The sequence below is a fragment of the Pseudomonas sp. GL-RE-26 genome, from assembly GCF_019956275.1.
GTDB lineage: Bacteria > Pseudomonadota > Gammaproteobacteria > Pseudomonadales > Pseudomonadaceae > Aquipseudomonas > Aquipseudomonas grandcourensis.
In genome coordinates, this window is sequence record NZ_JAHBDI010000033.1 from 229,337 (window position 1) to 281,094 (window position 51,758).

Genomic DNA, 51,758 nt, shown 5'->3' on the forward strand with positions numbered 1-51,758 from the left:
TTTTTTCCGGCTTGATCGAATCGAAGGCATTCACCGAACCGGCGGGGCCGGACTTGGGTGAAAACAGCTCCCAGTAATCCGGGAATCGCTGGGTGTGACCGAGGCCGGCATACAAGGTGGTCGGGCTGTCGGCCAGGTCATGCTCGTAGCGGATGAAACCGCTGGGCAGGGTATCGGCGCGGGTGTCGTCGGCGGTCGGATTCGGGCGGGTCATCATGCCCGAGCCTATGGTCTGCCGATAATCCTTGGCCGAGGCGCGGTCCAGGCGTGCGCCACTGATCAGGCGGTCACGGTCGGCGGCGTACCAGGTCAGTTCGCCGAACACACCGTAGTTATGGAAGTCGGCATCCTTGGTGTACGGCAGGTCCTTGTAAGTGTCGACACCCATGGCGCCGCGCTGGCGATGCTCGTTGGTCTGCGCATCGATGCCGCTGATCAGCTGCACATCAGCCCAGCGCCAGGTGGCCTTGACCCGGGCGCCGAGGGTGCGGCGGTCGACGTTGGAGGCCATGGGGCCGGCCATCATCCCGGTGCCGGATGGCGTGCGCAGGGTGTAGTTGTCCATCACGTGGTCGGCGTAGTTGTAGTAGACCTGCGCCTCGACCTTATCCAGCACCTCGCCGATGTTGGACTGTTCGAAGCGCAGGCCGAGGCTTTCGCGCAGGAACTGCGAACCGTCCATGCCGCGCCCGGCGTAGCGGGCTTCACCATCGCCACGGCCGGCGGTCAGTTCCAGCAAGGTGTCGGTATTCGGCGTCCAGCCGACGGCCACGTCACCGTTCCATTTGTCATAGCGCGACGCCACGGTGTCGTTGTTGCCGTCCTGGTAGTCGTCGGAGTGCGCGGTGTTGCCGATGACCCGCACATAACCCGATTGTCCACCGGCTGCGGCATCCACCAGTTTGTCGAAGCGACCGTAGGAACCGGCCAGCACGCTGGCGTTGACCCGTGTGCCGAGTTCACCGAAGTGCTCCGGCTCACGGTCGAACAGAATGGTCCCGGCCGAAGAACCCGGTCCCCACAGCACGGTTTGCGGGCCTTTGATCACGGTGAGCTTGTCGTAGGTTTCCGGCGAGATGTAGGAGGTCGGTGCATCCATCCGGCCCGGGCAAGCGCCGAGCATCATGCTGCCGTTGGTGAGGATGTTCAGGCGCGAACCGAACATGCCGCGCAGCACCGGATCGCCATTGGTGCCGCCATTGCGCACCATGGCGAAGCCCGGAATGGTCTTCAGGTAATCGGCACCGTCACTGGCCGGCACGGGTTGGCGCGGGTCCTTGGGGTTTGTGACGATGGTCAAGGGCGAACTGGGTGCAACGGCGGTAATCACCGTCGGGCTCAGTTCTTCAGTGTGACCGGCATGGTCATCGGCCAGTGCAGAAGGCGCCAGCAAAGCACCGCACAGGATCGCGGTGGCGTACCTGAAACGAATGCCGGATTCGTTCAGGGCAATAGAGGCTTGGGCAGGGCTCAAGCACGGGACAGCGGAAAACCTGGACATGACAATTTCCATCGAACAGTCGTAAACGACACGGCCGGCAGCCAGCGCAATCCCTGTGGAATTGAGCGTTGGTTGTCTTGCGGACCGTGTGAAATCAGAAGTAAGTGTTTACGCGACGACGGGCGGGGCGCGGGTGCGGGCGCCGGGGAAGAAGGTTTGCCGGGCATGGCCCAGGCGTGGGGAGGGGGTGGTGAAGGTGTTGACGGACGGGATGACGAAGTTGGCGAAAGACACGCCACCGGTCAGCGCCGGGCAATTGAACAGCAGGCTGCAATAGCCGCACTTTTCCCACAGCACATGGTGCCCCGGGGCTGGCGGGCAATGCTCTGCGGTGGCTTGCGTGGAATGGTCGGCATGCTCCATCGCCGACATGTCCATCGGCATGTCCATGCTCATACCGGCAGGCATGCTCATCGACATGGCGCGCGAATCCATCGGCATCGACTGAGAAATCAGCGGACCGATAAAGATCATCAGCATGGCGAACAGGCTGACCCAGCTGCCGCGTGTCAGGCTCAATGCCTGATTGCGTGACCTGGATGACCTGGCGCTAAGCGGGCGCATGGGCGTTTTCAGTTCAGGCGATTACGGCTTGTGCACGTGCGCTTGCATGGCGTCCTGCGCCTGCTTCTGCACCGCGACTTCGACCGTCACGTCACCAGACTTCTCGAAGTGCAGCGTCATGGGGAAGCGCTTGCCATCAACTAGCAGGCTGCGGTCCTTGAGGCCCAGCAACATCACGTGATAGGCCATGGGGGCGAAAGTAACCTCGCCACCGGCGGGCACTTCCACGCTCGGTACGTGCTGCATTTTCATCATGTCGCCTTGCATCACGTGCTCATGCAATTGCGCTTCGCCCGCAATGGGGGTGTCGACGCTGAGCAGGCGGTCGGCGGTCTTGCCTTGATTGTTGATCACGAAATACGCCGCAACGGTGGGTGCATTGGGCGGCAACTCCTGGGACCACGGATGAGCGATTTCCAGTGTGCCGACCTTGTATTCGTGGGCATTGGCAAAGCACGCAGGCAGCAGCAACGCAGCCAGAACGATGAGTTTGTTCAACATGGCAGTTCTCCGGAACGATTTAAAAACGCAGTCAATTGCGAGAAAAAATCACACCAGAGGGGACGCGCGGGGGTTGAGACTCGGCCATTGCTGGCGCGGTGAGGGGCTTTCGAGCGAGGTGGCGGGCAGGCTTCGGTTGGATTCGAAGTGCGCGAAATACAGCTGTGGCGAATGTCCCGGCAACGCCACCAATGGCGCAGAACCCGAGCAGCACCAGCAATGCTGCATGTTGGAATGATCGTCGTTTTGCGGGGCTTTCTGTTCAAGGTCCCCGATGGAAATCGCCACCATACGGGTGCCGCTGGAACTGCAGAAACTGCCCCACAACAACTGTTCGGCTGGTGACTTCGCCGTTTGCGCCATCGCTCCGGACATCGGCATGGCGAGCATGTTGAACAGCACTGCGAAGCAGGCTATCCAGGCAATTGCGAGCCGTTGTCGGGACATGGGACAAAATCCGTTTGGGTGGGCGATCAGGCGCGGGCTATTTAGCCTGATCAGGGCCGATAAGTAAAAAGACGGCGTGCGGTTTGGTGTCGCAGCACAAAGACGTCAGCTCAGTGCGCACGTACCGCATGTACTTGTATTTCTACTCCAAGCGTAGCGCGAATTACGGCGAATATTGCAGCCAGGTTGTCCATGCTTGGGTTGCCTTTGGCGGACAACATTCGATGGAGGCTTTTGCTGGGCTTTGCCGTTTCCTTTGCCAGTTCTTCAAAACCAACGGTGGCGTTGATGAGGTCGCGAAGGATGATCCGCGCCATTTCGGGTTCGCCGTTAAGAAACAGAGTAGCAGCCTCATCCAACAGTGCCTGGGCGAACTCGGGATCACGTTGGGCGCGCTCGGCAATGGTGTGTTTGTAGCTTCTGGTGAGCGCCATGACGTTATCTCCGGTGTCGTTCAGTCTTTTTTCGGGATCGAAACTCGGCTATCAGTACTTTCGCCTGCTTGATGTCAGTTTTTTGTGTGGACTTGTCACCGCCACCAAAAAGGATGATCAGGTGCTTCCCTTCTTGAACGAGATAGATTCTATAGCCCGGCCCCCAATTTATCCGGTACTCGCCGAGCCCGTCGAACCACTTGATGTTTGATGTGTTTCCTAACTCGAGGCGCAGCAACGCGGTGGATACCTTAAGCGCTGCTTGCGCATCCAAGCTGGAAAACCAGCGACCAAAGGGGCTGGTTTCGTTGTCCTGTACGTATTCTTCGAGTGTGATCACAGGCAGCCCTGACGGTAACAAATAGGTTACTTATCATGCAAGCCAATGATCCTGACCTAATGAGCGAAGACCGACAACGCGCCAAGTGTTTCCTCAGGCGTCAGGAACTCCCGATCAACCCCCGGCAACACCGGCCGCTTCAAAACAATTACCGGTACCCCACGCTCACGTGCCACTTCCAGCTTCGGCTCGGTCGCCGTGCTGCCGCTGTTTTTGCTGATCAGCACGTCGATGTTTCGCCGTTCGAACAACTCACGTTCATCGTCGATCAGGAAGGGCCCACGTGCGCCGATCACTTCGCAGCGCTCGTTGCCCGGATACACATCCAGTACGCGCAGGGTCCAGAATTGCTCCGCGGGAATTTCGTCCAGGTGTTGCAGGGGCTCGCGGCCGAGGGTGAACAGCGGTCGACGGAAGGGCTTCAGGGCGTCGATCAGTTCGGCCCAATCGCGGACTTCCCGCCAGTCATCACCCGCCTGGGCTTGCCAGGCCGGACGGCGCAGCGCCCAGCAGGGGATGCCGCTCAAGCGCGCGGCAGTCGCGGCGTTCTGGCTGATGCGGGCGGCGTAGGGGTGAGTAGCGTCGAGCAGCAGATCGATGCCTTCATCGTCAATGAATTGCGCCAGGCCTTCGGCACCGCCGTAGCCGCCGACGCGCACCTGGCATTGCAGATCGGTCGGCACCCGACCGATACCGGCCAGGCTGTAGATATGCTGCGGTCCCAGCGTGCGGGCAATGGCCATGGCCTCGGTCACGCCGCCGAGCAGCAGGATGCGCTTCATTGAAATGCTCCCGCATGGCCAACGATCCCGCCCTGGCGATCGATGGCAAAGACTTCCACCTGAACCTGTGCCGGCACCACGCTACGGGCAAAATCCAGAGCGTGCTGACAGACTGCATCACCCAGGGCGACCCCGGCCGCGGCGGCCATGGCCAGTGCCTGCTGGCTGGTGTTGGCCTCGCGGATATTCTGCTGCAACGCCGCATCGGCGCCGACCTGCGCCGCCCATAGCGCCAGTTGCGGCAGGTCGATACTCGAATGACGACTGTGCAAATCCATGTGCCCGGCCGCCAGTTTGCTGATCTTGCCGAAACCGCCACACAGGCTGAGTTTATCCACAGGTACTTTGCGCAGGTGCTTGAGCACGGCACCAACGAAGTCGCCCATTTCGATCAGGGCGATTTCCGGCAGGTTGTAGACCCGGCGCATGGTGTCTTCGCTGGCGTTGCCGGTGCAGGCGGCGATGTGCAGGTAACCGTTGGTTTTCGCCACGTCGATACCCTGGTGGATCGAGGCGATGTAGGCCGCACAGGAAAACGGCCGGACGATGCCACTGGTGCCGAGGATCGACAGGCCGCCAAGAATGCCCAGGCGCGGGTTCATGGTCTTCAGTGCCAGTGCCTCGCCGTTCTCGACATTGACCGTGACCTCGAAACCACCGCTGTAGCCGAGTTCGTCGGCCAGTCGGGCCAGGTGTTCGCTGATCATTTTGCGCGGCACCGGGTTGATTGCGGGCTCGCCGACACCCAGCACCAGCCCGGGCCGGGTCACGGTACCGACGCCGCAACCGGCCTTGAAGCGCGTCCCCGGTTCGGCGCTCAGGCGCACCTGGGAGTAGAGCAGGGCTCCGTGGGTCACGTCCGGATCGTCACCGGCGTCCTTGAGGGTTCCCGCTTCGGCGCCGTCCTCTGTGAGGCGGCAAAACTCCAGACGCATCTGTACCTGTTTGCCCTTGGGCAACACGATTTCCACCGCATCGGTCGATGTTCCATCCAGCAGCAGACGCGCGGCGGCGAGGCTGGTGGCCGTGGCGCAACTGCCGGTGGTCAGGCCACTGCGCAGGGGGGCAGGTTGTTCGGCGGTTTCGTCACGCATCGAAGGGTTTCGTCACTTCCAGCAAGGTAATCGGCAAGGCCTGGCGCCAGGTGTCGAAGTCGCCCAGCGGTTGTGCTTGCGCGATATGAATTCGTGTCAGCTCCCCACCGTGTTGCTCGCGCCAGGCCATCAGGGTCATTTCACTTTGCAGGGTGACTGCGTTGGCGATCAGCCGGCCACCGGGTTTGAGTTCGGCCCAGCAGGTATCGAGCACGCCCTCGCGGGTGACACCGCCGCCGATGAAAATCGCATCCGGCCGCTCGAGTCCCGCCAATGCCTGCGGCGCGCTGCCGCGAACCAGCTGCAGGCCGGGTACGCCAAGGGCATCGCTGTTGTGTTCGATCAACGCTTGCCGGCCCGCATCTGCCTCGATGGCCAGTGCGCGGCAAGCGGGGTGGGCGCGCATCCATTCGATGCCGATCGAGCCGCTGCCGGCACCGACGTCCCACAACAGTTCGCCGGGGATCGGGGCCAGGCGCGCGAGGGTGATGGCGCGCACATCGCGTTTGGTCAGTTGGCCGTCGTGCTTGAAGGCGGAGTCCGGCAGGCCGGCCAGTCGCGACAGACGCAGCGTGTTTGGCTCGGCGATGCACTCGATGGCGATCAGGTTCAGGTCGGCGATCACAGGGTCGATCCAGTCATTGGCGATGCCGTCGATACGCCGCTCTGCTTCACCGCCCAAATGTTCGAGCACAGTCATCCGGCTCGGACCGAAACCACGTTCGCGCAGCAGTGCGGCGATGGCGGCGGGGCTGCTGCCGTCGTTACTCAACACCAGCAAGCGCACGCCACTGGACCATTGCGCATTGAGTGCGACGACGGGGCGGGCAACCACCGACAACGTGACCACTTCCTGCAACGGCCAACCCATACGCGCTGCGGCGAGCGAGCAGGAAGAGGGAGCGGGCAGAATAAGCATTTCATCGCTGGATAAATGTCGGGAGAGACTGGCACCCACCCCGAAAAACATCGGATCACCGCTGGCCAGGACGCAAACGGGTTCTCCCTGTTTCGTCAAAACCGGTTCAAGGGCAAAAGGACTGGGCCACAATTGCCGTACACCGCGGATGCAGGCTGGCAACAAGTCCAGCTGCCGTTGACCGCCAATGATCCGGGTAGCGTTCAGCAGAGCGTGTCGGGCATTTTTGCCAAGCCCCTTGAAGCCTTCTTCTCCAATGCCTACCACTGTCAGCCAGGGGGTCATGCCGTTCCTCTTCTATCAATCGAAGCCAAATCATCACGCTGCCGGTCTGTGTCGACCTGGCGGTTGTGCATCATAGCGCGGTGTGGATTGAATTCGCCTGTCGCCAGTGTCTGTAAAGGTGGTCGGGGCTTATCCCGTTAATGGTTCTTTTTCAGGTCGAATCTCTTCATTATGATTTCGAGCCGCTTGCGTTCCATGAGCGGCCTTTTGCTTTCGAGTATGTTTTTGTCCAGTTTAAGATAAGCGCGTTGCTGGATGATTTTTGCAGCGTGGTCTTCCATGTTAAAAAATAGAAAGCCACTTTTTTTGATCGTGGTAACTAATTCAAGATTAAAGACTGCGATTTCAAGAAACCCCTTTGAATCGTAGCGTGTGGGTATTACTTGAAAGCGCTCTCCCAGGGAACTTTGTTGGTCCAGTGAATAAAGCGCCGGCTGGTTGGGTTTCAGTGCGTCGAGCGTGTCAATCATGGCGTTCCCTTGCCGGCGATCCGGCATGGTTTGAGCGCTTTGCACCAGAAACTCGGCAATGCTTTTCGAAACAGAGTGTTGAGTGCGGGTGAAGATGGCATCCTGATAGACAGACCAGCCGAAGAAATTCAACGTCGTAACGTATTCATTCAGCCACGTTGTCGAGTCGGCGAAGCGACTGCCGACCATGTCAGCGGACTGGGTGGCTATCTGTGTGCAATGGGTGAAGTCGTCGTAATCTTGCAGCGAAAGTTCTTCGGTGCACGAAATAAGATTGTGGGCAGTCAGTATTCCATTCGGTTTTTCAATGTTCATTTTTTTCCTTTGATATAGATGATTTTTTGCTGTTGTTTTTCTTCGGGTCGCGGTGAAAAGTACAAGAGTTGGTGTGTGGTTTAAATAAGTCTGGTTGGTTGAATTGATTCTTGCTGTTAGCGTTTTCGCTGAGTGTTCAATTAGAACTTGCGATGGCGGTCCACGCTTGAAGCGAAAAGCCTGGGCCCGGGATCACGCGCTTTTCGTCGTCAACCTGCCAGGGTTTTTCATCCGGCCGGACAAAGCAGGCATAATGCTGTCCTTCGTCTTGTACCGGTCGTCCTGTGAAGTCACGTCAGATACCCAACCGCTTGCGCCCTTCCGCCTGTCCCGGGTTGTTGCGTGTCGTCCAGGCATTGGACGGTGGTATTTGCCGGATCAAACTCGACGGTGGTGCCATCGGTGCGCACCAGGCAATCGCTGTGGCCGATGTCGCCGAGCGATATGCCAGCGGAGCGATCGAGGCGACCAACCGGGCCAACCTGCAGATCCGCGGCATTGGCAACGAGCAAGCGGCGTTGATCGACAGCCTGCTGGCTGCCGATCTGGGGCCGCGCACGGCGGCTGGCGACGATGTGCGCAACCTGATGCTCAGCCCCGGCGCCGGGATCGATCGGCGCATGCTGTTCGACACTCGCCCGCTGGCCGGGCAGATCCTCGCCACACTGCAAAGCCACGAAGCCTTCTACGACCTCAGTGCCAAGTTCGCTGTGCAACTTGATGGCGGCGAAGACCTGGCGATGCTCGAACATCCCCATGACCTGTGGCTCTCGGCGTTTGAGCAAGACGGCGAACAACGGCTGGCGTTCGGTCTGGCGGGATGCCCGACGGACAGCCCCGCCGGTTCGGTTGCGCTGGCTGACGGGCACACACTGGTGGTCGCGGTTCTTGAGTTGTTCCTTGAACTGGCGCGCCCCGAGCAGGCGCGAATGCGCCATTTGCTGGCCGAGTACCCGATAGAGGACGTTCTGCTTCGGCTGGCCGAGCGAGTGCCGCTGCGAGCCGTTGTCGGTTGGCAGCGGGTTTCGGGCTTCAGTGATTTGCACCTGGGTGCCCATCCCCAGGCCGAGTCCGGTGTTGTCTATGTTGGGGCTGTGCCGCCGCTGGGGCGGCTCGATCCGGCGATGCTGCGGGGGGCGGCACAGCTTGCATGCGAGTTTGGTGATTCCAGCCTGCGCTTCACGCCCTGGCAAAGCCTGCTGCTGCCCAATGTCCGCATGGACAATGCCGCCGAAGTCATGGGGCGTTTGCAACGCTTGGGCTTGTCCTGTGAAGCCGGTCAGCCATTGTCCAGGTTGATCGCCTGCACCGGTTCCAGCGGTTGCGCCAAGGGGTTGGCCGAGACCAAGGGCGATGCCCTGCAACTGGCCGCGCTGCTGCACAGCCATGGACCGGCACTGAACATGCACCTGAGCGGTTGCCCGCGCTCCTGCGCCGTCGCGCATACGGCGCCCGTCACATTACTGGCCGTCGCCCACGGTCACTACGATCTCTATTTTCGCGATGCAGCGCAGCCGGGTTTCGGCGCGCTGCACGCACGCAACCTTACTATTGAAGCGGTCGCGGCCCTGCTCGACGCCCGCTCACGGAGCCCCCTTGATGCTTGATTACATCCGCGATGGTCAGGAGATCTATCGCAACTCCTTCGCGATCATTCGCGCCGAGGCCAACCTCGAGCGAATCCCGGCCGATCTGGAGAAACTCGCGGTCCGTGTCATTCACGCCTGCGGTATGGTCGAGGCCATCGACGGCCTGCAGTTTTCCGCAGGGGCGGGCAAGGCCGGGCGTGATGCGCTGGCGGCCGGCGCGCCGATTTTGTGCGATGCGCGGATGGTCTCAGAAGGCGTGACCCGCGCGCGGTTGCCGGCGAACAATCCGGTGATCTGTACCCTGCGCGACGAGAGTGTTCCGGAACTGGCCCGTGAATTGGGTAACACCCGCTCAGCCGCTGCGCTGGAACTGTGGCGTCCGCACCTGGAAGGCAGCGTGGTAGTCATCGGCAACGCCCCGACGGCACTGTTTTACTTGCTGGAAATGCTCGACGCCGGTGCACCGAAACCGGCGCTGATCCTTGGCTTCCCGGTGGGCTTCGTCGGTGCCGCCGAATCCAAGGCCGCGCTGGCAGCCGACAGTCGTGGCGTGCCTTTTGTCATCATGCAGGGTCGCCTGGGCGGTAGCGCCATGGCCGCCGCCGCCGTCAATGCCCTCGCCACGGAGATCGAATGATGCAGCAACCTGGACGTTTGATCGGCCTCGGCGTCGGCCCTGGTGATCCGGAACTGATTACCGTCAAGGCCCTGCGCTTGCTGCGCGAATCGCCGGTAGTGGCGTACTTCGTGGCCAAGGGCAAGAAAGGCAACGCCTTCGGCATCATCGAGGCGCATCTGCAGGATGCACAGAATCTGTTGCCGCTGGTGTACCCGGTGACCACCGAAGCGTTGCCGGCACCGTTGTCCTACGAACAAGTGATCAGCGACTTCTACGATGACGCCGCCGACGAACTGGCGACGCATCTCGATGCCGGTCGCGACGTGGCGGTGATCTGCGAAGGCGATCCGTTCTTCTACGGCTCCTACATGTACTTGCACGACCGGCTCGCCGAACGTTATCAGGCTGAAGTCGTGCCCGGTGTGTGCTCGATGCTCGGCGGGGCCTCGGTGCTCGGTGCGCCGCTGGTGTATCGCAATCAGAGTCTGTCGGTGTTGTCCGGTGTGCTGCCGCACGACGAACTCAAGCGTCGCCTGGCCGATGCCGATGCGGCGGTGATCATGAAACTGGGGCGCAACTTTCCCAAGGTTCGCCAGGTACTGGAAGAACTCGGCCTGGCCGAGCGCGCTTTGTACGTCGAGCGCGCGACCATGGCCAATCAGAAGATCGTGCCGCTGGATCAGGTCGAGCCGATGTCCTCGCCGTATTTCTCGTTGATCATCGTTCCCGGCGAAAGGTGGCAAGGCTGATGACCCGTCCAGTTCCGGCGATTGTCATTCTTGGCAATGGCAGCCTCGCTACCGCACGCAGCATTCAGCAGGTGTATCCCGACGCCCTGATCCACGGCCTGGCCGAACGGGTCGAAGGCGCGGATCGGGTCTATCACGAATTCGGTGCGACCCTGCGCGAGCTCTATCAACAGGGTGCACCGATCATTGCCCTGTGCGCGGCCGGGATCGTGATCCGCACGCTGGCGCCCTTGCTGCTGGAAAAAGGCGCCGAACCACCGGTATTGGCAGTGGCCGAAGACGGCAGCGCCGTGGTTCCACTGTTGGGTGGTCTTGGCGGAGTAAACGTGATGGCGCGGGAGATTGCCGCCACGCTGGAAGTCGCGGCGGCGATCACCACCAGCGGCGAGTTGCGTTTCGGCACGTGCCTGCTCAACCCGCCCAGTGGTTATGCCCTTGGCGACCTGGAACTGGGCAAGCGTTTCGTTTCCGATCTGCTCGCCGGCGAAACGGTGCGTATTGAGGGTGAGGCCCCGTGGTTGGCGCAGGCGCAATTGCCCGAAGACGCGCTGGCCCGACTGGCGGTGCATGTCGGTCATGCCGAACGGGCACCTGCGGCCAACGAATTGTTGATCTACCCGCGCAATGTGGTGGTCGCCGTGGACGCTGGCCTGGTGAACGTCGCAGAGGCGGTGCGCGAGGCGTTGCATCAGGTAAGAATTGCCGTGCAGTCGCTGGCCTGCCTGTTGGCCGCCGATACCGAAATGGCCAATCCGGCGTTGCGTGAGGCAGCACTTGAACTGGGCGTGCCGTTGCGCTTTGCCCACGCAGGGAAGGTACTTGGCGAACGTCTGCGTACTGCCATGGGTCGGCCCGTTTCCATGCTTGGTAACGACACTGTTGCCATTGCAGTCGCAGACCAGCCGCTGGACCCGTTGCAGATCGGCCGCCCGCGTGGACGGCTGGCGGTGATCGGCCTCGGGCCGGGGGCCGCCGAACTGATGGTGCCGGCCGTGAAGGCTGAACTGGCCCGCGCCAACGATGTATTGGGCTACGAAACCTACGTGCGCATGGCCGGGCCGTTTCGCGACGATCAGGTGCTGCATTGCACCGACAACCGCGAAGAGATGCAGCGCGCCCGTCACGCTTTCGAGTTGGCGGCCCAAGGGCGTTCGGTGGTGGTGGTTTCTTCAGGTGATCCGGGTGTTTTCGCCATGGCCGCGGCGGTGCTTGAGGCGCTGCACGAGTCCACCGACGTCCATTGGCACAACGTCGATCTCGAGATTTTGCCGGGGGTTTCCGCCTCGCTGGCGACGGCCGCCCAGGCTGGTGCGCCGCTGGGTCATGACTTCTGTGTGCTGTCGCTGTCGGATAACCTCAAGCCCTGGTCGATCATTGAAAAACGTCTGGATCTGGCAGCGCAAGCTGATCTGGCAATGGCGTTCTACAATCCGATCTCGCGTTCCCGACCTTGGCAATTGGGGCGTGCGCTGGAGATCGTCGCTCAGCATCGCGCACCTGAAACGCCAGTTGTGCTAGGGCGTGATGTCGGACGCCCGGGGCAGACACTACGCGTGACGACGCTTTCTCAATTGACTCCAGACCAGGTCGACATGCGGACCATGGTGTTGATTGGTTCATCCACGACTCGCGTGTTTCATCGCTCCCAAGGAATGCCGTGGGTTTATACGCCGCGTAGTTATGGTGATAAATTAAGCGATATTAACTAATTTAATATCACTGTTTGGTGCAGTGTTGTTCGGGCTGAGCGGCTCGACAACTGCTGCATGGTTGATGGGTGCTTACATATGTCGACATTCAATCGGGTTTGATAGCAGAGTTGGGGTGATTTAGATTCGTTTTGTCTCTGCAGGAGACTTAAACGAATTTAAAAGGAGTAGTTCGATATGGAAATCGTAGAAGGTTTTGTCACTCATAAACAATGCACCGATATTGGGAAGGCGCGTCTTGCCAGGTCAAAGGCGTTGTTGAACAGTGCTCCTCGTGCAAAAGCGTTAATGTCGACCACTGCGTCGAGTTCACCCAAGGCATTGAACGATTCGAGTCCTACCAAGGAATTGGATGCTTTGGTTTTGGGTAATACGCTCATTGGTTATGGCGATAATATTTCGCTTGAAAATATGACGATTATCGAAAACCTCATAAAGTTTTCGAAGTTGGAGGCCGATCGCGAGACTAAAGACAGTCATAGCCCCGCCGCCTGGCACCGAGCCTTTCTCCAGTGCATGGAGGATATGGGGTGTTCTGTTCCCATCAACGCGAGTATCGAATACAAAAAAAGGTCTGGTAGCGGGACAATGAAAAATGTTGTCACCTCTATTATCCAGGCGGGCGTTGAAGCGGCAAAAGCTGCCATTCCCGGTGCGACCGTGCTAAGTGCCGTCGCCGACAGCACATTGTCAGCATTGGAAAAAGAGCCTGAAACAATCAAGGTTTTCAACTATGAAGTTACCAAGGCCAAGGGTATAAAGCTGGCCTTGCTGCCTTGCGAGCAAACGAAAAACGGATTGGTTATGGTTTCGTTTTCATCCGTTAATCATGTCGGAGATCAAGTGGGTGGTGGGGTTTTGTTTTTGGATTTGAAAATTGCAAGTCTCGATATTTACCAGGGCTCCAACTTTCTCGCCTTTAATCCTGCTGCTTACGCTGAAGTAAAAGATGATGTCGAATTTATCCTGGCGCAGAATCGGAAAGAAGTGTTGGCTAAAAGATTTGTGCGTCGCAGGCAGTGAGCTCAATCAAGCCGGTTCAGAGGCTGATAGTCTTTGGTCTGTTTGAAATCTGTAGGGGTGTAGAAGGGGAAGGGTTAACCGGTTTGAATCAATGGTTGCGAGGAGTACGAAGCAGGCGCCGTGCAGCGGTGAGGCACACGGCGACACCCTGGATGCTTCGAGTCCGCTAGCCCCACGATTTGCCAGAACCGGAGTGCTTTATGTTCAAGGCACCAGATAACCCTTCACCCCGGTGAAGATGATCTGCGCCGCCAGTGCGCACACGAACAACCCCATCAATCGGCTGACGATCTGTAGCCCCTGGTCGCCGAGAATGCGCTCGATGCGGCCGGACAAAAACAGCACCACGCCCACGGTAAAACTGGCCAAGGCAATGCTGACAATGGCCGTGAGCTTGTCGTCCCAGTGCGGCTGGCTCACGCCCATCACTAGCAAGGCGCCGATCGTACCGGGACCGACTGTCAGCGGGATGGTCAGCGGAACGATGGTGACATCCTGCTGCACGTTGTCGGTCTGTACCGCCGATTTGCCTTGTGCCATGCCCAGCGCCGAGATGAACAGCACACTGCCGGCGCCAATGCGGAATGCGTCCACGGTAATGCCGAACACGCTGAAAATCACCCGGCCGAACAAGTACAGCAGAACGCTGGAGACCAGGGTGGCGACCGCTACTTTCCAGGCCAGTCGACGCTGTTCCTTGCGCGAATAACCACGGGTCAGGCTGATGAAACAGGACAACACGAAGAATGGGCTATAGAGCACCAGCATCTTCAGATAAACGCTGAACAACACATGGAGCATGGTGCCGGGCTCACTGGCGAGGGAAGTCGAGGGGGGAGTCTATCAGGGGTTGCGAAGTCTGTCGGCTCAGGACGTTTGGGTTGTCGTGCGATTCTGCTGGTCACGCTGGGCAACCCAGTGCTCGATCAGTTCGCGCAACTGCGACAGTTCCACCGGCTTGGCCATGTGTCCGTCCATGCCAGCCTGGCGCGCACGCTCTTTGTGTTCGGCAAGGATATGGGCGGTCAACGCCACCACAGGGGTGCGAACCCGCTGGTTGCCGACTTCCCAGGCGCGCAATTGCTGGGTGGCCGAGAAGCCGTCGAGGATCGGCATTTCGCAGTCCATCAGCACCAGGTCGTAACGCTGGGCTTTCATCGCCTGCAGGGCTTCTTCGCCGTTGCAGGCGGTATCCGGTTGCAGATTGAGCTTGCTCAGCATGCCGCGGATCACCTTGGTCGAGATGCTGTTGTCTTCAGCCACCAGAATGCGGAAGTCGCAGGGGACCTTGATCGGCAAAGCCGGGCCGCTTGGTACGGGCTGGGTCGCGACGAGCCCTTTGTTGCGCTGGGTCAGTTCGTCGGCCAGGGTAGTCTTGAGGGTGTAGCCGGCCACCGGCTTGGCGAGGATGCGCTTGATCCCGGAGTTGCGCGCGATGATCTTGCTCGGTGCGTTGCTGATGCCGGTGAGCATGATCAGCAGGATGTCATGGTTCAGGCTCGGGTCTTCCTTGATCTTGGCCGCCAGTTGCATGCCGGTCATGCCTGGCATGTTCTGGTCCAGCAGGACCACATCGAAGTAATCGCGCAAATGAGCCTTGGTGCGCAGCAGGGCCAGCGCTTCCTTGCCGGAAGACGCGGCGCTGACGTTCAGGCCCCAGGCGCTGCATTGCTGCACCAGCACCTTGCGACAGGTGTCATTGTCGTCCACCACCAATACCCGCGCACCCTGCAGTGGGCCGTCGAGGTCGGAGGTCGGGTGTTCGAGGCGATCCGGGTCCAGCGGCAGGGTCAGCCACAGGGTGCTGCCCTGGTTGTTGCCGCTCTTGATTCCGAATTCACCCTGCATCAAGCGGATCAGCTGGCGGGCAATCACCAGCCCCAGGTTGCCGCCCAACTGGGTGGCCGAAAGAAAATGCCGGCTGTGCAGTTCGGTGTGCATCAGGGCGTCGCGTTCTTCGGCGTCCATGGGCTCGCCGCTGTCCTGCACGGCGATGCGCAGGCGTGGTTTGGTGTTGCGCTCGTCGAGCGCCACGACGATCAGGATTTCACCTTCATCGGTTTTTTTCAGGGCGTTTTCAAGCAGGCTCAACAGCGTCTGGCGCAAGCGTGTAGGGTCACCGCTGATCACCCGCGGCACTTGCGGCTGGATGAAGCTGATCAACTCGACGTTTTGCTGCTCGGCCTTGGCGCGGAAGATGCTCAGGCAGTCTTCGATCAGCGCGTTGAGGTCGAACTGCACATCGTCCAGCTCGATCTGTCCGGACTCGAGTTTGGAAATGTCGAGAATTTCGTTGATCAGTGTCAGCAGTTCGTTGCCGGCGCTGTGGATCGTCTGCACATAGTCGCGTTGCTTGACCGATAGCGGCGTGCCCAGCAGCAGCTCGGTCATGCCGAGGACGCCGTTCATCGGGGTGCGGATCTCATGGCTGATCTTCGCCAGGAACTCGGCCTTGGCGTTGATCTCGGCGTTGCTGGCCGCCAGGTCACGGCTGATGCTGAAGCGGTCTTCGGTGATGCGGCGCTGGCGCTCGCTCAACGCAATGCTCATCAACAGGCCGCTGATGCAGATGAACGCCAGCAATGTGGTGATCAGGCCATGGGGTTCGATCAGGGTCAGCCCCAACAGCGCGGGCAGGATGACCAGTGTCCCAAGATTGAACACCACCATGGCCGCCACGAAGAAGCGAGCCGGGCGATAACCTTTTTGCCAGTGATAGGCGCTGATGAACAGCATGGTCAGGCCAGCCAGGGCTACCAGGCCGTAGGTAATGAAGTTCAGCGGCAAGGTATTGACGAACAGCAGCATCAGCCCGCAGGCGGTGATGAGCAGGACCTCGCCAAGCAGCAACCGGTTCAGCGGATGCGGCCCGAGCGGGGCGAAGAAGCGATAGGCAAGCATCAGGCCGCAGGGCGCAGTCATTATCAATGCCAGGTAAGCCCCCGGCGTTTGCAGTGCATGCCAGTCCGGAAGCCAGGGGCCGGCGAGGTTCAGCAACAACAGCAGGCTGAGCATCAACAACCCTTCGCACGTCGCTAACCAGAGGGCGCTGCGCGAGCGGGTGTAGGTGTAGCGGATGAGGTTGTGCAGGATCAGCATGGCGATGCAACCGAACAACAGGCCATAGACCAGCGTCTGGTTCTGGTTGGCGGCCGAGATGATCGCCGATTGCAGGGTGATATAGGGCCGTAACTGGTGGTCGGAGGCCAGTCGCAGGTATACGTCGAGAGGGTTGTCGCTTTGCGGCAGGGCCAGCATGAAGTCGCTACTGGGCAATGGTCGCTCGGATTGGGGGCGTTCGTTGCCCGTGCTGGATTGATCGATCAGCGTGTCGCCGTCCAGTACGTACATGTTGAACTGACGCAGGTCAGGCGCGAACACCCGCAGCAATTGTTCGTGTTTGCCCGGTGCAAGCCTGAATCGCAACCATAGCGCGCCATCGGGTTCGGCTGCGGTAATGCGGTCGAGTTCTATGGGGCTGAATTGATTGGTGTAGCGTGCGGAGCGGATGTCGCTCAGTTGCAGATCGCCCTGTTCGTCGAGCAATACCGCCCAGCCACTGCCTTGCGCGGCCTGGGCCGGTAGCATGCAGAGCAAGGTCAGCAACGTGACGGTCAAGCTTATGGCAATCCTGAGCCAGCGCACGGCGAAATCCCTTCGTTAGGTTGATGCCAGAATATAACGATGCGCGGCGCCGGAATAGCCAGGCAATAAACGGTGTTCATTGCCTGGCGCGGTGTTTACCTTATTCCTGGTTTTCGCCACGCTCGCGGGCAATGGCGCGGTAGCCAATGTCCTTGCGATAGAAACAGCCTTCCCAATCAATCGAAGCCGCCAGCTTGTAGGCTTGTTGTTGTGCAGCGTCGACGCTGGCACCCATGGCCGTGGCGCAAAGCACCCGACCACCGGCCGTTACGACTTGACCGTCATTGAGCGCAGTACCGGCGTGGAAGACTTTGCCTTCCAGTGCGGCGGCTGCATCCAGCCCCTTGATGGCCACGCCTTTGGCGTAGTCACCAGGATAGCCGCCAGCGGCCAGGACGATGCCGACGCTCGGGCGTGGATCCCATTGTGCTTCTACTTTGTCCAGCGCCTGGGCCAGGGCGGCCTCGACCAGCAGCACCAGGCTCGACTGCAGGCGCAGCATCACCGGTTGGGTCTCAGGGTCGCCGAAGCGGCAGTTGAATTCGATGACTTTTGGGTTACCAGCCTTGTCGATCATCAGACCGGCGTACAGGAAACCAGTGTAGACGTTGCCTTCCTCGGCCATGCCGCGCACGGTCGGCCAGATCACCAGGTCCATGACGCGCTTGTGCACTTCGGCGGTGACCACTGGCGCCGGGGAGTAAGCACCCATGCCACCGGTGTTTGGACCGGTGTCGCCGTCACCGACGCGTTTGTGATCCTGGCTGGTGGCCATCGGCAGTACGTTCTTGCCGTCGACCATGACGATGAAACTGGCTTCTTCGCCGTCCAGGAACTCTTCGATGACCACGCGCGAACCCGCATCGCCAAAGGCATTGCCCGCCAGCATGTCACGCACGGCGTCTTCGGCTTCGGCCAGGGTCATGGCGACGATCACGCCTTTACCGGCGGCCAGGCCATCGGCCTTGATCACGATCGGAGCGCCTTTTTCACGCAGATAAGCCAGGGCCGGCTCGATCTCGGTGAAGTTCTGGTAGTCGGCAGTCGGGATCTTGTGGCGAGCCAGGAAGTCCTTGGTGAAGGCTTTGGAACCTTCCAGCTGCGCAGCGCCAGCGGTCGGACCGAAGCAATCCAGGCCGCGGCTGCGGAACAGGTCCACAACACCGGCAACCAGTGGCACTTCAGGGCCAACGATGGTCAGGGAAACGTTTTTCTCGGCAAAGTCTGCCAGTTGCTCAAGCGCCAGTACGTCGATGGCGACGTTCTCGCACTTGGCTTCGATGGCGGTACCGGCGTTGCCCGGAGCTACGAAAACCTTCTGCACGCGCGGATCCTGAGCCACTTTCCAGGCCAGTGCGTGTTCACGGCCACCGCTGCCAATGATCAAAACATTCATTTCAAAAACCTCGGATGACGCTAATTCTGTTTAGGACCCAAAGCGCTTCACGCCCTGGGAGGTTGCAATGACGCCGGTAGATGCAAAGCGGAGCCCACCTCGATGAGCGGAGTTGCCTTCTGGCAATGAGCATCATCGAGGTGGGCTCCAACGCAGCAGATGCCGGCGTCAGTGCGACCGTTGCCGTATTAGTGACGGAAGTGGCGCATGCCGGTGAATACCATCGCGATGCCGGCTTCGTCGGCAGCAGCAATCACTTCGGCATCACGCATCGAGCCGCCTGGTTGGATCACGGCAGTCACGCCCGCCTTGGCCGCATTGTCCAGACCGTCGCGGAACGGGAAGAAAGCGTCGGAAGCCATCACCGAACCGGCTACCTGCAGGCCAGCGTGCTCAGCCTTGATGGCCGCAATACGTGCCGAGTTCACGCGGCTCATCTGGCCGGCGCCGACACCGATGGTCTGGCGATTCTTGGCGTAGACGATGGCGTTGGACTTGACGTACTTGGCAACTTTCCAGGCAAAGATCAGGTCGTGGATTTCTTGCTCGCTCGGTGCGCGCTTGGTCACTACTTTCAGGTCGTCGGCGCCGATCATGCCGATGTCGCGGCTCTGTACCAGCAGGCCACCGTTAACGCGCTTGTAGTCCCAGGCAGCAGCGCGGTCAGCCGACCACTCGCCGCAGGCCAGCAGGCGTACGTTGGCTTTGGCAGCGACGATGGCGCGGGCCTCTTCGCTGACCGACGGAGCGATGATCACTTCGACGAACTGACGCTCGACGATGGCCTTGGCGGTCTCAGCGTCCAGTTCGCGGTTGAAGGCGATGATGCCGCCGAATGCCGATTCGGTGTCGGTGGCGTAGGCCAGGTCGTAGGCCTTGCGGATGCCGCCTTCGGCATCAGGGCTGACAGCCACGCCGCACGGGTTGGCGTGCTTGACGATTACGCAAGCCGGCTTGACGAAGCTCTTCACGCATTCCAGCGCGGCGTCGGTGTCGGCCACGTTGTTGTACGACAGTTCCTTGCCTTGCAGCTGGGTCGCGGTGGCGATGCCGACTTCGGCAGGCTTGGCTTCAACATAGAACGCCGCGCTCTGGTGCGGGTTCTCGCCGTAGCGCATTTCCTGGGCCTTGATGAACTGGCTGTTGAAGGTGCGCGGGAACTCGCTGCGGCCTTCGGTGCTCAGGGTTTCAGCCGTCTGGTTCACGGTGCCCATGTAGTTGGCGATCATGCCGTCGTAGGCGGCAGTGTGTTCGAAGGCCTTGAGCATCAGGTCGAAACGCTGGGCGTAGGTCAGGCCGCCGGCTTTCAGGTTTTCCAGTACGTTGGCGTAATCGCCGGCGTTCACCACGATCGCTACGTCTTTATGGTTTTTCGCTGCCGAACGAACCATGGTCGGGCCACCGATGTCGATGTTCTCGATGGCGGTCGGCAGGTCGCAGCCTGGCTTGTTGATGGTGGCTTCGAACGGGTACAGGTTGACCGCTACCAGGTCGATCGGCCTGATGCCGTGCTCGTTCATGATGGCGTCGTCGATACCGCGACGACCGAGGATCCCACCGTGGATTTTCGGGTGCAGGGTCTTCACCCGGCCGTCCATCATTTCGGCAAAGCCTGTGTAATCCGCGACTTCCACTGCGGCAACGCCGTTGTCCTGCAGCAGCTTGAACGTCCCACCGGTGGAGAGGATCTCGACGCCCAGGGCTTCAAGCTCCTTGGCGAATTCGAGGATCCCGGTCTTGTCGGAAACGCTGATCAAGGCGCGGCGGATCGGCAGGCGGGTAGTCTGGTCGGTCATCTCAATTTCCATCAAAAGCAAAGGAAGTCAGCAAAAAAGGCGACCGGTTTTACGCGGGCGCCTTTCTGGTTTGATTGAATGCTTACAGCAAATCGTACTGCTTGAGTTTCTTGCGCAGCGTGCCCCGGTTCAGCCCGAGCATCTCACTGGCCTTGGTCTGGTTGCCCTTGACGTAATTCATTACGCACTCGAGCAGGGGGGCCTCGACTTCGGAGAGCACCAGGTTGTACACATCCGTGACGGCAGCGCCCTCAAGGTGGGCGAAATAATTGTGCAGCGCCTTCTCGACACTCCCGCGAAGGGTCTGGCCTTCTTCGCTTGGCGTATTGAGGTGCTGTTTCAAATTCACGTTGTCGCTCACGGGTGTTGTTCCACTCACTAAAGTCTCGGTCATCATCGTCATGCGGCCACCCACTCTCCGTCCCCTGTCAGGCTCTTGTAACGCTCGGCGAAAAACGCCCGAACGTTGGCGCATTGTGTATCCGTACCATCCAAACGATTGAAGTGGGCGCGAAACTCCCTGGCGCCCGGCAGGGTTGCGAGATACCAGCCCACATGCTTTCGAGCAATGCGCACGCCCATGACATCGCCATAGAAGGCGTGCAGGGCGGCCAGATGCTCTAGCAGAATGCGTTCCACCTCGATCAGTTCCAACGCCGGGAGTTTCTCGCCGGTACGCAGGAAATGGTCGATCTCGCGAAAAATCCATGGCCGCCCCTGGGCAGCCCGGCCAATCAACAGGCCATCGGCACCGGTCGCGTCGAGCACGTACCGGGCTTTTTCCGGCGAATCGATATCGCCATTGGCGAAGACCGGGATCGACACTGCCTGCTTGATCGCGGCAATGGTGTCGTACTCGGCTTCACCGGTGTACAGGTCGGCACGGGTGCGGCCATGCACCGCCAGCGCCGTAATGCCTGCCTGCTCGGCGATCTTCGCCACCGTCAGGCCATTCTTGTTGTCCCGGTCCCAACCGGTCCGGATCTTCAGGGTAACCGGCACATCGACCGCAGCCACGACGGCCTGCAGGATCTCGGTTACCAGGAGTTCATCCTTCAACAGTGCGGAACCGGCAGCCTTGTTGCAGACTTTTTTTGCCGGACAGCCCATGTTGATATCAATGATCTGCGCACCCATTTCAACGTTGGCACGGGCGGCGTCCGCCAGCATCTGCGCGTCCCCACCGGCGATCTGTACCGAGCGTGGCTCGGGATCACCTTGGTGGATCATGCGCATGCGCGACTTGCGGGTGTTCCACAAACTCATGTCGCTGGTGACCATTTCCGAGACGACCAGTCCCGCACCCAAGCGCTTGCACAGCTGACGAAAGGGCTGGTCGGTGACTCCCGCCATGGGGGCGAGAATCAAGCTGTTATGTAATGTGTATGGGCCGATGCGTACCGCCGACATAGGACTTCCCTGTTGTGGGGCCGGATCATGAGAGTTCGAAAAAGGGTTGGCATGATACCCGCTCTCGATGACTGGATAAAGGCTGAATTGAACAAATTCTGAACAGTTATTCTGTTATTACCCGTGGTTTGGTTCGCCCGGGGCAGTCAGAAAGCCGGCGTTAATCCGGGAACAATGAAGCGTTTCACTCCGGAGAGTGAAAGCTCAGGCTGTAGTTCACGGCCTTGGCACCTGGGTCGAGAATGTCCAGGGCGATGTGGATCGGCGTTTGCGGAGGCATCTCCGCCATGCCTTCGAGATCGCCATTGAGGTATTCGCCAGGCTTGAAGCGACGACTGGCGATCAGATGGCCATTGAGGTCGGCGAAGCGCAGTTCCAGCAGCGGGAAGGGCTGGGAGAAGGGCGCGCGGTTATAGATGATCGCATCGACCACCAGGGCGCCATTGAACTCGGGATGGCTGCGCACCACCAGGTTGCTGCTCTTGATTTTCGCGATGTCGACTTTGGAGGGCACGGTGCAGCCGATTTGCGGGCACAGTTGCTGGAACCACGGGCGATATTGATCCTGTCGCGCCAGTTCGTCGAAATGGTAGGCGATGTACTGGCCGGCGAGGGCGCCAGCGGCAATCAGCACCAGTAGCAGCCACGACAACCGTCGGCCCCAGGGCGAGCGGCGTTTTTGCCAGTCCAGTTGCAGCGGATCGTCGGTCAGGTCTTGCAGCACTTCGGCACGCACGCCCGGCTCGCTGCGTTCGCGTCGCTTGCGCAGCGGTTCGATCGAGGGCAGGTTGTCGTCGATTTCGCTCTCGTCGGCGGCCGACAGGCGTTCGCGGTTCAGCGGCGCATCGAGAGGGTCGTGCAGTCGCAAATGGGGTGGCTGCGGTTCGTCGTCGAGATCAACCGGTTCCAGGGACAGCGAAGGTTCGGTGCGCGAGGCTTTGCTCGGTTCGACCATCGGCTCTGGCGTTTCAAGGCTGTCGAGCGGTTCGTCGAGTTGCGCGCGATCGGCCGCCGACTCACTGAACAGGCTGTCGGACCACGGCTCCTCGTCGTCATGCTCGTTGCTGTCGCGACGGGCACTCAGCGAGTCCTCGCGATGGCGGCCGAGTTCGGTAGTCGGCTGGATTTCCCGCTGTTCGAGCCGGGCGAGTTCTTCGTCGAGGTCGAGGCTGTCCAGGTCCAGTTCAGTCGCGCTCCATTGCTTTTGGCTGATGGCGCGCGGCGCTGATGACTCAGGGGGTTCCTCAGGCTGCACAGGCGGGAGCGGCATCGCGACCGGTGCTTCCTTGCCGGCCTGCTCAAGCAGCTGCCTGGCGGCATTGAACACCTGCAGGCAGGAGCCGCAACGAACTACCCCGCGAGCCACGCTCAATTGGGCATGGCTAACGCGGAAGCTGGTTTGGCAATGCGGGCACTGGGTGACGAAGCTGTCGGTCATGCGGCGATCCGGATTATGCAGGCAATCATTCTAGCGCCGACGGCCAGTGATGCGCACCCAGCCATCGCGATTGGCGATCGGATCCAGATCGAAGTCCTTGGCGTAGGCGGCAGCGACTTCGTCACCCTGTTCGGCGAGGATGCCCGACAGCGCCAGGCGACCGCCCGACTTGACCAGGCCGGACAGCTGTGGCGCCAGGGACACCAGAGGGCCGGCGAGAATGTTGGCCACCAGCACGTCGGCCTGCACCTGCGGCAGGTCTTCCGGCAAATACAATGGGAACAGTTCATCGGCGATACCGTTGCGCCCGGCGTTGTCGCGGGAGGCTTCCAGCGCCTGCACGTCGATATCGGTGCCCACGGCCTCTTTGGCGCCCAGCAACAGGGCGGCGATCGCCAGAATCCCCGAGCCGCAGCCGAAGTCCAGCACGTTGCAGTCTTTCAGGTCCTGACCGTCGAGCCATTCCAGGCACAGTGCGGTGGTCGGGTGGGTGCCGGTGCCGAACGCCAGGCCCGGATCCAGCAGCAGGTTCACCGCGTCAGGTTCTGGTGCGGCGTGCCAGCTCGGCACGATCCACAGGCGCTGGCCGAATTGCATTGGCTGGAAACCATCCATCCAGCTGCGCTCCCAGTCCTGGTCTTCGATCACTTCGCTGTGGTGCTCGGGCAGCGGGCTGCCGGTCAGCAGTTCCAGATGGGCCAGTACCGGGCCTGGCTCGGTGCCGCCTTCGAACAGGGCCAACAGGTGCGTGTGGGACCACAGCGGCGTGGTGTTGAGTTCCGGCTCGAAGATCGGCTGATCTTCGGCGTCCATGAAGGTCACCGACACGGCGCCCACTTCAAGGAAAGCGTCTTCATAGGTTTCGGCTTGTTCTGGGCTGATGGCGAGACGTACTTGCAGCCAAGGCATGGCGGGCACCTTTGAAAAATATTGATTGCAGCCTGGTGGGCTGCGAGAAGGACGCAAGTTTACGCGAGCGCGGGGCAGATGACGACCGGGTTGGTAGAGTTCAGGTGTGAACGAAAGACCTGTGGCGAGGGAGCTTGCTCCCGCTGGAGCGCGAAGCGATCCCAAAACGGCAGGCACGGTTCTGTCTGGTCTGGCCCGGCTTGATGGTTTTGCGGTTGCTGTGCAACCGAGCGGGAGCAAGCTCCCTCGCCACAGAGATACGGTGCGCAGTAATGTCCAGATACAACAAAGCCGCCCGAAGGCGGCTTTGTCGATGGGGTCGAAGCTTAGTGCTTCTCGCCAGCCAGCTTGTGCTCGAGGTAGTGAATGTTCACGCCCCCTTTGCAGAAGCCTTCATCGCGGGTCAGGTCGCGGTGCAGCGGGATGTTGGTCTTGATCCCGTCGACCACGATCTCGTCCAGCGCATTGCGCATGCGCGCCATGGCTTCGTCGCGAGTTGCGCCGTAGGTGATCAGCTTGCCGATCAACGAATCGTAGTTCGGCGGAACGGCATAACCACTGTACAGGTGCGAGTCGACGCGAACGCCGTTGCCGCCTGGGGCGTGGAAATGCTTGACCGTGCCCGGGCTCGGCATGAAGGTTTTCGGGTCTTCGGCGTTGATCCGGCATTCCAGCGCGTGACCGCGGATGACCACGTCATCCTGGGTGAACGACAGCTTGTTGCCGGCGGCGATGCTGAGCATCTCCTTGACGATGTCGATGCCGGTGACCATTTCCGAAACCGGGTGCTCTACCTGGACACGAGTGTTCATCTCGATGAAGTAGAAGTGACCGTTTTCGTACAGGAACTCGAAAGTGCCTGCGCCACGGTAACCGATATCGATGCAAGCCTTGACGCAGCGTGCGAGTACTTCCTCACGTGCGTTCTCGTCGATGCCCGGTGCCGGCGCTTCTTCGAGAACCTTCTGGTGACGACGTTGCAGCGAGCAGTCGCGGTCGCCCAGATGGATAGCGTGGCCCTGGCCATCGGAAAGTACCTGAACTTCCACGTGGCGTGGGTTGGTCAGGAATTTTTCCAGATAGACCATCGGGTTGCCGAACGCCGCGCCAGCTTCGGAGCGGGTCAGTTTGGCCGAGGAAATCAGGTCTTCTTCTTTATGCACAACGCGCATGCCGCGACCACCGCCGCCGCCAGCGGCCTTGATGATCACCGGGTAACCGACTTCGCGACCAATGCGCAGAGCGGTTTCTTCGTCTTCCGGCAGCGGGCCGTCAGAGCCCGGAACAGTCGGAACGCCGGCGGCGATCATGGCGTGCTTGGCCGATACCTTGTCGCCCATCAGGCGAATGGTTTCGGCTTTCGGGCCAATGAACGCGAAGCCGGAGTTCTCGACCTGTTCGGCGAAGTCGGCGTTTTCCGCAAGGAAGCCGTAGCCCGGGTGAATGGCGGTGGCGCCAGTCACTTCGGCCGCAGCAATGATTGCCGGAATGTGCAGGTAGGAGTGGGCGGCCGATGCCGGACCGATGCAGACGGATTCGTCTGCCAGGCCCAGGTGCATCAGTTCCTTGTCAGCCTTGGAGTAAACGGCGACGGTCTTGATGCCCATCTCTTTGCAGGCGCGCAGGATCCGCAGGGCGATCTCACCGCGGTTGGCGATCAGAACTTTTTCCAACTTCGCAGTCATCAAAGGCTCTCCGCGGTTCAAACGATGGTGAACAGCGGTTGGTCGTACTCAACCGGCTGGCCGTCTTCGACGAGGATGGATTCGATCACACCGCTGGTTTCAGCTTCGATGTGGTTCATCATCTTCATGGCTTCAACGATGCACAGGGTGTCGCCTTTCTTCACGGTCTGGCCGACTTCCACGAAGGACGGCGAGCTTGGCGAAGACTTGCGATAGAAAGTACCGACCATCGGCGAACGGGCAACGGTGCCGTTCAGTGCTGGCGCGGCGGCAGCAGCAGGTGCAGCAGCAGCCGGAGCGGCGGCGGCGACAGGCGCGGCAACCGGAGCATGCATTGGAGCTGGCGCGTAGTACTGCTGAGCCGGGGTCTTGCTATGACGGCTGATGCGTACGGACTCTTCGCCTTCCTTGATCTCGAGCTCGTCGATGCCGGACTCTTCCAGCAATTCGATCAGTTTCTTAACTTTACGGATATCCATGAATCATCAACTCCCAAGGGTCGGTCAGGGGCGGTTAACTTGTTGTTCAAGCTGTTCCAGGGCGGCCTCCAGGGCCAGTCGATAACCGCTGGCGCCAAGGCCGCAGATCACTCCCACCGCTACGTCGGAGAAGTAAGAGTGATGGCGGAAAGGTTCTCGTTTGTGCACGTTAGACAAATGCACTTCGATGAATGGGATGCTCACCGCCAGCAGCGCGTCACGTAATGCGACACTTGTATGTGTAAAAGCTGCTGGGTTGATCAAAATGAAGTCCACGCCTTCGGTGCGGGCAGCGTGGATGCGGTCGATCAATTCGTACTCGGCGTTGCTTTGCAGGTGCAGCAAATGGTGACCGGCTTCGCGGGCACGGCGTTCCAGGTCCTGGTTGATCTGCGCCAGCGTCGTGGCGCCGTAGGTGCCCGGTTCACGAGTGCCGAGCAGGTTCAGGTTGGGTCCGTGCAGAACGAGTAGCGTCGCCATCGGCGGTTCCTATGTTATCTGTGAGCAATTGTCAGAACCCGGCGACTATGCCGCAAAGCCTTTATGACTGTCCAGTTCTCTGCAATAGCCAGCACGATGACCGATGTTTGCGCGAAATATATGACTGCTTGATTAAATATGGTCATTCGCCCTGGTTACACGTTCGGCGAAGTCTTTGGCGTTGATCTCGCCGATCACCCTCACTTCGGCGCGTTCGACACCGTCCTTGCCGAAAAACATCAGCGCCGGAGGACCGAACAACTGGTAGCGGTCGAGCAGGGCGCGTTGCTCGGCGTTGCTGGCGGTGATGTCGAAGCGGATCAGCCGGTAGCCCTTGAGGCGTTCGATGACGACAGGGTCGTCCAGCACCTCATGCTCGATGACTTTGCAACTGATGCACCAGTCGGCGTACCAGTCGAGCAGCAGCGGTGTGCCGGATGAGCGTGCGTCGGCGAGTGCGCGGTCCAGATCGGCCGGCGTGCTCACGGTTTGCCAGGTGCTGGTGTTTGGCGCGGGGCCGCTGTTGGCAACGATACGGGGCTGGCCGATCGGGTTGAACGGGTCGGTCTGGCCGCTGAAGGCGCCGTACCAGCAGGCCAGCGCGTAAAACAGCAGGAACATGCCGAGCAATTGGCCCAGGCGTTTGCGCGGTGGTTTATAGACGAACTCCAGCGCCCCCATGAACAAGCCGACACCGCCGGCCAGCAAGCCGATCAGCAACAAGGTGACCTGACCCGGCAGAACGCGGCTGAGCAGGCCGACGGCCAACCCGAGCAACAACACACCAATCGCGTTTTTCACGTACACCAGCCACGGACCGCTTTTCGGCAGCCAGGCTGCGCCACCGGTGGCCACCAGCAACAGCGGTGCGCCCATGCCGAGGCCGAGCATGAACAGTTTCAAACCGCCGCCCAGCGCATCGCCACTGGCGCTGATGTACAGCAGCGCCCCGGCCAATGGCGCCGAAACGCAGGGTGAAACCAGCAAGCTGGAGACCACGCCCAACACCGCGGCGCCCCACAGTGACCCGCCTTCGGTGCGGCCGGCGATGCGGTCCAGGCGACTGCTGATGGCATGCGGCAACTTGAGTTCGAAGACGCCGAACATCGCCAAGGCAAACACGGCGAAAAACATCGCGAACGGCACCAGCACCCAGGCCGATTGCAGTCGCGCCTGTAGATTGAGCTGGGCACCGAACAGGCCCATCAGGGCTCCGAGCAGGGCAAAGCAGGCGGCCATCGGCAGCACATAGGCCAGCGACAGATTGAAACCGCGCCAACCACCGACCTGACCGCGCAGCACCACGCCGGACAGGATCGGCAGCATAGGCAGCACGCATGGCGTGAACGTCAGGCCCAGGCCCGCGAGGAAGAACAACGCCAGTTCGCGCCAGTTCCATGGATAAGCCGTCGCCGGAGCGCCGCTACCGTCGATGCTCAGGCGCTCGGTTTCCGGCGGATAGCACAGGCCTTTGTCGGCGCATCCCTGATAGGTCACGGCCAGGGTGAACGCGCGTTGGTCGGTGCGCGGCAACTCGACGTCGAGAATGCCGTGGTAGACCTCGACATCGCCGAAGTATTCATCGTGCTTTTTCTGGCCGTCAGGCAGTTTCGCCGCGCCGAGGACAACATCGGCCGGATCGGCGCGAAATTGAAAGCGGTGGCGGTAGAGGTAATAACCTTCGGTGGCGACGAAACGCAGCTTGATCGATTGTGGTGTGCTGTCTACCAGGCTCAGCTGGAAAGCTTCGCGCACCGGCAGGAAGTCGGCGCTGTTGTTGATCGAGCCCAGGCTTGAGCTGGGTCGGTTCTCCAGCAAGCCAGTGGCGCTGGCCGGCAGGGCGAACACTAAAAACAGCAGGCAAAGCAAACGGCGCATGACGATCTCGCGTATCGGAATTGGGGGGATGATAGCGGACGGCAGTGCAGTGTGCAGAGCCAAGGATGTGTGGTGATTGATCTGACGTCATCGCGGGCAAGCCCGCTCCCACAAGTATTGATGGTGCTCACAAGATCTGTGAACACTCCCTACCCTGTGGGAGCGGGCTTGCCCGCGATAGCGGTGGATCAGACGCGAAAGGCTTGAACGGCGGTATGCAGTCGCCCACCCAGCACCAGCAAGTTCTCCCCTTGCTCACGCCCTTCGCCAATGCGCAGCAGGTTATCCCCACCCAACTGGTGAATCCTCTCGCTGTGGTCACGGATTTCGCTGACAGCGCCGCTTTGCTGGGCGGTGACATCGGCGATACGTACCGCCGTGTCGGAAATTGTCCGGATCGCCCCGACGATTTTATCCAGCGCACCATCGGCTGCCTGTGCCTGGCTGGCCGTGGCTTCGGCGTGTTCGACCTGGGCGCGCATGCCTTCCACCGATTGCCGAGCCGCGGTTTGCAGCCCTGCGATCAGCGTCTGGATTTCTGCCGTGGCCCCGGCGGTACGTTGCGCCAGTGAGCGCACCTCTTCGGCCACCACTGCAAAGCCTCGGCCCATTTCTCCGGCCCGGGCCGCCTCGATGGCGGCGTTCAAGGCCAGCAGGTTGGTTTGGTCGGCAATCGATCGGATCACCGTCAACACGCCGCCGATGGTGGCCGACTCTTCGGCCAGGTGTTCGATCATTTGCGCATTGCCTTGCACTTCATCCACCAGCGCATGCAGGCCGGTGAGGCTCAGGCCGATGACTTTCTGTCCGTGCTCCACGGCCAGGCCGGCGTGGCGGCTGGCGTCGGCGGCCTGGCTGGCGTCGTCGGCGACTTGTTGAATGGTCGCTTCCAGTTCGCTGAGGGAGTCGCGGATCAGTGCCGTGTCGCCGGCCTGATGCTCGGCACCTTCATGCAGGTCGTTGCTCAGGTCGGCCAGGGTGCGGCTGCTGCCGGCCACCTGCTCGGCATTGCGGCGAATGGTCCCCACCAGGTCCACCAGATAGGCGCGCAAGCGGTTGAGCGAGGCTTCAATGTCATGCAATTCGCGGTTGGTGTTGCCCAGTTGAATGTCGCGACTGAAGTCGCCTTCGGCCCAGGTCGAGAGGGCCGGGGCGAGGTTGGTCAGGGTCCGCGCCAGTTTGCGCTGCAGGGTGTCGATCAGCAGGGCGATCAACAGAATCAAGCCGATCATCACGCCTTGCATCAGCCGCACTTCACTCTGGATCTGCCCGTGCTGGGCGCGCACTACCGGTTCCAGCCCGGCAATGGCCTGTTGCACGTCGGCGATTTTCAGGTGGGTCGCCGCGCTGAGGTCGGCGCGTTTGCGGATCTGATCGCGAGTGCGCGAGAGCTCGGCCGGGTAGCGGGTGAGCAGGCTGTTGAACTCGCGCTTGAGGCCGACGCCGGCATCTTCGGCAACGGCTTTTTCCTTTGTCTCAAGGCCCATCATCGAGGCGAAATCATCGGTGATCGATTCGCTGCTGGTGGTTACGCCCAGCAAAGGCAGGGCGTCGAGTTTCTCTGCCTGGGTGCGGATGTTGGCCACTTCGCGTTCGACATCGGCGGCCAGTTCACTGCGGCCGCTGCTGACCAGTTTGTCCCGGGCCAGGGACAATTTCCCCAAATGTTGCGATGCCGTGAGCAGCGGCGTCAGGTAGGCCGCATTGCCACTGGCGTACTGGCTGAGCTGATCGAGACTGGCCCCCAGCTCGCGCTCGGCCTGTAGCAGCAAGGCCTGCGGATCGCCCGCCAGTTTGCCGGCGGCCAGCAGGTCGGTTTTGCTGAATTCTTCAAGGGTCGACAGGCTGGGGCGCAATGTCTCGGCCAGGGCCGGCGGCAATTCGTCGAGTTCTTTTTTCAGGCTGTCGATGCCTTGGGCGGCACTGCTCAAGCGTAGCGCGTCGCCGCTGCCCAGGTAATCCTCGACGCTGCGGGCGACGTCATTCTGAAACTGCTGCGACAGGCCCAGGTAGCGCTCCATTAATAGATACGGACGCTCGAGGGCTTTTTGGGACCACCACAGCGTAGCGCCGAGGGCCACGCACACGGCCACCAGAAGGAGGGTATTGAGATTGGTCAGCAGCTTCAGGCGCATTACGGACTACCAACGGCAGAAATGGTAAGTGCCTGAAGTTATTGCGTTTCTGTTACAGGGTTATGACCGTATCGGTCGATTCCGATAAAAAAGTGGCACTTTGCTTTGACGTCCGCGCAGCCTGGACGCGATTGCGTCCGCCGTGTTTGGCGCGATACAGCGCTTCGTCCGCCTGGCTGGCCATCATCAGGCTGTCGGAGCTTTCGCAAAGCTCAACCACTCCGGCGCTGAAGGTGCACCACAGATCCTCGGGTTGCGCAGGATAGTGAATCTCGGCAAAGCGCTGACGGATTTCATTGAGCACGTTGTAGGCCGCGTCGATATCGGTGTCCGGCATGACGATGGCGAATTCCTCACCACCGTAGCGGCCGATGAAGTCGGTTTTGCGCAGGCGTTGCTTGAGAAACAGCGCCAGGCTCTTGATCACCCGGTCGCCCATGGGGTGGCCGTGGCTGTCATTGACCCGTTTGAAGTGGTCGATGTCGAGCATGGCAAAGCTCAGCGGCTTGCTTTCGCGGCGGGCGCGGAACGAGCAGTCTTCGAGCAATTGCAGAATGTGCGTGTGGTTGTACAGCCCAGTGAGGCTGTCGCGGACCATCCGTGCCTTGAGGTTGCGTGCTCGCGCTGCGCGGTTGCGCACGGTGGTGATCAGGTGTCGGGGCTTGATCGGTTTGGTCAGGAAGTCATCGCCGCCTTCGCTCATGGCGTCGAGTTGCTTGTCCAGGTCGTCTTCGGCCGACAAGTAAATGATCGGTACGCTGACGTAACGGTCGTTATGGCGAATCACCTTGGCCAGTTCCGTACCGGTGCAGGCCGGCATGTACATGTCGAGGATGATCAGGTCCGGCTGGAAGTCCGCCAGTTCGGCCATGGCCTGGATCGGCTCGATCAAGGTCCGGGTGACGATCCCGGCGCTGTTGAGCAGGCGCTCGGTATGCAGGGCCTGCGCGCGGGAGTCGTCGATGATCAGCACTTTATAAGGCTCGTACTGGGCGACGCAGGTCAGGACTTCGATCTTCTCCAGCAGGCTCGACGCTTCGAGGGTGCCGGTAAGGAACTCCTGGCCACCGGCACGCACGGCGGCCAGGCGGGTCGGGGTATCGGTTTCGTGCAGGCTGAAGAACAGCAGCGGCAGCTGATGATCGAGGCCTTCCTGGGCTTCGGCAGCCAGCTTCAGGCCGACGCCGGTGCCACTGAAATCCACGTCCATGACAATCGCGGCCGGCAGGCGCTCGACCATCGATGAGCGAAACGCATCTACGCTGTCCAGGGACTGGGCGCTGAGGCCGAAGAACTCCAGCTGCTTAGCCAGACGCTCGGCACGGTCGTGATCCTGCAGCATCACGTAGATGGGCTTGCGCAGCGGTGGCAGGAAGGTTTGATCGAGTTGGTCGCCATGGCGCAGGCCAGTGCGTGACAGGCGCTGCATCAAGCGATTGAGGTCGGTGATCAGGCCGCTGCTCAGGCGTCCGCGATTGGCGTCGACCGCCTCCAGGGACTGACCGATGTGGCGTGCCAGTTGCGTGTGTTCCGGTTGTTCGAAACGCTCGGCGAAACGCAGCAGGCGCAGATTGGCCTCGCTCAGTTCCGAAAGGTCGGCGGTGGACCACTCACTGCGTTGCAGGCGCTGCCATATCTCAAGAATCTGACGAGCCTGATGAATTACCCGCTGGGCAAAGTGGTGCTTGAGGCGCTCGCGGCTGGGGTCTTCTGGCTCGGTCATATCCTGACTACTAGTTAGGGTGCACACTGAGGTCGAGTGGTGGCTCTATGCTAGCACCACTTTTTCATTGCATGAGTGCTGTACGTCAATAATCTGCAATGTGACTTCATTCAGTTTGTGACTGAGCGGTCTTGTTCGAGCCTTTCTAGTCGCGGTTTACAGGGGGCGAAGTGCTTGAATCAGGGCACTTGGCGGGTATGAGGTGGAAATGGGCAAGTGGCTGACAACCGGCCATTCATGATTTTTTGCCGGTGCTGATCGGCACGTTTTTTTGGGTTTCAGGGGGTCGGGGATTCCCTTAGCCTGGCAATCCAAACCATTAGGGGTGGATTTCGATGGCTGCGGCGACGTCGGGTGCACAGGCACTCGTTTGATCCGCAAGCCCGGTAATTTTCCGCATCGGTGCGATGGCGGGTGCCGGGCCAAGGCACGTTGTTGTATGGTTGTGGTCGAACCGTTGAACTCAAGAGCTTGAAAGGATATCGCCATGCTGGACTGGAAGAACCGCACAGACAGTGCGCCTGAACGTGCCGCTGAACCGAAGTCGGAGACCCGCAGTTATCTGGGCGGTCTGTTGTTCAGCCGGGCGCTGGCCACTCTGCTGGGCATCTACCTGTTGGTGGCGAGTGTCCTGGGCTGGTACTGGAGCCAGGAGCCGGCGCTGTTCCCGGTCCAGCAAACCGCTCAACTGGCGGCCGAGAAAGAAGGCAAGCAGATGGTTGTCGGCTACACCACGGTGGAAACCCTCAAGACCGTCGCTGGCACCTTGTTGACCAAGCCGGGCGGCTATATCTCCAACGACCGATTCCCGCCAGGCCTGTGGATGGACAACATGCCGAGCTGGGAATATGGCGTGCTGGTTCAGGTCCGCGACCTGAGCCGCGCACTGCGTAAAGACTTCGCCCGTTCGCAGTCGCAGTCCGCCGAAGATGCCGACCTGGCCAAGGCCGAGCCGCGTTTCAACTTCGACAACAAGAGCTGGGTGCTGCCGTCCAGTGAGTCCGAGTACCAGGAAGGCATCAATTCCCTGAGCCGCTATCAGGCGCGCCTGTCCGATCCGAACCAGAAGAGCGCGTTGTTCTATGCCCGCGCCGACAACCTGAACAACTGGCTGGGTGACGTCGGCACCCGTCTCGGCTCGCTGTCGCAACGGCTGTCGGCCAGTGTCGGCCGGGTCAAGCTCAACACTGCGCTGAAGACCGAGGTGGTGACGCCGGGTGTGGCGCCGCAAGTCGATGAGGAAATCGTCGAAACTCCATGGCTGCAGATCGACAACGTGTTCTACGAGGCTCGCGGCCAGGCCTGGGCCTTGTCGCACTTGCTGCGCGCCATCGAAGTCGATTTCGCCGATGTGCTGGCCAAGAAGAACGCCACGGTCAGCGTGCGCCAGATCATTCGTGAACTGGAAGCGTCGCAGGAGCCGGTGTGGAGCCCGATGATCCTCAACGGCAGCGGCTTCGGCGTACTGGCGAACCACTCGTTGGTCATGGCCAACTACATTTCCCGGGCCAACGCCGCGGTGATCGATTTGCGTCAATTGCTCAATCAGGGCTGAGTCATGGTCGATAATGCAAGGGAGGCTGCGCATCGTGCGGCCTCCGATGCCGAACAGATCGCCTGGGTCGACGAGCAGGACAACCTGCTCGGCGCCCTGGTCCGTTCCGATTTGCGCGAGCGCGGGCTGATCGGGCGCGGCACCTACATTATGTTGTTCAACTCCGCTGGCGAACTGTGCGTGCACCGGCGCACCCTGAGCAAGGCGATCTATCCCGGTTACTGGGACGTGGCGGCGGGGGGCATGGTGCTCGCCAGTGAAACCTACGCCGAGTCGGCGGCAAGGGAGCTGGAGGAAGAACTGGGCGTGAGTGGCGTGGAGCTGACCGCCCATGACCACTTTTTCTTCGAGGACACCGGCAATCGCCTGTGGTGTTCGGCGTTCTCGGCGGTGTGGGACGGCCCGTTGATCCTGCAACCGGAAGAGGTGCTCGAAGCGCGCTTTATCCCCATCGATCAGGTCATGCTGGAAATCGAGCAAAAGCCTTATTGCCCGGACTCTCTGGCCGCGTTGAAGCGCTATTTGCGCTCACGCCGGATCGACGTCGCAAAACAGCTATAAATTGGCGCCGATTGGCTCTTAGCAATCGGCGTTTTTGCCGTTACACTGCGCGACCTTTTTAAACTGAACCGGCGCTCCTTTTTGTAGGGCATCCGGTTCAGTAGCGCTGCCCCTGCCTGAGTGGGGCTTCGCGGTCGATAGCCTTCCCAAGTGCTGCGACCAGTCTTTGTCCTCCGAAGAGGATTGCCGGTGGCCAAAAAAGCCGCATCCTTCGCCGCCCTGGGCGGCCTGGTATTTTCCACCGACGCAGGTCGTCATTGCCCGGAATGCAGTAAACCGGTGGACGCCTGCATCTGCAAACAGACCGTTATCCCGGCCGGCGACGGCATCGCTCGCGTGCGTCGCGAAAGCAAGGGCCGTGGCGGCAAGACGGTGACCACCATCACCGGCGTGCCATTGGCTGAAGACGCGCTCAAGGACCTGGCCACGACGTTGAAGAAACGTTGCGGTACCGGTGGGGCGCTGAAAGACGGTGTCATCGAAATCCAGGGTGATCATGTCGAGCTACTCTTGGCAGAACTGATCAAGCTCGGTTTCAAGGCGAAGAAGTCCGGCGGCTAGCAGCCTCTGTGAAAACCACCCTCGGCTTGATCCGGTCCTGATGACATTCAGGTCCGGCATCGTCTACATGGTTTTCACAGAGCCTGTTCATGACCGGTTTCTAAACTCACTGCGGTCGGCGGGGTCTATTGCCTCGTTGACGAACCGTCACTTTCATTCTTTAGACTGCGCCGGCCTGAACCCAGGCGACGCACTATGACTTCTTTATAGGGGACTTCGATGTCCGTACGACGCACACGCAAAGACGATGGCAGCCAATGGACAGTTGCGGACAGCCGCAGTGTTTACGGGATTCGCCATTGGGGGGCCGGGTATTTCGCGATCAATGACGCCGGTCGCGTCGAAGTTCGTCCGAACGGTCCGAGCAGCTCGCCTATCGACCTGTACGAGCAAGTCGACCAGCTGCGCAAAAGCGGCCTGTCCTTGCCGTTGCTGGTCCGTTTCCCGGACATCCTGCAAGACCGCGTGCGTCAGCTGACCGGCGCGTTCGATTCGAACATCGAGCGCCTGGAATACCAGAGCAAGTACACCGCGCTGTACCCGATCAAGGTGAACCAGCAGGAAGCGGTGATCGAGAACATCATCGCCACCCAGAACGTTTCCATCGGCCTGGAAGCCGGGTCCAAGCCTGAACTGCTGGCAGTGCTGGCACTGGCGCCGAAGGGCGGCACCATCGTCTGCAACGGCTACAAGGACCGCGAATTCATTCGCCTGGCGTTGATGGGCCAGAAGCTCGGTCACAACGTGTTCATCGTGATCGAGAAAGAATCCGAAGTCGGCCTGGTGATCGAAGAAGCCAACTCGCTCAAGGTCAAGCCTCAGGTCGGCCTGCGCGTGCGCCTGTCATCCCTGGCCTCGAGCAAGTGGGCGGACACCGGCGGCGAGAAATCCAAGTTCGGCCTGTCGGCGGCGCAACTGCTGTCGGTGGTCGAGCGTTTCCGCGCAGCCGGCCTGGACCAGGGCATTCGCCTGCTGCACTTCCACATGGGTTCGCAGATCGCCAACCTGGCGGACTACCAGCACGGTTTCAAGGAAGCGATCCGTTACTACGGCGAGTTGCGCAACCTCGGCCTGCCGGTGGACCACATCGACGTCGGCGGTGGCCTGGGCGTGGACTACGACGGCACACACTCGCGTAACGCCAGTTCGATCAACTACGACATGGACGACTACGCCGGTGTCGTGGTCGGGATGCTCAAGGAGTTCTGCGATGCGCAGAGCCTGCCGCACCCGAACATCTTCTCCGAAAGCGGCCGTTCCCTGACCGCGCACCACGCCATGCTGGTGATCCAGGTGACCGACGTCGAGAAACACAACGACGACGTGCCGCAGATCGAGAACAAGGAAGCGCTGCCGGAAACCGTGCAGTGGCTGGTGGACCTGCTGGGTCCGACCGACATCGAGATGGTCACCGAAACCTACTGGCGCGCCACGCACTACATGAGTGATATTGCCTCCCAGTACGCCGACGGCAAGCTGACCCTGGCCGAGAAAGCCTTGGCCGAGCAGTGCTACTTCGCCGTGTGCCGTCGCCTGCACAATTCGTTGAAGGCCCGCCAGCGTTCCCACCGTCAGGTGCTGGACGAACTCAACGACAAGCTGGCCGACAAGTACATCTGCAACTTCTCGGTGTTCCAGAGCCTGCCGGACACCTGGGCCATCGACCAGGTCCTGCCGATCATCCCGCTGCACCGTCTCGACGAAGAGCCGCTGCGTCGTGCGGTACTGCAAGACCTGACCTGTGACTCCGACGGCAAGATCAACCAGTACGTCGACGAGCAGAGCATCGAGACCAGCTTGCCGGTGCACGCGCTGAACGCAGGTGAAGACTACTTGCTGGGTGTGTTCCTGGTCGGTGCCTACCAGGAAATTCTTGGCGACATGCACAACCTGTTCGGTGATACCGACTCGGTGAACATCTACCAGAACGCCGACGGCAGCGTGTACCACGCCGGTATCGAAACCCACGACACCATCGAAGACATGCTGCGCTACGTGCACTTGTCGCCGGAAGAACTGATGACTCACTACCGCGACAAGTGCGCCAATGCCCGTATCAGCGCAACCGAGCGCACGCAGTTCCTCGATGCCTTGCGTCTGGGGCTGACCCGTTCGTCTTACCTGTCTTCTTGAGGTAAGGCGCCGCACACATCAGGTTGTCTGAAAAATTTCCGTTCGCTGCGGAAATTTCAGATGACCTGGTGCGGCAATTCTCCTGTTCCAGGCGAAATTTCCAGCATCTTCGACAACTCGGCGCATTTGGTCCTCTTTTCGCGTAGGTTATTTCCTAATTTGTATTTCGGCACTCTACTCGGCCATGTCTCTCAGCGAGAATCCCCGGCCGCCCCTCCTGTAGAGAAACGCCGATGTTCAATCCAGTCAGCGAACCTTCATTTCGTCTGGATGTAGCAGGTCTGCCCGATTCCTTAGAGGTTCTGGCCTTTACCGGCAGAGAAGCCATCAGCGAGCCGTTCGCGTTCGACCTGGAACTGCTGATCGAAGACCCGGTGCTTGACCTTGCCAGTTTGCTGTACCGCCCGGCCTCGTTGCATTTCGGACCAGCCGGAAGCCGCGTGCATGGACAATTGCATGAGCTCGTCCAGCACGACCACGCCAGCGGACCCAGACTCTGCCAGGTGCGACTGGGGCCAAGGCTGGCTTGTCTGGCCCAGCGCTTCAGCCAACGAATCTTCAGTGCCCGCTCAGTGCCGCAAATCCTCGACCAGGTGCTCAAGGAGCACGGCATTACCGGCAAGGATCGACGTCTGGAGCTAAGCGGCGAATACCTGCCCCGGGATTTTTGCACGCAATATCGAGAGTCAGACCTGCAATTTCTCCAGCGACTGTGCGCCCAGGAAGGGCTTCACTACCACTTCGAACACCGGGCCCGCGGGCACTGTGTGGTGTTTGGGGATGACCGGCAGCATTTTCCAACCGGCGAACCTGCGGTCGTGCGCAGCGGAGGCGATCGGCCGGCGGTGCGGCAGTTCGAACGTCAGTGCAGCGGTGGGACAGCGGTGCAGAGCGCCGAATGCCGGACGGACCTGGCGACCTTGCGCAGCGGTCGGCTGATGCCGCTGTCCGGTCATCCGGTTGCCGATTGCAATCGGCTCTGGCTGCTGACACGCGTTGAGCATTGGGGCAGCCAGGATACGATGAAGCCTTACCACAATCAGGCCCGTGCCCTGCACTGGCCGGCACCCATCGAGCCGCCCTGTGCGACGGTCAAACCAAGGATGCATGGCCCGCAACGGGCGTGGGTCGTCGAGGTCGATGAGCCAGGCCCCGACCCGGCAAGGCCGGTACCGGTGCAATTCGACTGGCTTTATCAAGGCGAAGGGGCTGCGCCTAGTCATTGCTGGCTGCCCCTGGCCAGGCAGTTGCAGGCCTCGACGCTCTCGCCATTGCGGGAAGGGACTGAGCTGGTCGTGAGTTTTGTCGAGGGCGATCCCGATCAACCGCAGATAACCGGGTTGCTGCATGCACCGGCAATGATCGAGGATACACCCCAGCCCACCTGCGCCCATGAAGAGGGCCTGGAACAATGGTTGCGCTCGGGGGAGCCATTGCTGATGTTGTGCCTGCTACCCGGTGGCGGCAGCTTCAACCATTGCGCACAGGCTTTGTGCACCTGTCGTCTGGCGACGCAGCTTGGCCAGAGCTCTGGAGCATGATCGCCACACGCACGCCTGAGGTACCCCCGCAATGGCTGTTGCTGGATGTGCCGGGCACGCCACAGGCGGGTGTCAATCTTCGGCAGATGTTTGCCCAGGCCCGATGGTTCGGGTTGTTCGACGGCACGGAGTGGCATGCTCTGCACGAACAGGGGCCGGTCCTGGTCGATCTGCGCACCTGCCCGGCACTGGCCGATTTATGCATCGTTGACGGACAACGCTGGCCCGGATTGCTGATGACCAGCGAGGCCGGCGCTGCGTCGTTGCTGGCACAATTGCGGCGCATGCTCACGGTCACGCTGGGCCTGCACCGGGCCCTTTTGAGTTACTACAACCCAACTACGGCCAGTTATTTTTTCGATGCCTGCGATGCCGTTGAACTGAGTCGCTGGCTAGGGCCTATCCACCAGTTACGCTGGTTCGGCGGCAGTTGGGCCGACCGTGCGATGGGATGTGAGGGCTGGCAGCGCTTGTCCAACCCGGGGTTGGCGGTCAGAACGTTGGCAGTCGAGGAAAGCCTCAGCGCCGGGCAGCAGGGAAAATTGCAAACCTGCCTGCTGGAACAGCATGCCTGGCGTTGGAACCGATCCACCGGTGTCGACTTTCCCCGTCTGTGGACCTATGTGGAGGAAGGGCTGGCGCTGGGTTTCAGCGAGCGCCCGGTGCTTGATGGCTGGATATGGCTACGCCTGCAGTATCCCGACGCCGTGCCCGTGCAGCCGCTGCCGGGTGGGACTCAACAGGAGCGACTCGATAGCCTGCGTCGCCTGTGGCAGAACGATCGACCCTGGACATGAGGTCGAATATTGTCGGGGCTACGCCCGTTCAGTGAGTGCTACCGACGAACCAGCCATCGTTGCGGCGCAGGCGCCAGGCGATCACACCGAGGGTCAGACTGCGCAGCAGCATGAACAACAGAAAGGTTATCCACAGGCCATGGTTGCCCCCGCCTTGCAGTACCCAGCCGAAGGGCAGCACCAGTGCCACGGTCAGCAGCATGCCGTTGCGCATTTCCCGGGCGCGGGTGGCGCCGATGAACAGGCCGTCGAGCAGGTAACTCCAGACGGCAATCAGCGGCAGTACGGCGAGATAGGGCAGGTAGATGAACGCGGTGTCACGCACACTCTGAATGTCGGTCTGCATCTCGATGAACAGATGCCCGGCGAACAGAAACAGCGCGGCAAAGCCCAGGCTTGCCAGCAACGACCAGCCACCGGCCACCACCAATGAACGGCGCAGGGCATCGCGGTCACGGGCGCCAAGGGCATGTCCGCACAGGGCTTCGACGGCGTGGGCCAGGCCATCGAGGGCGTGGGCGGTCAGCAGCAGGCCATTGAGCAAAAGAGCGTTGGCCGCAACCGTGGCATCGCCCAGCCGTGCGCCTTGCACCGTGATCAGGAAGAACACCGATTGCAGCGCCAGGCTGCGGATGAAGATGTCGCGGTTGACCGCCAGCAGTGGCCGCCAACTCTGCCACAGCGCCAATGCTGCCCAAGCGATATGCCCGGGGTAGGCGCGCAGGGCTTTGCGGGTCATCAGCAAGCCGATCAGTGCACCGGTCCATTCGGCAATCACCGAGGCCCTGGCTGCACCGACGACGCCCCATTCCAGGCCGAGGACGAACCACAGGTTCAGGGCAATGTTGACCAGATTGGTGCTCAGCAAAATCGCCAGGGGCGCCCGGGCATTCTGGGTGCCGAGAAACCAGCCGACCAGTGCATAGCTGGCGAGCGCCGCTGGCAGGCCGAACAGGCGGGTGTGGAAGAACTCGCGGGTCAGTTGATCGAGCTCAGCGGACGGTTGCATGAAGTGCAATGCGACCCCACTCAATGGCACGCCCACCGCCCCCAACACCACAGCCAGGCCCATGGCGAGCAGTAGGCCTTGCAACAGAATCTGCCGCAAGGCCGCGCCATCCCCGCGCCCCGCTGCCTGGGCGGCGAACCCGGTGGAGCCCATGCGCAGAAAGCCCATGGCCCAGGCAAGGAAGGTGTACAGGCTGGCCCCGACCGCTACGGCGCCGAGTTGATGGGCGTGGGGCAGGTGACCGATGACGGTGCTGTCGACCAATGCCACCAGCGGTACGGAAATGTTCGAAAGAATCATCGGCGCAGCGAGTGCCCAGACCCGGCGATGGGTAGGGCGGTCGCGCCAGTCGGCGGTCAGGTTGGACATGCAGGCTCCTTGGGAGCAGGCATTGTAGCGGTGAAAACGGATTGGCTAAGTGAGCTCAATCCATAAAACACCAGAGATCCAATGTGGTGTCAGTGGATGATCCAGCTGAGTAACCAAAGCCCCAGCACCAACCAGATGAAACCCATGATGAACGACGCATTGAGAAAGGCGCGGATCGCCGACCACAGCAGGACCAGCCCGAGGATCAAGGTCACGATACTGATGACCGAGGTATCCATGCCCAGCGCCTGGGACAGGCCTTCGACAAAGTTGCTGCTGGCGTTGCCCAACAGATTGAACAGCCCGCTGAGGCCATCAACGATGAAACGGATGATCGAGCCGAGTACCTGGCCGAGCCATTCGGAAAAACCTTCTACCTGCATGGAATGAACGTCCTGATTAAAGAGAATTGAGTCTTGGGCTATTGATCACGCTGCCGAGTTCCCACAAGCATAGAGGGTTGCACACAGAGCATGCATCTTCTGCCCCTTGCCTTCACCTGTGATCCCCCCGAAGCTATACGCCTTCAGGAGAGCCCGATGAACCTTGTTGAACTGACCGAACGCCTGCACGCCATCCGTGACCGCAATGACTGGCGGCAATTTCACAGCCCGAAAAACCTGGCCATGGCCGCGAGCGTGGAAATGTCCGAGCTGGTGGAAATTTTCCAGTGGCTGTCCGAAGACCAGTCACGCCAGTTGCCGGCGGACAAACTCGCCCACGCCGGGCAGGAAGTCGGTGACATCGTGCTTTATCTGTTGCTGTTGTGCAGCGAGCTGGGCCTGGACATGGAAGCAGTAGTGCGCAGCAAACTGGCGGACAGCGAACGGAGGTTCAGCTGATGAGCGACCGTCATTTCGATCAACTGGCGACCCGTTTCGCCGAAAAAATCTACGGCGGTGCCAAAGGCGCGATCCGTCTGGCGGTGTTGCAGGCCGATCTGACCGAAATCCTGCCCGACCGGCCGCTGCGCGTGCTGGACATCGGCGCCGGCCTTGGCCACATGTCGTTGTGGCTGGCCCAGCGCGGCCATCAGGTGACTCTCGCCGAGCCTGCCGAGCCGATGCTCGAAGGCGCCCGCCAGCGCTTTGCCGAAGCCGGGCAGAACGCCACGTTCATTCAGGCACCGTGGCAGGAGCTGCTGGGGCAGCTCACCGAGCCCTACGACCTGGTGCTGTGCCACGCCGTGCTGGAATGGCTGGCCGACCCCCACGCCATCCTGCCGGTGTTGCATCAACTGACCAAGGCGGACGGCTGGCTGTCCCTGGCGTTCTACAACCGCGATGCGCTGATTTATCGCAACTTGCTCAAGGGCCATTTCCGCAAGATGCGCAAGAACGACATGGCCGGCGAAAAGCAGAGCCTGACCCCGCAACAGCCCCTTGATCCGCGCGAGCTGGCGACGCAACTTGAAGGTCTGTGGCAGGTCGAAACCATGAGTGGCGTGCGGGTTTTTCACGATTACATGCCAGTGGAGTTCCAGGCTCGCGTCGAGCTGGCAGACCTGCTGGAAATGGAGCTGGCCCACCGTCGTCATCCGAGCTTTGCCGGGCTTGGGCGTTATTTGCACTGGATCTGTCGGCCTGTCTGATCGGAGCACGCAATGAAAAGTCATTCAGGTGTACTGGTGTTCTGCCTGGGGCTGGCTGCCTGTCAGGGCAGCAACCCCTATGTCGCCACGTCCAACCCTTTGCCACCAGCGCCGCCCCAGGCCGCCAAGACCTTTGACCGCAGCGCTTACCCGGCAGCACCCCGTGACTATGGGCGCTACCGCAGTTGGGCCTGGCTCGACGGGCATCTGCCACCGGGCACCGCCTGGGCCGATTCGGCGCAGATCGCCGAAGCGGTCAGCAATGCGCTGGATCAACGCGGCTTGCGCCCGCTGCACGACAATCGCCCGGCCGACCTGTTTGTCAGCGCCGACCTGCGGATGGAAACCCGCTTGCGTCAGGTTCAGGACGATTATTACGGCGGCGGTTATGGTGGCTACAACGGCTACGGCCCTGGATATGGCGGGTACGCCACCGTACCGGTCGTTCGTACCTATCAGGAGCAAGTCGTAGTGGTTCAGGTGGATATGTATGACGCCAAGAGCGGCCAGCCGGTGTGGAGCGCCAGCGCTGAAACTGGCAACCGGGGCAGCGAAAGCGAGCGGGCCGATGCCATACGGAAGGCTGTGGAAAAGGCAATGTCGGCGTATCCTCCTAGTTAGCTTCTTGTAGATAAGAAGCATTCCACAGGATCATGTCTTCAACCGGAGAATCATCATGTTCCGCCGTTTTGTTTTACTGGCAGTGGCCGCGCTGCTCAGTGCCTGTGCGGCCAACCAGGTCAATCATGACTTCGACGCCAGCCGCGACTTTGCTGCCTATCGCAGCTGGACCTGGAAAGAACCCGCCCTGCAATACCGTCCCGACGATCCACGGATCAAGAGCGACCTGACCGAACAGCGCATCCGTCAGGCGGTCGCCGATCAACTGGATCAGCGCGGTTTGCGCCCGGCCGCCGCAGGCGCCAAGGGCGATCTGAATGTGCAGACCTACCTGGTTGTCGAAGAGCGGCAACAACAGGTGACCACCAATTACGGCGGTGGCTGGGGTAACCCGTGGTATGGCTACTACGGCGCCCCCATGTATAACGAAACCCGCAGCGTCAGTTACAAAGTGGCGACCATCCAGATCGACCTGCTCGATGGCAAGGACGGCAAACTGGTGTGGCGCGGCAGTGACGAACAGATACTCAGCCGCACGCCAAACCCGACGGATCGTCACGATGCCATCTGGGAAACGGTCACGCGGATATTGGCCAACTATCCACCGCACGCCTCCTAGAATCAGCCAGTCTCTCAACCCCTGTGCCCCCACAGGGGTTTTTTATTGGTGCGCCAGGCATGGCGCGTTGCGCGTAAGCGCAACCAGCTTGGCTGTGGTGGCCACGCTGGTGACTTGGAGGTGAAAGTCCTCTACACACCCGGCAAGGGGAAGTGTTAGCCAGAGGCAAGGGTGTCGCGGGTGACTGCGAATCTGAAGGAAGCCCGAGGCAAAATGCTGGCCTGACGAACAGGAAGCGGATAGAGGCGGCGCAGCGGGGTAAGAAGGCCAATATCTTCAAAGCCCGATACTTGCACGGAACGCTGCGACGTAGATCCGACAGGCATAAGCAGGAAGGTCGCGCGAATTACCCTGGGAGATCTGTTTAGCCTGCCATGTGCTACCGGCGTCGCGAGATGACGGGATGGGCGACAGAAGTCAGCAGAGGCCGTAGTAGTTGCTCGAAACCGGAGTAATGAAGGGCTGAACCTGCCATGAGTGGATAGTCGGGTGTGATCTCTGTTGGAGCGTAAAGCAGAAACTCCGCGTAGCGGAGGTCAAGACCATTAGGAGGTAGGAGCCGGAAGCTCCGAGGGCCGGTCTGGGCGCTTAGATACCGCAGGCGACACATCAACGGAACCAAGCTCGCTGACGTTGTTTGTCAGTAGGCAGGAACCGCCGTATACGGAACCGTACGTACGGTGGTGTGAGAGGACGGCGGGGGCAACCCCGCCTCCTACTCGATTCTGCACTGGCAAGTTGCCAGCAGTCTTGCCCACCCTTGTCTACACTGCTTTTCACCAACGGAGGTTGCGCCCGGCAGTGCGCCGGCAAAGGAGTGCGCCATGTCTCCCCGCATGCAGTTTCGCGGCCCGGCCCGGCAACGGGGGGCGATCGGCTTGATGGCCGCTTTGACCCTGACTTTGGCTTTGGCATTCATGTTGTTGGTGGTCGATACCGGCAGGCTGTACCTGGAAAAACGCAGTTTGCAGCGCGTGGCTGACATGGCCGCCCTTGAAGCCGCCACCCGGGGTGGAGACTGTTCCGGTGGCTCAACCGCGAACACCTATGCCACCGCCAGCGCGCAACGAAATGGTTTCGCCATTCCCTCCACTGGGCGCGCACTGGCTGTGGCGTGCGGTGCGTTGACCCTGGATGCCAACAACCTACGGGTATTCGGTGCAGACCCAAGTAAAAGCGAGGCTATCCGGGTTATCGCCAGCCATGTCGTGCAACAGAGTATTGCCGGTGGCATCGGCGCGTTGGCCGGCGGTGCACCAGCGGGCTCAACGCTGACGCTGAGCGCAACGGCGGTCGCTGCGCTGCAGCCCCCCCTGGCTTCATTGACGATCCGCAGTACGCTCCTGACCTTCGATACCAGCAAGGCCGCCATTACCAGTCTGCTTTTCGGGGGATTGCTGGGAGGCAACGTCAGTATCAGTGCGGCGGGCTGGAACGGATTGGTCAATACCGACATCAGCCTGCTCGGCTACCTCAATCGGTTGAAAATTGACCTCGGCCTGATCGCTGGCGGCTACGACCAGGTACTGGGTACAACGGTCAATGTCAGCCAGTTGATCCAGACCGCCATCAATGTACTGGACCCCAACGGCACACTTGGAGCATCCGCAACCATTGTCAGCCTGCAAGCATTGAAGGTGGCAGCGGGTACGACGTCCGTTGTGCTGGGTAATATGTTGCATGTTGAAAGTGGCACCGACATTTCGACCCTTGCCGTGAATCTGAAAGCCTTCGATCTGATTGAAGGGTTTGTGCAACTGGCCAACAAGAAGAATGCCGTGGTCGCGACCTTGCCGATCAACATCGCGGGCCTGGCGCAGATCACTGCACGGGTGCAGGTGATGGAGCCGCCGCAACTGTCGGCCATCGGCAACCCTAAAAACGCGGCATTGGCCCCTTTAGGCCCCAACCGCATCTATGTACGCACGGCTCAGATCAAGACATTGTTGTCGATCAACCTGCCCGTGCTGGACGCCATCACGCCTTTGGTCAACGCTGTTATCAATCTCGTTGCACCGCTGACCAACACCCTGAACTCATTGCTGCATCTGGACCTGGTAGGCGTCGTCAACTCATTGACCTGCGCGCTGTTCGTGCCCTGCGACACGCCGGAAATCAAGCTGTTGCCACCTCCGATTCGCATCGACGTGGCGCTGGAGGCGGCGGGTGCCTGGAGTTATGTCACGGCTTACAGTTGCGTGAGTACGACGAATAAAAGCCTGACGACCAGCACCACCACCACACTGATCGGATTGAAGATCGGGCAGATCAATCCCGACGATGTGTTTGGCTCGCCCACTGTCCCACCCAGCAACCACGTCAATCCTTTGAAGGTCATCGATATCGGCGTGCAGACCTGCCAGCGGCTGCTGATCCTGCCGCCAACCTGCTACAACCATCAGCCCGGTGTGGGCGGTAGCATCGATATCATGGTCAACACCGCGGTTGCCCAAAATGCCAACATGTCCCACGTCTATTCCGCACCAGCGGCTGCCAACTTGCCGGAGATCAATCAGCCACCGTTTTACTACGCCTTTACCACGACCAATATCGTCAACAGCCTGAGCACCACCGTGAGTAACCTTGGCGTGAACATGTATGGACCGTCGGGCAGTATCGTGGGTGGCTTGGGCAGTATTTTGAGTGAGGTCACGACTGCGTTGGTCAATGCGATCAATACGGTACTCAGCCCGTTACTGGATACGCTGATCAATACGTTGCTGGCGAGCCTGGGGATCGACCTGAACAAAGTCGAAGTGGGTGCCAACCTCAGTTGTCACTCGGGTCGAGCGGCGCTGGTGATCTAGTCCTGCTTCACGATCGGCAGTTCGATGCAGAAACGCGCACCCTCGGTGGCGTTTTGCACGCTCAGTTTTCCGCCCATGTTCTCGACGATGCCGTAACTTACCGACAAGCCCAAACCCGTGCCGACGCCGACGGGTTTGGTGGTGAAGAACGGCTCGAAAATCCGCTCCAGCAAACGCGGGTCGATACCGCCGCCGTTGTCCTCGACCCACAGGCGTACCGAGTGCGTATCCCGTTCGGCGTACACCGAAATCCACGGTCTGAAATCGGGGTCGGCCTCGCGCTTGCCGAGCAATGCATCCCGGGCGTTGACCATCAGGTTGATCAGCACCTGCTCAAGCTGATCGACGTAGCCGCGCACTTGCACTTCAAAACCGGTCTCGCTGATGCGCAGGTCGACGCCTTTGCCGCGCATCCCTTCGGACAACAGCGCCAGCGTGCCTTCGATGGCCTGGGCCGGGTTGAACGGTTGCTGCTCGATTTCCGAACGGCGACCGAACACCCGCATGTGGTCCACCACCCGCGCGGCGCGTTGTACCTGGGTGTCGATGCGGGTGAGCTTGTCGATCAGGTAATCGACCTGTACGTCGCCGTTGTTCAGGCGCTTGAGTACGTTGACGATGGCCATGCGCATCACGTTCAGCGGCTGGTTGATCTCATGGGCCAGGCCGGTGGCCATTTCTCCGAGGGTGGCCATTTTCGCGCTTTGTGTGAGCTGCTGCTGCGAGCGCCGCACCTCGGTGTTGTCGCGCCCCACGGCCTGGACCTCGAGCAACCGGCCCTGTTCATCGAACACCCCGCGATCGGACCAGACCCACCAGGCGTGTTCGCGGCCGGGCAGTTGCAGGTTGATCTCGGCGGTACTGACCGGAAACTCGGGGCTCAACTGGTCCAGCCGTCGGGTGAATGCCTCGCGCTGTTCCCCGGACATCCAGTTGCCCAGGTTCACCCCCGGCAATTGCTCGGGCGCCAATTCCAGATAGGTGGCCAACGGACGGTTGCCGAAGGTCAGGGTCAGGTCCGGCTGGTAGCGGCAGATCATCGCCGGCGAGTCTTCCACCAGAATCCGGTAGCGTTCTTCACTCTGCCTGACCTGTTCGGTGGCCAGGGTCGCTTCGGTGATGTCCAGCCACAGGCCCACGGCTTCCACCGGCAAGCCGAGGTCGTCGCGCAACAATTTCGCCTCATCCAGCAGCCAGTGATAGTCGCCGCGACTGTCGCGCATCCGATACCGGGCGCGCACCGAGCCTTCACGCAGCAACAGCCGCGTGCGCTCGAAATACTGCAGGCGATCGTCGGGATGCACCCGTTCCACCAGCGCCCCAGGGGTGCAGTCGGCGAGGGTCCAGCCGAGCAGCGGCAACAGGCTGTCGCTGAAGAACACCGGGTGTAACGCACCTTCGACATAGCGCTGTACGTAAATCACCGCCGGAGAGCTGGCGATCAGATTGTCCAGGCGTGCATGGGCGGCAGCGGCGCTCTGCTCCTGGTTCTTGATGTCGCTGATGTCGAGCATGAAACCCACCAGGCGACGGTTTTTCCCCGCGCCCAGGGCCTGGCCTTGCAGGCGATACCAGATGGGGGCGGACGCACCGTAATGGCGATACAGGCGCACGCACAGCAGCAGGGGAGTGCCTGTCTCCTGCAAGTCTTGCAAGCAAATGCGCAGCTCTTCACGGTCGGCGGGATACACCTGTTCGAGCCAGTCCTGCATGGATAAACGCGACGTACCAAGGTTCAGGGTAGTGGCCAGCGAAGGTGCCAACTGAACCTCGTCGCTGTCGCTGATGACTTCCCACCAGCCGGTTCCCAGCAAGGCTTGCAGTGATTCCAGGCGTTCCAGTTGCAAATGATGCCGGTGCTCGCGCAGGCGCTCGAGCAAGGGGCTGGCGAGCGCGGCGGTGATTTGCAGCCAGTCGCGTTCCGTGACATCGGGGGCGCGTTGTTGCGCCGTGTAGAAGCCGCATAGCAACCAGGCGACCACCCCTTGCGCATCGTGATAAGGCACGGCGAAGCCGTCGGTATTGCCGAACGTGCCTTGCAGGCGCGGGTGTTCACGCGGGGTCAGGTGCTGCGGTTCCGAGCCGTTCAAACTGTCCAGTCCCGTGCCCAGGCGTTGACCGTTTTGCCAAAGTTGCGGTGCATCGAGGGCCGCGTAGTGCTGGTAAATTTGCCAACCCTGTTCCTGCTCATCGAGCAAGGCCAGGGCAATGCACGGAACCTGAAAACGCTGGGCCAGGCTTTGCAGTTGTTCGGCCAGCATCTCGGGTAGGCGAGTCAGGCTACACAGGCGTAACTGTCCGGCGATTTGCAGCGCCAGCACCTGGCACTGTTCGCGGTTGCGCGATTGCCGGCGTTCGAGCAGCAAGTCGCCGATGTCCAGCATCTGCAACAACCAGGCATCGGCCAAGGGTTGCACCCAACCGCGCAAATGCAGCGGCGGACCGTTGAGGCTGTAAAAGTCCAGGTCCAGGGTTTGTCCCTGCCAGTCCGCCGGCGAGCCTTCGATGGCGAGGCTGCTGTGGGGCAACAGGAAGTCGAGCAGGTGCGGTGCCTGTGCGCTGGGAGGTTGCTGGGCCAGCAAGTGCCGCAGCGGACCGCTCAATTGAACGACACGCCCCTCGGCATTGAGCTGCATCTGCAATCCGAAACTGTGCACCCGCAGTGCCTCCGGCGGCTCCGGTGGAGGCGGCGGATGGCGGTGGAGCAGGCGCCCGAACAATTTGTCCCCGGCACTCAAAATTGCAGGCTCGCACTGGCCGTGAGGGTCGCCGGCAGATTGGGCACCCGACCGATGCCGGGCAGGTTCAGGAACGGGATGACGGCGCTGATTTTATTGGTGGGGTAGGTGATGCGGACTGTCAGCAGCCCGCCCACATAAGTGACATTGGCGTCGGTGGCGACATTGAAGTTCAGGGCCGGCGCAATCCAGGCTGTTTGCGTGGTCAGTTCTGCCTTGGCGCGGGCGATCAGCGCGGCGCTGTAGCCGGGGGTTGCCGGGTCCAGCGCCACGCTGCGGCGCACGGCTTCGGCAGTCGACTGGTTGAATGACTGCATCAACAGCAGCGGCAGGCTATAGCTGATGATGCCGTAGAACACGCCAAAAAAAATGATGAACACCAGGGCGAATTCAATCGCGGCGGCGCCTTTTTGTTTGTGGGGGAGGCTGGCTTTCATGAGTGCGTCTACCCTGACCAACACTGAGTAATGTCAGCATAGAATCATTCAGCCAAAACGGACGTTTTTTACCGAATGCAGAGCTTTGTCCTATTGATCTGGCTGGCGCTTTGCGCCGCACAGGATGCCCGGCAACGGCACATCGCCAATGGCCTGACCCTGGGTGTCGGTGCCCTGGCCCTGGCGTGGCTGCTGTGGAGCGGCACGACCTGGCTGGGGGCCGACGCACAACAGGGCGGCTGGGCTTTTTTGTTGGCCCTGGGCTTAACGCTACCGGGCTACGCCATGAAGCGAATGGGTGGTGCAGACGTGAAACTCATGGCCGCCCTGGGTCTTGCGACGGACGGTATGCACGTGCTCGGCACGTTTATTGGCGCCGGATTGGCCAGCATCTTCTGGCTGCTGCTGGCGCCAAGAGTCTGGCTTTATATGAGTCAAGGGGTTAGAACCCATCTTTTTTATATGGCACCAGAAATGTCAAGGAAACAGCCATTTGCACCCTTCGTGTTGGTGGGGCTGATGCTGACATTTGCCTGGTTCCACTAGTCGAGCCTTTTGTGTACATAGCCTGAAACTACGTCTACTTTTCAGACAGAGTTGTACAACCGCTGGCTGTCGGTGAGGGACGGGTCAACCTTTGACCTGACAGGGAGTTGCTCGTGAGCAAGTTTACTTCGGCAGTAAAAGTCCTTGTGGTCGACGATGCGCCATTGATCGTTGAAGAACTTTGCGAATTTCTGGAGGGCAAAGGTTACCGTTGTGTTCCCTGCGAATCGGGCTATCAGGCGATCGAGCGTTTCAACGAAGACCTCGATATCGGCCTGGTGCTACTGGACCTTCAGATGCCCGGCATGGACGGGATTGAGTTGATGCAGGAGCTGCAACGGCTATCGGGCAAGCACCGGGCGTTCGAGGCGATCATGCTCACCGGGTGTGCCGACAAGCAGGACGTGATCAAGGCCCTGCGCGCTGGCGTTGCCGACTATTACCAGAAGCCGATCGATCTGAATGAATTGTTCGAGGGTTTGCAGCGGCAGGAAGTGGCCTTGCAGGAGAGGCACAAGAACCTGCAGTTGGGGCATTTGAATCAGAAGCTGCAGTATCTGTCCGAGTCGATTGATGATCTGTACCAGGACCTGGACAAGGTTCGGCGGGGTCCGCAGGCGGCAGACGCGGGTGGCCGGGGTGTCGCTGATGCTGATGCGGCGGAGACTCCGGCGATTTTCAATCAGCTGTCTCCGCGGCAGCTGGAAGTGGCGCGGTTGGTGGGCAAGGGGCAGACCAATTATCAGATTGCCTGTGAGTTGGGGATTACCGAGAACACGGTGAAGTTGTATGTGTCGCAGGTGTTGCGGTTGACGCATATGCATAATCGGACGCAGTTGGCGTTGGCTTTGTCGCCCAGTAGTTCCGGGATGCAGCAGCGGGTTACGGCGCACTGAGGCTTGGCGGCCTCTGGGCCGACCAGGCTGGTGGTTTGGGTTGTGTACATATCCGTTTCTGCGGTAACGGCGGCTGGCGGTTTCGCCCTTACGGCGAGTCCCTTTTGGCAAACGCCCCAAAAGGAACCAAAAGGTCTCGCCCCTTACGTACGGCCCCTCGCTTAGGCTCGGCGTTCCTTCGCTACGGTATTCATCCGGGGGCATTGCCCTCCGGTCGGCTTCGCTTCGACCTACATGCAATGAGTTCGACTGCGTCGAACGGCGCTGCGCGCCCGTCCCCGGATGAACACCTCCACTCAGCCTTCCGAGGGGGCGGGTGGATCAAGATCAAAAGCTGCAGGCGAGCTAACACTCGGCCTGATATCTCCGACACGCTTTTCAGGTTGTCCGTCGGAAGCGCGATCTCTAGCCTTTGTCGGTCGCTGCAAAATCAGTGATCGGGTTTGGTCGCCCGGGTTTAGAATGGCGCACAGTGCCGCGCGAGCGGCATTTTTGTGCTTGCTTAATGGCGAGCCGTGCGTGGGAGGGCCCTGGCCCTGCCGGGTTTCCATTCCCTGGTCGACCAACCTGCGTACGGTTCGCCACCCATCTGCTTGGTCGCAGTGATGGCGAACTCCAAATCCAAGAATGGAGCTTCACCATGATCAAACCCACCCCAAATC

General features: G+C 60.7%; 46 protein-coding genes (1 of these 46 cut by a window edge). 18 read left to right on the plus strand and 28 right to left on the minus strand.

Features of this window, described 5'->3' with window-relative positions; all coding sequences use genetic code 11:
* From KGB07_RS20270 to KGB07_RS20315, 10 genes are all read right to left on the minus strand, one after another.
* Positions 1-1,501 carry the 5' portion of a TonB-dependent copper receptor gene (locus KGB07_RS20270; protein WP_046039927.1) on the minus strand. It extends 617 nt beyond the left edge of the window, so 1,501 of the gene's 2,118 nt are visible here — the first part of the coding sequence; the start codon lies at positions 1,499-1,501; its stop codon lies off the left edge, out of view.
* 108 nt (positions 1,502-1,609) lie between these two features.
* Positions 1,610-2,065: a DUF2946 domain-containing protein gene (locus KGB07_RS20275; RefSeq protein WP_046039928.1), complete on the minus strand. Its 456-nt coding sequence runs from the start codon at positions 2,063-2,065 to the stop codon at positions 1,610-1,612.
* A gap of 21 nt (positions 2,066-2,086) precedes the next feature.
* The gene (locus KGB07_RS20280) at positions 2,087-2,566 is read right to left on the minus strand and encodes a copper chaperone PCu(A)C (protein ID WP_046039930.1); all 480 of its coding nucleotides are present in this window, start codon (positions 2,564-2,566) and stop codon (positions 2,087-2,089) included.
* A 48-nt stretch (positions 2,567-2,614) separates the two neighbouring features.
* Positions 2,615-3,013 (minus strand): DUF2946 domain-containing protein, encoded by a 399-nt coding sequence (locus tag KGB07_RS20285; RefSeq protein ID WP_046039932.1) that lies wholly within the window; start codon positions 3,011-3,013, stop codon positions 2,615-2,617.
* 110 nt (positions 3,014-3,123) lie between these two features.
* Positions 3,124-3,447, minus strand: coding sequence for a DNA-binding protein (locus tag KGB07_RS20290; protein ID WP_008016808.1), 324 nt, complete (start codon positions 3,445-3,447; stop codon positions 3,124-3,126).
* A 4-nt stretch (positions 3,448-3,451) separates the two neighbouring features.
* A complete protein-coding gene (locus KGB07_RS20295) occupies positions 3,452-3,787 on the minus strand; it encodes a type II toxin-antitoxin system RelE/ParE family toxin (RefSeq protein ID WP_046039935.1) in 336 nt (111 codons plus the stop codon).
* Positions 3,788-3,843: 56 nt separating this feature from the next.
* The gene (locus KGB07_RS20300; RefSeq protein WP_223466368.1) at positions 3,844-4,569 is read right to left on the minus strand and encodes a cobalt-precorrin-6A reductase; all 726 of its coding nucleotides are present in this window, start codon (positions 4,567-4,569) and stop codon (positions 3,844-3,846) included.
* Entirely contained in the window at positions 4,566-5,663 is a 1,098-nt protein-coding gene (locus tag KGB07_RS20305) for a cobalt-precorrin-5B (C(1))-methyltransferase (RefSeq protein WP_223466370.1), read from the minus strand. Before KGB07_RS20305 ends, KGB07_RS20300 begins: the two co-directional genes overlap by 4 nt.
* Positions 5,656-6,867, minus strand: coding sequence for a precorrin-6y C5,15-methyltransferase (decarboxylating) subunit CbiE (gene cbiE, locus KGB07_RS20310; protein ID WP_223466372.1), 1,212 nt, complete (start codon positions 6,865-6,867; stop codon positions 5,656-5,658). The genes KGB07_RS20305 and cbiE overlap by 8 nt, the downstream gene beginning before the upstream one ends.
* 137 nt (positions 6,868-7,004) lie before the next feature.
* Entirely contained in the window at positions 7,005-7,652 is a 648-nt protein-coding gene (locus KGB07_RS20315) for a hypothetical protein (RefSeq protein ID WP_046039943.1), read from the minus strand.
* A gap of 299 nt (positions 7,653-7,951) precedes the next feature.
* On the opposite strand from KGB07_RS20315, the gene cobG reads away from it, so the two are divergent.
* The 5 genes from cobG to KGB07_RS20340 all read left to right on the plus strand — a co-directional run bounded on the left by cobG (position 7,952) and on the right by KGB07_RS20340 (position 13,341).
* On the plus strand, positions 7,952-9,259 hold the full coding sequence (cobG, locus tag KGB07_RS20320; RefSeq protein ID WP_317850412.1) for a precorrin-3B synthase: 1,308 nt from the start codon (positions 7,952-7,954) through the stop codon (positions 9,257-9,259).
* Complete coding sequence (locus KGB07_RS20325; protein WP_046039946.1) at positions 9,252-9,878, plus strand: precorrin-8X methylmutase; 627 nt, start codon at positions 9,252-9,254, stop codon at positions 9,876-9,878. The genes cobG and KGB07_RS20325 overlap by 8 nt, the downstream gene beginning before the upstream one ends.
* On the plus strand, positions 9,878-10,609 hold the full coding sequence (locus KGB07_RS20330; RefSeq protein WP_046039991.1) for a precorrin-2 C(20)-methyltransferase: 732 nt from the start codon (positions 9,878-9,880) through the stop codon (positions 10,607-10,609). The genes KGB07_RS20325 and KGB07_RS20330 overlap by 1 nt, the downstream gene beginning before the upstream one ends.
* Entirely contained in the window at positions 10,609-12,318 is a 1,710-nt protein-coding gene (gene cobJ, locus KGB07_RS20335) for a precorrin-3B C(17)-methyltransferase (RefSeq protein WP_223466376.1), read from the plus strand. The genes KGB07_RS20330 and cobJ overlap by 1 nt, the downstream gene beginning before the upstream one ends.
* 177 nt (positions 12,319-12,495) lie before the next feature.
* A complete protein-coding gene (locus KGB07_RS20340; RefSeq protein ID WP_223466378.1) occupies positions 12,496-13,341 on the plus strand; it encodes a hypothetical protein in 846 nt (281 codons plus the stop codon).
* 204 nt (positions 13,342-13,545) lie between these two features.
* On the opposite strand, the gene KGB07_RS20345 is transcribed toward KGB07_RS20340, so the two are convergent.
* The 14 genes from KGB07_RS20345 to gcbA all read right to left on the minus strand — a co-directional run bounded on the left by KGB07_RS20345 (position 13,546) and on the right by gcbA (position 32,315).
* Positions 13,546-14,142: a MarC family protein gene (locus KGB07_RS20345; RefSeq protein WP_008053960.1), complete on the minus strand. Its 597-nt coding sequence runs from the start codon at positions 14,140-14,142 to the stop codon at positions 13,546-13,548.
* Between the two features lie 66 nt (positions 14,143-14,208).
* Positions 14,209-16,986 carry a hybrid sensor histidine kinase/response regulator gene (locus KGB07_RS20350; protein WP_046039952.1) on the minus strand — a complete coding sequence of 926 codons (2,778 nt, stop codon included), beginning with the start codon at positions 16,984-16,986 and terminating at the stop codon, positions 14,209-14,211.
* Between the two features lie 100 nt (positions 16,987-17,086).
* Complete coding sequence (gene purD, locus KGB07_RS20355; RefSeq protein ID WP_046039954.1) at positions 17,087-18,382, minus strand: phosphoribosylamine--glycine ligase; 1,296 nt, start codon at positions 18,380-18,382, stop codon at positions 17,087-17,089.
* A 188-nt stretch (positions 18,383-18,570) separates the two neighbouring features.
* Entirely contained in the window at positions 18,571-20,178 is a 1,608-nt protein-coding gene (gene purH, locus KGB07_RS20360) for a bifunctional phosphoribosylaminoimidazolecarboxamide formyltransferase/IMP cyclohydrolase (protein WP_223466379.1), read from the minus strand.
* Positions 20,179-20,260: 82 nt separating this feature from the next.
* Positions 20,261-20,581 carry a DNA-binding transcriptional regulator Fis gene (gene fis, locus KGB07_RS20365; RefSeq protein ID WP_015093301.1) on the minus strand — a complete coding sequence of 107 codons (321 nt, stop codon included), beginning with the start codon at positions 20,579-20,581 and terminating at the stop codon, positions 20,261-20,263.
* Entirely contained in the window at positions 20,578-21,588 is a 1,011-nt protein-coding gene (gene dusB / locus KGB07_RS20370) for a tRNA dihydrouridine synthase DusB (protein WP_223466381.1), read from the minus strand. Before dusB ends, fis begins: the two co-directional genes overlap by 4 nt.
* A gap of 184 nt (positions 21,589-21,772) precedes the next feature.
* Positions 21,773-23,026, minus strand: coding sequence for a DUF3426 domain-containing protein (locus KGB07_RS20375; RefSeq protein ID WP_223466383.1), 1,254 nt, complete (start codon positions 23,024-23,026; stop codon positions 21,773-21,775).
* Positions 23,027-23,056: 30 nt separating this feature from the next.
* Positions 23,057-23,935 (minus strand): 50S ribosomal protein L11 methyltransferase, encoded by an 879-nt coding sequence (gene prmA, locus KGB07_RS20380; RefSeq protein WP_046039961.1) that lies wholly within the window; start codon positions 23,933-23,935, stop codon positions 23,057-23,059.
* A gap of 326 nt (positions 23,936-24,261) precedes the next feature.
* Positions 24,262-25,620 carry an acetyl-CoA carboxylase biotin carboxylase subunit gene (gene accC / locus KGB07_RS20385; protein WP_046039962.1) on the minus strand — a complete coding sequence of 453 codons (1,359 nt, stop codon included), beginning with the start codon at positions 25,618-25,620 and terminating at the stop codon, positions 24,262-24,264.
* A 17-nt stretch (positions 25,621-25,637) separates the two neighbouring features.
* The gene (gene accB / locus KGB07_RS20390) at positions 25,638-26,099 is read right to left on the minus strand and encodes an acetyl-CoA carboxylase biotin carboxyl carrier protein (RefSeq protein ID WP_046039963.1); all 462 of its coding nucleotides are present in this window, start codon (positions 26,097-26,099) and stop codon (positions 25,638-25,640) included.
* 24 nt (positions 26,100-26,123) lie between these two features.
* Positions 26,124-26,579, minus strand: coding sequence for a type II 3-dehydroquinate dehydratase (gene aroQ / locus KGB07_RS20395; RefSeq protein WP_223466385.1), 456 nt, complete (start codon positions 26,577-26,579; stop codon positions 26,124-26,126).
* 132 nt (positions 26,580-26,711) lie between these two features.
* Positions 26,712-28,457 carry a protein-disulfide reductase DsbD gene (locus KGB07_RS20400; protein WP_223466387.1) on the minus strand — a complete coding sequence of 582 codons (1,746 nt, stop codon included), beginning with the start codon at positions 28,455-28,457 and terminating at the stop codon, positions 26,712-26,714.
* Between the two features lie 188 nt (positions 28,458-28,645).
* Complete coding sequence (locus KGB07_RS20405) at positions 28,646-30,592, minus strand: methyl-accepting chemotaxis protein (protein ID WP_223466389.1); 1,947 nt, start codon at positions 30,590-30,592, stop codon at positions 28,646-28,648.
* A gap of 52 nt (positions 30,593-30,644) precedes the next feature.
* The gene (gene gcbA / locus KGB07_RS20410) at positions 30,645-32,315 is read right to left on the minus strand and encodes a diguanylate cyclase GcbA (RefSeq protein ID WP_046039966.1); all 1,671 of its coding nucleotides are present in this window, start codon (positions 32,313-32,315) and stop codon (positions 30,645-30,647) included.
* 487 nt (positions 32,316-32,802) lie between these two features.
* Between gcbA and KGB07_RS20415 the strand changes: the two genes are divergently transcribed.
* The 6 genes from KGB07_RS20415 to KGB07_RS20440 all read left to right on the plus strand — a co-directional run bounded on the left by KGB07_RS20415 (position 32,803) and on the right by KGB07_RS20440 (position 39,463).
* Positions 32,803-33,870 carry a DUF2333 family protein gene (locus KGB07_RS20415; RefSeq protein ID WP_046039967.1) on the plus strand — a complete coding sequence of 356 codons (1,068 nt, stop codon included), beginning with the start codon at positions 32,803-32,805 and terminating at the stop codon, positions 33,868-33,870.
* 3 nt (positions 33,871-33,873) lie between these two features.
* On the plus strand, positions 33,874-34,431 hold the full coding sequence (locus KGB07_RS20420) for an NUDIX hydrolase (protein ID WP_046039968.1): 558 nt from the start codon (positions 33,874-33,876) through the stop codon (positions 34,429-34,431).
* Positions 34,432-34,620: 189 nt separating this feature from the next.
* Positions 34,621-34,992: a translation initiation factor Sui1 gene (locus tag KGB07_RS20425; protein ID WP_008053936.1), complete on the plus strand. Its 372-nt coding sequence runs from the start codon at positions 34,621-34,623 to the stop codon at positions 34,990-34,992.
* Between the two features lie 219 nt (positions 34,993-35,211).
* A complete protein-coding gene (speA, locus tag KGB07_RS20430; protein WP_046039969.1) occupies positions 35,212-37,125 on the plus strand; it encodes an arginine decarboxylase in 1,914 nt (637 codons plus the stop codon).
* Positions 37,126-37,358: 233 nt separating this feature from the next.
* Entirely contained in the window at positions 37,359-38,666 is a 1,308-nt protein-coding gene (locus KGB07_RS20435; protein ID WP_046039970.1) for a type VI secretion system Vgr family protein, read from the plus strand.
* Complete coding sequence (locus tag KGB07_RS20440) at positions 38,663-39,463, plus strand: DUF4123 domain-containing protein (RefSeq protein WP_223466391.1); 801 nt, start codon at positions 38,663-38,665, stop codon at positions 39,461-39,463. The genes KGB07_RS20435 and KGB07_RS20440 overlap by 4 nt, the downstream gene beginning before the upstream one ends.
* Positions 39,464-39,491: 28 nt before the next feature.
* Here the strand turns inward: KGB07_RS20440 and KGB07_RS20445 are convergent, their stop codons facing one another.
* Both KGB07_RS20445 and KGB07_RS20450 read right to left on the minus strand, forming a co-directional pair.
* The gene (locus KGB07_RS20445) at positions 39,492-40,841 is read right to left on the minus strand and encodes an MATE family efflux transporter (protein ID WP_046039972.1); all 1,350 of its coding nucleotides are present in this window, start codon (positions 40,839-40,841) and stop codon (positions 39,492-39,494) included.
* A gap of 89 nt (positions 40,842-40,930) precedes the next feature.
* On the minus strand, positions 40,931-41,224 hold the full coding sequence (locus tag KGB07_RS20450) for a hypothetical protein (protein WP_046039973.1): 294 nt from the start codon (positions 41,222-41,224) through the stop codon (positions 40,931-40,933).
* 156 nt (positions 41,225-41,380) lie between these two features.
* Between KGB07_RS20450 and KGB07_RS20455 the strand changes: the two genes are divergently transcribed.
* The 5 genes from KGB07_RS20455 (at position 41,381) to KGB07_RS20475 (ending at position 46,479) form a co-directional block, all read left to right on the plus strand.
* Positions 41,381-41,683, plus strand: coding sequence for a MazG-like family protein (locus tag KGB07_RS20455; protein ID WP_126049043.1), 303 nt, complete (start codon positions 41,381-41,383; stop codon positions 41,681-41,683).
* Positions 41,683-42,432, plus strand: coding sequence for a methyltransferase domain-containing protein (locus tag KGB07_RS20460; RefSeq protein ID WP_046039975.1), 750 nt, complete (start codon positions 41,683-41,685; stop codon positions 42,430-42,432). The genes KGB07_RS20455 and KGB07_RS20460 overlap by 1 nt, the downstream gene beginning before the upstream one ends.
* A 12-nt stretch (positions 42,433-42,444) precedes the next feature.
* Positions 42,445-43,053 carry a DUF4136 domain-containing protein gene (locus KGB07_RS20465; RefSeq protein ID WP_046039978.1) on the plus strand — a complete coding sequence of 203 codons (609 nt, stop codon included), beginning with the start codon at positions 42,445-42,447 and terminating at the stop codon, positions 43,051-43,053.
* A 55-nt stretch (positions 43,054-43,108) separates the two neighbouring features.
* A complete protein-coding gene (locus KGB07_RS20470) occupies positions 43,109-43,672 on the plus strand; it encodes a DUF4136 domain-containing protein (protein ID WP_046039980.1) in 564 nt (187 codons plus the stop codon).
* Between the two features lie 824 nt (positions 43,673-44,496).
* Positions 44,497-46,479, plus strand: a complete 1,983-nt coding sequence (locus KGB07_RS20475) for a pilus assembly protein TadG-related protein (protein ID WP_223466393.1) — start codon at positions 44,497-44,499, stop codon at positions 46,477-46,479.
* Here KGB07_RS20475 and KGB07_RS20480 read toward each other — a convergent pair.
* Entirely contained in the window at positions 46,476-49,217 is a 2,742-nt protein-coding gene (locus KGB07_RS20480) for an ATP-binding protein (protein ID WP_046043976.1), read from the minus strand. The two genes, KGB07_RS20475 and KGB07_RS20480, sit on opposite strands and share 4 nt — an antisense overlap.
* Complete coding sequence (locus KGB07_RS20485) at positions 49,214-49,654, minus strand: TadE/TadG family type IV pilus assembly protein (protein WP_046043975.1); 441 nt, start codon at positions 49,652-49,654, stop codon at positions 49,214-49,216. The genes KGB07_RS20480 and KGB07_RS20485 overlap by 4 nt, the downstream gene beginning before the upstream one ends.
* Before the next feature lie 75 nt (positions 49,655-49,729).
* Between KGB07_RS20485 and KGB07_RS20490 the strand changes: the two genes are divergently transcribed.
* Positions 49,730-50,200 carry a prepilin peptidase gene (locus tag KGB07_RS20490; RefSeq protein WP_223466395.1) on the plus strand — a complete coding sequence of 157 codons (471 nt, stop codon included), beginning with the start codon at positions 49,730-49,732 and terminating at the stop codon, positions 50,198-50,200.
* A gap of 113 nt (positions 50,201-50,313) precedes the next feature.
* The gene (locus KGB07_RS20495) at positions 50,314-51,096 is read left to right on the plus strand and encodes a response regulator transcription factor (RefSeq protein ID WP_046043973.1); all 783 of its coding nucleotides are present in this window, start codon (positions 50,314-50,316) and stop codon (positions 51,094-51,096) included.
* Positions 51,097-51,758: the final 662 nt, after the last annotated feature.

Bases quoted from the DNA above. Each gene is read 5' to 3' on its own strand.
- KGB07_RS20275 (WP_046039928.1), bottom strand. From the start codon at position 2,065: ATGCGCCCGCTTAGCGCCAGGTCATCCAGGTCACGCAATCAGGCATTG.
- KGB07_RS20280 (WP_046039930.1), bottom strand. From the start codon at position 2,566: ATGTTGAACAAACTCATCGTTCTGGCTGCGTTGCTGCTGCCTGCGTGC.
- KGB07_RS20285 (WP_046039932.1), bottom strand. From the start codon at position 3,013: ATGTCCCGACAACGGCTCGCAATTGCCTGGATAGCCTGCTTCGCAGTG.
- KGB07_RS20290 (WP_008016808.1), bottom strand. From the start codon at position 3,447: ATGGCGCTCACCAGAAGCTACAAACACACCATTGCCGAGCGCGCCCAA.
- KGB07_RS20300 (WP_223466368.1), bottom strand. From the start codon at position 4,569: ATGAAGCGCATCCTGCTGCTCGGCGGCGTGACCGAGGCCATGGCCATT.
- KGB07_RS20305 (WP_223466370.1), bottom strand. From the start codon at position 5,663: ATGCGTGACGAAACCGCCGAACAACCTGCCCCCCTGCGCAGTGGCCTG.
- cbiE (WP_223466372.1), bottom strand. From the start codon at position 6,867: ATGACCCCCTGGCTGACAGTGGTAGGCATTGGAGAAGAAGGCTTCAAG.
- KGB07_RS20315 (WP_046039943.1), bottom strand. From the start codon at position 7,652: ATGAACATTGAAAAACCGAATGGAATACTGACTGCCCACAATCTTATT.
- KGB07_RS20325 (WP_046039946.1), top strand. From the start codon at position 9,252: ATGCTTGATTACATCCGCGATGGTCAGGAGATCTATCGCAACTCCTTC.
- KGB07_RS20330 (WP_046039991.1), top strand. From the start codon at position 9,878: ATGCAGCAACCTGGACGTTTGATCGGCCTCGGCGTCGGCCCTGGTGAT.
- cobJ (WP_223466376.1), top strand. From the start codon at position 10,609: ATGACCCGTCCAGTTCCGGCGATTGTCATTCTTGGCAATGGCAGCCTC.
- KGB07_RS20340 (WP_223466378.1), top strand. From the start codon at position 12,496: ATGGAAATCGTAGAAGGTTTTGTCACTCATAAACAATGCACCGATATT.
- KGB07_RS20345 (WP_008053960.1), bottom strand. From the start codon at position 14,142: ATGCTCCATGTGTTGTTCAGCGTTTATCTGAAGATGCTGGTGCTCTAT.
- purD (WP_046039954.1), bottom strand. From the start codon at position 18,382: ATGAATGTTTTGATCATTGGCAGCGGTGGCCGTGAACACGCACTGGCC.
- purH (WP_223466379.1), bottom strand. From the start codon at position 20,178: ATGACCGACCAGACTACCCGCCTGCCGATCCGCCGCGCCTTGATCAGC.
- fis (WP_015093301.1), bottom strand. From the start codon at position 20,581: ATGACGATGATGACCGAGACTTTAGTGAGTGGAACAACACCCGTGAGC.
- dusB (WP_223466381.1), bottom strand. From the start codon at position 21,588: ATGTCGGCGGTACGCATCGGCCCATACACATTACATAACAGCTTGATT.
- KGB07_RS20375 (WP_223466383.1), bottom strand. From the start codon at position 23,026: ATGACCGACAGCTTCGTCACCCAGTGCCCGCATTGCCAAACCAGCTTC.
- prmA (WP_046039961.1), bottom strand. From the start codon at position 23,935: ATGCCTTGGCTGCAAGTACGTCTCGCCATCAGCCCAGAACAAGCCGAA.
- accC (WP_046039962.1), bottom strand. From the start codon at position 25,620: ATGACTGCGAAGTTGGAAAAAGTTCTGATCGCCAACCGCGGTGAGATC.
- accB (WP_046039963.1), bottom strand. From the start codon at position 26,099: ATGGATATCCGTAAAGTTAAGAAACTGATCGAATTGCTGGAAGAGTCC.
- aroQ (WP_223466385.1), bottom strand. From the start codon at position 26,579: ATGGCGACGCTACTCGTTCTGCACGGACCCAACCTGAACCTGCTCGGC.
- KGB07_RS20400 (WP_223466387.1), bottom strand. From the start codon at position 28,457: ATGCGCCGTTTGCTTTGCCTGCTGTTTTTAGTGTTCGCCCTGCCGGCC.
- KGB07_RS20405 (WP_223466389.1), bottom strand. From the start codon at position 30,592: ATGCGCCTGAAGCTGCTGACCAATCTCAATACCCTCCTTCTGGTGGCC.
- gcbA (WP_046039966.1), bottom strand. From the start codon at position 32,315: ATGACCGAGCCAGAAGACCCCAGCCGCGAGCGCCTCAAGCACCACTTT.
- KGB07_RS20415 (WP_046039967.1), top strand. From the start codon at position 32,803: ATGCTGGACTGGAAGAACCGCACAGACAGTGCGCCTGAACGTGCCGCT.
- KGB07_RS20420 (WP_046039968.1), top strand. From the start codon at position 33,874: ATGGTCGATAATGCAAGGGAGGCTGCGCATCGTGCGGCCTCCGATGCC.
- speA (WP_046039969.1), top strand. From the start codon at position 35,212: ATGTCCGTACGACGCACACGCAAAGACGATGGCAGCCAATGGACAGTT.
- KGB07_RS20435 (WP_046039970.1), top strand. From the start codon at position 37,359: ATGTTCAATCCAGTCAGCGAACCTTCATTTCGTCTGGATGTAGCAGGT.
- KGB07_RS20440 (WP_223466391.1), top strand. From the start codon at position 38,663: ATGATCGCCACACGCACGCCTGAGGTACCCCCGCAATGGCTGTTGCTG.
- KGB07_RS20445 (WP_046039972.1), bottom strand. From the start codon at position 40,841: ATGTCCAACCTGACCGCCGACTGGCGCGACCGCCCTACCCATCGCCGG.
- KGB07_RS20450 (WP_046039973.1), bottom strand. From the start codon at position 41,224: ATGCAGGTAGAAGGTTTTTCCGAATGGCTCGGCCAGGTACTCGGCTCG.
- KGB07_RS20455 (WP_126049043.1), top strand. From the start codon at position 41,381: ATGAACCTTGTTGAACTGACCGAACGCCTGCACGCCATCCGTGACCGC.
- KGB07_RS20460 (WP_046039975.1), top strand. From the start codon at position 41,683: ATGAGCGACCGTCATTTCGATCAACTGGCGACCCGTTTCGCCGAAAAA.
- KGB07_RS20465 (WP_046039978.1), top strand. From the start codon at position 42,445: ATGAAAAGTCATTCAGGTGTACTGGTGTTCTGCCTGGGGCTGGCTGCC.
- KGB07_RS20470 (WP_046039980.1), top strand. From the start codon at position 43,109: ATGTTCCGCCGTTTTGTTTTACTGGCAGTGGCCGCGCTGCTCAGTGCC.
- KGB07_RS20475 (WP_223466393.1), top strand. From the start codon at position 44,497: ATGTCTCCCCGCATGCAGTTTCGCGGCCCGGCCCGGCAACGGGGGGCG.
- KGB07_RS20485 (WP_046043975.1), bottom strand. From the start codon at position 49,654: ATGAAAGCCAGCCTCCCCCACAAACAAAAAGGCGCCGCCGCGATTGAA.
- KGB07_RS20490 (WP_223466395.1), top strand. From the start codon at position 49,730: ATGCAGAGCTTTGTCCTATTGATCTGGCTGGCGCTTTGCGCCGCACAG.